Here is a 56,962-nt window from a genome sequence, read left to right as displayed (position 1 = left end):
ACTGCTAATGCTTTTTGTTTAGGGGTTAAAACCGCTTTGATTCCCGACATACGCAATATTTATATTTTTTGTAAATTTACCAAAATGATTTTAAACTCAAAAATGAAGCTGAAATTTTTAGGCACAGGCACTTCGCAAGGCATACCTGTTATAGGATCTAACCACCCTGTTTGCCTCTCTCAAAATCCTAAAGATAAAAGACTTAGGTCTTCCGCTATAATTACGACTAATGACAATAAAAAAATTTTAATAGATTGCGGACCCGATTTTAGACAACAGATGCTTTCCTTCGGAGAATCTCACATAGATGCCCTCTTAGTAACGCACGAACATAATGACCATATTATTGGGTTGGACGACCTTCGTCCCATTATTTTCAATACTAATAAAAATATACCTATCTACTGTTTAGAAAGAGTTTCAAACGAAATCATACAAAGGTTCCCTTACGCCTTCGCTACGGAAAAATATCCTGGAGCACCTAGTTTTGACTTATATAAAATTACAAACCAACCATTTGAACTACTAGAAATTTTAGTAGAACCTATAGAAGTACTCCACGGAAAACTCCCCATACTTGGTTATAAAATAGGAAATCTAGCCTATATTACCGATGCGAGTTCCATTAGTGAAGACCAACTTGAGAAATTAAAAAATTTAGATATTTTAATCATCAACTGCCTAAGAGCAGAAGAACTACATGCTTCCCATTTTATACTTCCACAAGTTTTAGAACTTGTAGAAATATTAAAACCTAAAACTACTTACCTCACACATATTAGCCATAGATTAGGGTTTCACTATGAAATAGAAAGCCTATTACCTCCTCACATAAAACCTGCTTATGATGGATTGGAAGTTTTTTGGTAAAATGCTAAAAAATATTTTTGTATAATCTAAAAAAAGTCTATATTTGCAGTCTCTAATTCAACACATGCCCAGATGGCGGAATTGGTAGACGCATTGGTCTCAAACACCAATGCCGAAAGGCGTGCCGGTTCGATCCCGGCTCTGGGTACGGTAAAATGCTATTGAGTTTATCAATAGCATTTTTTATTTCCAAATAACAAAAAAGAGCTACTTTAAAAAGTAGCTCTTTTGCTAGCTATTATATTGAACATTTTAAAGATTGTTCAATATAAATTGTGTCATCTTTTCATAAAGTTGAGAGCGAGTATTTCCTCCATATATACTATGATTTTTATCTGGATAGGTCATAAACTCAAACTGCTTTTTATTCTGAATAAGTGCCTCGGAAAATACTGCTGCATTCTGAAAATGCACATTATCATCTGCCGTACCGTGTATCATCAAGAACTTACCTTTTAATAAATGAGCATATTCCGTAGGAGAATTTTCATCATAACCTTTTGCATTTTCTTGTGGGGTTCTCAAAAATCTTTCTGTATAAACCGTATCATAAAAACGCCAATTGGTTACTGGTGCTACTGCAATCCCCATTTTAAAGACATCAGCCCCTTTAGTCATCGCTAAACTAGCCATGTAACCTCCAAAGCTCCATCCAAAAATACCAATTCTGCTAGCATCTATATAAGACTGTTCCCCAAACCATTTCGCAGCAGTTATTTGGTCTTCTATTTCATATTTACCTAAATTAAGATAAGTTGATTTTTTATAATTTGCACCTTTATAACCTGTACCTCTACCGTCTACACAGGCTACAACATAGCCTTTCTGAACTAGATGATTAAACCATAAACCATTACTGGAATCCCAAGAATTACTTACCTGCTGAGACCCTGGTCCTGAATACTGAAACATAAACAAAGGATACTTTTTATTAGGGTCAAAGTTTTTAGGCTTCATAATCCACACATTCATTTGGTCTCCTGCATTATTAGGTATGGTAAAAAATTCCTTTTCTACCCAATTATCCGTTTTCAACTTAGTTAAAAGTTCACTATTGTTTTGTATTTCTTTCAAGCTCTTTCCATTTCTATCTCTCAACACATATTTGTGTGGTGTTTTAGCCGAAGAGGTTGTATTGATAAAATAATTAAAATTAGGACTAAAAGAAGCCGTATTGTTACCTTCTAAATCCGAAATAATTTGAGATTTACCTGTATTGATATTGATTTTAGATACCACTTTGTTGATGCTTCCATTCTGAGTAGTTTGCACAAAAACCTCTTGATTTTTAGCATCAAAACCGTAATAATCTGTAATTTCCCAATTTCCTTTTGTAACTTGTTTTTTTAGTTTGCCTTTGGCATCATACCAATATAAATGACGATAACCATCTCTCTCCGAAGCCCATAACATACCTCCATCAGAAAGAAATTCTAAAGTTAAATTATCGGTTTCTATCCATGCCTTATCGGTTTCTGTAAATAGTTTTTCTATTTTTCCGTTAGAGGTTTTTAGCTTTAGTATATCTAACTTATTCTGATGCCTGTTAGCCGTAGCCACCAAAACCTCATCAGACGCCTTAGACACAAATAACTGTGGAATATAGTAGTTTTCAAAAGCACCTAAATCTACCTTAGTTATCTTCTTTGTAGCTAATTGATAATAATGTAAACTAACTTCCGAGTTTTTTTCGCCCGCTTTTGGATATTTGAATTTAAAATCTTGTGGGTATAGATTGTTTCCGTAGATAGGCATATTCATTTCAGGAACAGCCGTTTCATCAGACCTTACAAAAACAATGGCATCACCGCCACTATTCCATACATACTGTTTGGCGTGACCAAATTCCTCTTCATAAACCCAATCTGCCAATCCGTTCAAAATTTCATTTTTCTTACCGTCCGTTGTAATTTGAACCACCTGCCCCGATGCTAAGTCTTGGTAATACAAATTATTTTCTGAAATAAAAGCCACTTTACTACCATCAGGCGAGAATGTAGGCTCCTGAACAGGTTTGCCTTCAAATAAAGAAATGATTTTTCCGTTTGATAAGTCTTTAATTTCAAAAATACCTAAAAAAGAATGTCTGTAAATAGGCTCACTAGCTTTTTGTAACAAAATCTTTTGACCGTCGTTAGAAAGTTGATAATCTTCATATCTTCCCTCTACTACATAACCTTCTTTTTGTAAAGTTTTATAAGAGTACTTTGCAACTCCTGTTGGTTCTATTACGGCGTAATAATCATCTGTTTTTAATGGAGAAATCCCCACTATACCTTTACCTCTATAATAGCCCGAATAGATTTTATCTAGTGTAATTTCTTGTCCTTTATAGGCATTAACAGACAAAAATAAACCTAATGCTAGTATCACTATTTTTTTCATACCATAATAATTATTAATTATTACAAATCGTCCCAAAGATAAAAAAACTAACTATTCTATTTAACATTTAATCAAAAATAAAAAATCACCCCAATGTTCTGGAGTGATTTTAGATATTTAGTACTGAAAACTTCTTATTGCTTCTAAAGTTTTATCTATCTCGTTATCTTTTATTTCAGAAGAAATAAACCAAGTTTCGTACCCACTAGGTGGAAGATAAACACCTCTCTCTAACAAGTGATGGAAAAAGGTATTAAATAACGAATGATTGGCTTGTTGTGCCTCATCAAAGTTAGCCACTCTATTAGTATGGAAAAACACAGACATCATAGAGCCTTTTCTATTGATACGGTGTTCAATCCCTTTTTCGTTAAGGATTTTAGCAATTTCAAAATCTAATTTTTCTGTGGTCTTATCAAGGTTTTGATAGAAATTCTTATCATTTTTAATAAGTTGCAATGTCGTCAGTCCCGCTCTCATCGCAATAGGATTACCACTAAGCGTTCCTGCCTGATAAACAGCACCCTTAGGAGCTAGACATTCCATAATTTCACGACGCCCAGCAAAGGCACCCACAGGCATACCTCCACCGATAACTTTACCATAAGTTACCAAGTCTGCCTTCACTCCATAGACCTCTTGAGCTCCACCAAATCCTAAACGAAAGCCCGTCATCACTTCGTCAAAAATTAAAAGAGTTCCGTTAAGGTCGCAGATTTGTCTTAGATTTTGCAAAAAGTTATTTTCAGGAAGTACACAACCCATATTACCAGCCACTGGCTCTATGATAACCGCCGCAATTTGCCCTTCGTTATGACGGAATAAATCTTGAATTTGTTCCCAATCGTTATATCTTGCCAATAAAGTGTCTTTAGCCGTACCTTGCGTAACTCCTGGAGAGTTAGGGTTTCCAAAAGTTGCCGCACCACTCCCTGCTTTTATCAGAAACGAGTCTGAATGCCCATGATAACACCCCTCAAACTTAATGATTTTATCTCTCCCTGTGTAACCTCTAGCCAAACGAATAGCACTCATACAAGCCTCTGTACCAGACGATACCATTCTTATTTGGTCTATATTAGGTACATTTTCTGTAATGAATTTAGCAATTTCGGTTTCTAACTCAGTAGGCGTTCCAAAGGAAAAGCCTTTTTCAGCTTGTAACTTTACAGCCTCCAGCACTTCGGGGTGAGTATGCCCTAATATAGCCGGCCCCCACGAATTGATATAATCTATATAAGTTTTATCGTCTGCGTCTGTAAGGTAAGCTCCTTTAGCAGACTTCATAAATACAGGTGTTCCGCCCACCGATTTAAACGCTCTTACAGGAGAGTTTACACCACCTGGAATATAGTTTTTAGCCTCTTGAAACAAGGCACTACTTCTTTGATATAACATCTTAATTTTATTTTTCCGAATTATTAAATATTATCTGCGTGGAGCTTTCTTTTGCAAATAAATAATTTGCCCTTGCTTAGGCTGTTCTCCATACTCCATTCTATTTTTGGAATAAAGTTTTCTCAGTTTGATACCAAACTTTTGAGAAATTTTATGCATTGTATCTCCCTTTTCAGCCTTGTATGTTTCTATACTTCCTGTAGAAGATTTTGGTTCTAAAAACAAAACATCATTTGCTTTTAGTTTATTCTCACTTAAATCATTCCACTTTAACAATCTCCCCTCTCTCATGTCAAACTTTTTAGCAATGTAAGCCACATCAGTATCTGCTGGAATCACTACATACTTCAATCCTCCATTAGGATGAGATTTTACTGTTATGCCTTCCAACAATGCTAATTTTTCTTTTCTTAGTTGATCTGCTGTTTTCTGTTGCTCTGCATAAGAAGTTTGCTGATAAGGAACATGCACCGTTACACTTTCCTTCTTTTTAACCTCTTTTTGTGAGTTTATTTTCGCCATAAACTCTTTATCATCATTCAACTCTGGATAAAGTTTCAATAATGTAAAAGGAACTTCCTTAGACGAAATATTATCAAACTCGTATAATTTATACTTTTCTATTTTGCTTATCAAAATATAAGCATATCTAGGATTGGTAGCATACCCCGCTTTTTTAAGCCCATGAGCCCAAGCTTTATAATCCTTTGGGTCAAGTTTAAATAGATTAGTATAGTATTTACGATAAGCTAAAAACTTAGAATGGTCTTCGTAAGACTCCTTTGGGTCGTTATACACACGGAAACATTCGTTAGGAGCATCATCGGTATGCCTCATGGTTTTGCCCGTCCAGTCTTCCTTACATTTAATTCCAAAGTGATTGTTACCTTCTTGTGCTAAGCGAGATTGCCCACCTCCTGTTTCTAATATCCCTTGTGCCAAAGTAATACTTGCTGGGATTTTATATTTTTCCATTTCTTCTACGGCATATCCTGCAAAACGCTGGATATATTGGTCATCTGTTGCCCATGTCTGAGCCTTAAATTGTGAAACAACTAAAACCGCCGAAGCTATCAAAAATTTTTTCATAATATCTTATAAATTATGTTTTTATTAAAAATAAAGCAGCAAACCAATCCAGTTTGCCACTCAACAAAGATACAATAATCTTTTTATTTGTAAACGGAAGCCTCTCTCACCTATATCCCATCTCCCTCAACAATAATGGGTCTGCCTTGGTTTTTCAGGAATTCATTAGCTCCTTTTATACCTTGCAAACCACCTGTATGAAAGGCTAAAATTTTACTACCTTCAATAAAAAAGCCCTCATCTATCAGCTCCCATAAACACTTCATCATCTTGCCTGTATAGATAGGTTCCAACAAAATATTATAACTATGATAAAATTTATTGATAAAAGCCACTACTTCGTCTGTTATTTTACCATAACCACCTTGACCTGTCTCCAGTAGTTGAAAATTATTTCTTCCGCTCCATTCTAAAATTTTACTGTCTAAAGAATCATCTTTCACAGCCTTAAAGCCTAAAACTTCCTGATGTTTTTCAGCAAATTTAGAAAGTCCAGCTATTGTCCCACCAGTGCCTACCGCCGCACATAAGTAATCAAACTCCACTGTTTTTTCATTCAACATAAATTGAACGCCCTCCACCGCTAAAACATTACTCCCTCCCTCTGGAATGATAAGTGCGTTAGGAAAAAGCTCCTGATAAATTTCTGTAAGGTGATTTTTATCTCTATATGATTCTCTAGTTACAAAATCGAAAGTCATTCCGTCTTCGTTAGCCTTTACTAATGTAGGATTTTCTTCCCACTTATAGACCAGCTCTTCTCCTCTTATAATACCTAAAGTTAGGACTTCTAACTCTCTCCCCAAAGCTGCCGTTGCAGCAATATGGTTAGAAAAAGCACCACCAAAAGTAATAATCAGTGGATTTTCGACCTGTTTTTTCCTGTAATTCTCTATGTTATAAAGTAGTTTCCAGTATTTATTACCTGATATTTCTCGGTGCACCAAATCCTCTCTCTTAATATAGAGCTCAATTTGTTTATTAGAATGAGGAATTTTTATTATTGGAATTTCAACTTTATTCATTATTTGTATTTTAAAAATGCCCAAAAACTCCTCTCTTTAAGATAATGTAAATTAGATTCATTAGCATAAGCCTCTCTTTCAAAACAAATATTGATGTAGGCTAAATGAGGATTTTTGTATTGATATAATCTATAATAAAATTCTAATACATACCATAAATAGAAGAAAACAAGTCCTAACTCCAGCTGTTGTCTTAAGTGTATTTTTTCGTGATTAACCAACTTTTTATTAGTTTTATCTGCCTTTTTGCGTAAAAAAATGAATGGAAAAATAGCAATTCCTGTAATTTTTGTATTTTTAAGCAATTTTTGGCACACTATTATCATTAGGATAAAATTAGTATAGCAAAGATATAAATTCTAACTTATGTCATCACACAACAGTAATGAAAATGAAGATTTCTATTATAACGAACAAGGTTATAAGGTGTTTACGGAAAAATACCATCTTAAAAGAGGTTACTGTTGCAAAAGTGGCTGTAAACATTGCCCATATGGATATGACAAGAAAACTGACACATTTATCAAGAGTAAAAAACCTTTAAAACAATAGCAAAATGAAAAAATATGTTTTTTTAATCCTAGTAGCCGCTACACTAAGCATTACTTCTTGTAGCCCTTTTAACATCAGAACTGACTATGCAGAAACCGCTCAGTTTAATCAGTATAAAACTTATATGTTCCGAACTGATGATTTAAAAATAAATGATTTGGACAAGGACAGAGTGCTTAATGAAATTGCAAAGCAATTCAACGCTAAAGGTCTTAGTACTAATCAAAACCCAGATTTAATAGTCAATGTAAAAGCTTCTCATAAAAAGGTAGAAGATATACAAAGTACCAACCCTTATGGTATGTGGGGCTGGGGAGGTCCTTGGGGCTGGGGTTGGGGTATGAACCGCACTTGGATATCTAACTATAACACAGGTACTTTAGTAATAGATATTGTAGATGCTAAGACTAACAAATTGGTTTGGCAAGGTATCGGAAGCGGCATCAATGTAGACACTCCTAAGTCTAAGCAAAAACAAATACCTCAAATTGTAGAAGGAATTTTAAAGAACTATCCTCCTCAGAAAAAATAATAATTCATAGGGCTATCTTTTTAAGGTAGCCTCTTTTTTATCATTCACTTATTAAATATCTAGCCTATTAAATAGCACTAAAAACAATATAAAATTCTTACTTTTGTAGGTATAAATTTTTTAACATTGAGAACACATTTCATTGCTATAGGCGGAAGTGCTATGCACAACCTAGCCATCGCTCTTAAAGATAAAGGTTATGTAGTAACAGGTTCAGACGACGCCATTTTTGAACCTTCAAAATCAAGATTAGAAAAAAAAGGATTACTCCCTGAAAGTCTTGGTTGGTTTCCAGAAAAAATAACATCAGATATAGATGCTGTAATACTAGGTATGCACGCCCATGCTGATAATCCCGAACTAGCCAAAGCTAAAGAACTTGGTCTTAAAATATTTTCTTACCCAGAGTTTTTGTACGAGCAAAGCAAAGATAAAACTCGTATCGTAATCGGTGGCTCACACGGTAAAACTACCATTACCTCTATGATTCTTCATGTCCTCAATTTTCATCAAAAAGAGGTAGATTATATGGTGGGAGCACAACTAGAAGGCTTTGATTGTATGGTAAAAACCACAGAAACTAACGACTTTATGATTCTGGAAGGAGATGAATATTTATCCTCACCTATAGATTTAAGGTCAAAGTTTCTTTTGTACCAACCTAACATCGCTCTTATTTCTGGGATTGCGTGGGACCACATCAATGTATTTAAAACTTTTGATGATTACATAGAACAATTTAGAAAATTTGTAGCAAGTATTACTCCTGGTGGCGTATTGGTGTACAATGAAGAAGACGAAGAGGTAGTAAAAGTAGTAGAAGCTGCCGAAAATTACTTCAGAAAAATCCCTTACAAAACTCCAAAATATAAAATTACAGACCAAAAAGTTTATCTAGAAACCGAAATGGGAGAAATTCCGTTGTCTGTTTTTGGTGCTCATAATTTACTGAATATGGAAGGTGCTAGGCATATTTGCCAACAGCTAGGTATTATGGAAGAAGATTTTTATGAAGCTATTATGAGTTTTAAAGGTGCATCTAAAAGATTAGAAAAAGTTGAAAGAAACGATAATGGCATTCTTTACAAAGATTTTGCCCACGCTCCTAGCAAGGTAAAAGCGACTACGAAAGCGTTTTCGGAGCAATTTTCTAACACCACTAAATATGGTTTCTTAGAACTTCACACTTACTCTTCTCTAAATCCAGAGTTTTTAGAGCAATATGCTCATAGTTTAGATTTACTAGACCAAGCGGTAGTTTTCTACTCGGAGGAAGCTCTAAAAATAAAAAGAATGGACTCTATTTCTCCAGAACTTATCAAGGAGAAATTTAAAAATACTAATCTAAAAGTGTTTACCAGTGCGGAAGAATTGCACCAATATTGGCAAAGTTTGGATAAAACCCAAGGAGCTTTTCTTATGATGAGTAGTGGTAATTTTGGTGGATTAGATTTAACTCAGTAATACTTTCGGCGTTTAATGCAACTAGAGCACCACGAAATTATCAATCCAAAACACCACAAAGAGATAAGCCTTATTTTGGAACATCTACAATCTCCAGAAAATATAGGGCTTATCCTTAGAACAGCCGAAGCTATGGGAGTGCAAAAAGTCGTGATACTTTCTGATAACTTCCACCAACTTTCCCCTAGAATAAAACGAACCACAAGAAGTACCGAAAATAATCTCAATATCATTTTTGTAAATAGTTGGGAAGAGGCTGTAAATCACTTTGAAAAAAACACTCACTTTTACGCATTAGAAAAAACAAGTAAAAGTGTAGATTACACATCTTTTGAATATCATTTCCCTTGTGTTGTTGTATGTGGTAACGAAAAAAATGGGGTTTCCGAAAAAGCTCTAGAAAAGTGTACCAATCATCTACACATCAATATGTATGGAAAGAACACTTCTCTAAATGTTGCTATTGCCACTGGCATTTTACTTTCAAAAATAGTTTCCTAAAAAATAGAATATGACTTGGACTGAAGTATTAGCACCTATAAAAAATTCCTCTTATTTTAAAAATTTATGGCAAAAAGTAAAACAGGAATATCATCAGTATAAATGCTTTCCTCCCAAAGAACAAATATTTAGAGCGATTGAACTTACTCCTTTTGAAGAAGTGAAAGTCGTAATTTTAGGGCAAGACCCTTATCATAATGATTTTCAAGCTAACGGATTATGTTTTTCAGTATCAGACCAAGTGCCTGCACCACCATCTCTAAGAAATATTTTTAAAGAATTACAAGATGATTTAGGTATAATCAAAGCCAGCAACGAGCTAGACTCTTGGGCAAAGCAAGGCGTACTTCTACTAAACGCTACTCTTACCGTAAAAGCTCACGAAGCGAACTCTCATAAAGATTTAGGCTGGGAAACCTTTACAGATTTTATCATCAAGGAAATATCAAACAAGAAAGAAAATGTTGTTTTTGTGCTTTGGGGTTCTTTTGCACAAAAAAAAGCTCAGTTTATAGACGCACACAGGCATTACATTATAAAAACTGCCCACCCTTCTCCTCTATCCGCTCACAGAGGTTTTTTAGGTAGTAGACCTTTCTCTAAGATAAACAGCTATCTTCTATCAAAAAATAAGGAGGAAATTAAATGGTAACTTGACTGAATAAAAAATGGCAAGCTACCTAAATCACACCGCTACAACCGATTACCTTTGCTGCGTTCCCACCCTGGAGGATTTTCAGGAGCTGGTTGTTTAGGACTTGCCGTTGCAAATATACAACTTTTTCAGAAAATACAAAACATCAGAAAATTTATAGCTTCAGTAGAACTACATTTTCCATGCGTTTATCATTTCTCTTTTCCCTTTAGGACCTTCTAATTTTTCCACTTTAAAGTTAAGCGATTTTAACACCCTTTGAAAACTCCCTTTAGAAGAGTATGTAGTTAACAAACCTCCTACTTTCATTTTCTCTGCCACCATTTCCATAAGAGGTAGCTCCCACAAATCTGGCTGAACTCTAGCTCCAAAACAATCGAAGTATACCAAATCTATCTTTGGCAACTCAATGTTTTTTAATTCATAAAAATCTGTATTAATTTTTGTGATATTAAAATTAGGCAATATCTCGCAAGGTTGCTCCCATTCACATTCGTGTAAAGTTGTATTGATAACATCTATATCAGGAAGATTAAATAAATTATGAAAAGATAGTTCCTTAATTTCTTTTAAACTCACAGGATACTTCTCTAGAGTAAAATAATTTATTTTCTTTATATCATTAGAAGCCCTTATTTTTTCCATACTTACTAAAGCATTCAGCCCTGTCCCAAAACCAAGCTCTAATATATTTATTTCCAAATCATTAACCCTATCTAAACCATTTTTAATAAATACATGCCTTGCTTCTTGAAGAGCTCCATGATGAGAATGATACCCCTCATTTAAGTCATTTATAAACAATGTTTTAGAACCATCTGCCGTTAATTTAACCTCTCTTTTCATTCTATTTTTTTTCAAAAATAAACCAAAAATTGAATATTCCAAAAATTATATTATCTTTGTAAACAACGAGTAAATTTTTCAAAAATGATAATTCAAAAATCAGAAAATCCTAGAATCAGTAGTTTTAATCCTGAAAATTTTTCTTTCGGGAATACCTTTATAGACCACATGGTAATATGTGAATACGAAAACGGAAAGTGGGGAGAACCTAAACTTATGCCTTACGGACCGCTACCATTTACTCCTGCCATGATGGGTGTTAACTATGGACAGGCTTGTTTTGAAGGTATGAAAGCCTATAAGGATAAAGATGGTGAAGTTTACTTATTCCGTCCAGAGAAAAACTTTGCAAGAATTAACAAGTCTGCAAAAAGACTGGCAATACCTGAACTCCCTGAAGAAGTTTTCATGAATGGATTAAAAGCACTCATGGATATTGATAGAGATTGGATTCCTTACGGAGAAAACTCCTCTTTGTATATTCGTCCTTTATTATTTGCTACAGAAGAAGCTCTTAAAGCAAGAATAGCCGACAAATATATGTTTGCTATAGTGGCAGCACCAGCAAAATCTTACTATACAGAACCTGTTTCTGTAAAAATAGCAGACTATTACTCTCGTGCTGCTAGTGGTGGAGTTGGTTCAGCTAAGGCAGCTGGAAACTATGCTGCTTCTTTCTATCCAACTAAATTAGCTAATGAGGAAGGTTATGAGCAGATTATTTGGACAGATGACGCTTCTCACGAGTATTTTGAAGAAAGTGGCACTATGAATGTATTTGTAAGAATAGGAGATACTATTTACACACCTCCTACATCTGATAAAATATTAGACGGTATAACTAGAGATAGCTTTATACAACTAGCCAAACATAATAATATAGAGGTAAAGATAGAACCTGTTAGCGTAAAGAAAGTAATTGAGGCACACAAAGAAGGTACCTTAAAAGAAGTTTGGGGTGTTGGGACAGCAGTAGTTTTAAGTGTATTCCAAGCGTTAGGGTACAAAGATGACAAAATGGTGCTACCTCAACTAAGCGAAGAAGAAAGTTTTGCTATAAAGCTTAAAAACCAATTAGTAAGCATTCAAACTAATACAAGTGAAGACCCATTTGGGTGGAGATATAAAGTAGAGAAAGGATTTGTAGATACTTTATAATAACATCTAAATATAAGTTATAAGAAAGAGAAGACTATTCTGTTAGTCTTCTCTTTTTTATGATAACTAAAAAAAGGACACAAATTCTCAAGTTCATCTCTTTAAATTGAAATAAAAAACCCTGACACTTTAGAAAGCATCAGGGTAAAAACTAATAACCATGAAAACTCAAATTAAACATGAGAATCGTTATCATTATATCAAAAGTTGTGCCAAAAAAAGTTTTAAAACTAGAAATAAGTTCGTATTTTTGTAGGGTTAAAATTAAAATAAAATGTCAGGAAACATTACTTTTACAATGATTAAACCAGATGCAGTAGCAGATGGACACATAGGAGCTATACTAGGGAAAATAGCTGAAGCTGGATTTAAAATTAAGGCAATGAAACTTACTCAACTTACAGTAGCTGATGCTAAGAAGTTTTATGAAGTTCATGCTGAAAGACCTTTCTACGGAGAGTTAGTAGAGTTTATGTCTTCAGGACCTATTGTAGCTGCTGTTTTAGAAAAAGAAAATGCGGTTGAAGATTTCAGAAAACTAATTGGTGCTACAAACCCTGCTGAAGCGGCTGAAGGAACTATAAGAAAGATGTTCGCTAGAAGCGTAGGAGAAAATGCAGTACACGGTTCTGACTCTGACGAAAATGCACAGATAGAATCAGCATTCCACTTCTCTGGAAGAGAGATTTTCTAAGAAGAATAAAACAAATATCATAAAAAAGGCTATCTCATCTCTGAAATAGCCTTTTTTGTATCATTAAATCAATAACAAACTAACTTTCTTATTCGCAAAGGATAATCCCTTTATCGTTACTAAATTCTATAACGCCACTCTTTATCGGAAGCGAATAAACAGAGTCTTTACCATCTTCTTTAGAAAAATACTTCGCATAGTCTGCCGATACTTTATCAAGGTAAAGTTTTACTTTTCCCCCAACTAAAGACGATACAATAGCTGCGTGATTTTTCATAATATGAAACTCCCCGTTCTTCCCTGGAAGTAGCACAGACTCTACCTCTCCCTCAAAAGCTACATATTCTGGTGTTAATATTTTTATATTCATCTTAAATGACAGTTTAAAATTTTAAATGTTGAGTTCTAGAATAACCTCTAAAACTCAACACTTAAAATCTGAATTATTTATTTTCTGCTAACATTTTCTCTCCAGCCTCTATAGCTTCCTCTATAGTACCTTTAAGGTTAAATGCTGCTTCTGGTAAATGGTCTAGTTCACCATCAATAATCATATTAAATCCTTTGATAGTATCTTTAATATCTACCAATGCTCCAGGAATACCTGTAAATTGTTCCGCTACGTGGAATGGCTGAGATAAGAATCTCTGTACCTTTCTTGCACGATAAACCACCAATTTATCCTCTTCAGAAAGTTCTTCCATACCAAGGATAGCGATAATATCTTGTAATGCTTTATATCTTTGTAAAATTTCTTTTACTCTCTGAGCACAGTTGTAATGCTCCTCTCCAATAATCTCTGGAGCTAATATTCTAGAAGTTGAATCTAATGGATCTACCGCTGGATAAATACCTAAAGATGCAATTTTTCTAGAAAGTACCGTAGTCGCATCTAAGTGAGCGAAGGTAGTTGCTGGAGCTGGGTCGGTTAAGTCGTCCGCAGGAACATATACCGCCTGTACTGAAGTAATAGAACCATTTTTAGTAGAAGTAATTCTCTCCTGCATTGCACCCATCTCAGATGCTAATGTTGGCTGATAACCTACCGCAGAAGGCATACGCCCAAGAAGTGCAGACACCTCTGAACCTGCCTGTGTAAAACGGAAAATGTTATCCACGAAGAACAATACATCTCTACCTTGTCCTGTTTCTCCACCATCACGGTAGTACTCTGCTAAAGTAAGACCAGAGAGTGCCACTCTTGCTCTCGCACCTGGTGGCTCATTCATCTGTCCGAAAACGAAAGCAGCTTTAGACTCCTTCATTAACTCAGTATCTACCTTAGAAAGATCCCAACCTCCTTCTTCCATAGAGTGCATAAAGTCGTCCCCGTATTTAATAATACCAGACTCTAACATCTCTCTAAGAAGGTCGTTACCCTCACGGGTTCTTTCACCTACTCCTGCAAACACAGATAGACCACCGTGCCCTTTTGCAATGTTATTGATAAGCTCTTGAATAAGTACTGTTTTACCTACTCCCGCACCTCCAAATAAACCAATTTTACCTCCTTTTGCATAAGGCTCAATAAGGTCAATTACTTTAATACCTGTATAAAGTACTTCTGCTGAAGTAGAAAGTTGGTCAAACTTAGGTGCTTCTCTGTGGATTGGCAAACCGCCTTCTTTAGATAAATCCTGTAATCCATCGATAGCATCACCCACTACATTAAATAATCTTCCGTTAACTTCATCACCTATAGGCATTGTAATTTGGCGACCTTGTCCTACTACTTCCTGCCCTCTTTGAAGACCATCTGTAGCGTCCATAGCGATACATCTTACTGTATCCTCACCAATATGTTGCTCTACTTCAAGCACAAGCTTTTCACCATTTTTTTTAGTAATTTCCAGTGCATCATAGATCTTTGGAAGCTCTTCTACTTCGCTAAAAACGACATCTATTACTGGACCAATAATCTGAGAAATTTTTCCTTTAATTTGGTTTGCCATTGCTAATTTTTTTCTTGTGTGCAAATATAATGATTATTAACAAATTTCCAATTGCTTAAAAAAAAGATTTTTATCATATTTGCAAAACAAGTATTTGGAAAGATTTTATTGTTCTAAAATAATTCCAATAAACCTATTTTATGAAAGTTATAAGCTCCATATCTGATTATAAAAACACCTCTCCCACTGCTCTTTCAATAGGAATGTTTGATGGTGTTCATCTTGGACATCAAAGCATTATCAAAAATTTAAAGAAAATATCAGACGAGAAAAAACTCAGTTCTGGACTACTGACTTTTTGGCCACATCCTAGAACTATATTTAATCCTAATGAAAATTTAAAACTTCTAAATACTTTAACCGAAAAGACCTCTTTAATAGAGAATTTGGGTGTGGATTTTCTTTTTTTGCAAAACTTTGACGAAGATTTTAGAAACCTCTCAGCAGATGATTTTGTAAAGAAAATATTAGTAGATAAACTTAACGTAAAACATCTTATTATAGGTTATGACCACCGTTTTGGAAAGGATAAAAAAGGAGATTTCAATCTGCTCCAAAAAATGGCAACCGAGTTTGATTTTGAAGTTCAGCAATTAGATGCCATACAGCTAGAAAACCAAAACATCAGCTCTACTAAAATTAGAAATGCAATTGCCAGTGGTGATTTTAAAAGTGCTAATGATATGCTTGGTTACCATTACCCACTAAGAGGCAAGGTGATACATGGTAAAAAAATAGGAAGAACCATTGGCTATCCTACCGCTAATATCAGTATTGATAATATTAAATTATTACCCAAAAAAGGAGCTTATATTGTAGAAGTTTGGATAGATAATCTATTCTATAAAGGAATGCTAAGCGTAGGTACTAATCCCACAGTATCAGGCACGGAATTATCTGTTGAAGTGTATATTATAGACTTTAATAAAGATATTTACGACCAAGACATCACCATCAAATTTAGAGATTTTCTACATGAAGAAATTAAATTTGATGGATTAGAAGCTCTTATCAAAAAACTTGACGAAGATAAAGCTCTAACCGAAAGTTTTGAGTTCTAAAATCTATAAACTCAATACTTCTTCTTTTTGTTTTTTGGTGAGTTTGCTAAAAACCAAGTCGTAAGAGTGGTCTAACAACTCCAATAATAATGATTTTGGTAAACCTTCCACCACCACGGTGTTCCAGTGTTTTTTGTTCATATGGTAAGCCCCGTATATTTGAGGATATTTTTCTCTCAACCCTTCGCTCCATTCGGGATTGGTCTTTACATTAAATGCTAATGGAACTCTATCTAAAGAAAGTAACAAAAAGACTTTACCTGAAACCTTAAATACCAAAGTTTCATCATTAAAAGGAAAACTTTCGGTAACACCTTTCTTCTCTAGACAATAGGCTCTTATAATTTCTATATCCATAATTTTTATCTAGCCAACAGACAAAACAACAACGCCAACATAGCAGGTACAGCTTGTAATAGAATGATTTTCTTACTAGCCGTAAGCCCTCCGTAAATCCCCGCTACAATAACACACCCAAGAAAGAAAGCCCTCACATTAAAACTCCATTCTGGGTTCTCTATCAAAAAAGACCACACCAAACCTGCGACTAAAAAACCATTATATAATCCTTGATTGGCTGCTAAACCTTTAGTGGGTGTAAATAATTCTTTCGGTAGGCTTTTACCAAAAACTCTTTTACCTGCTGTTTCCCATGCAAACATCTCCATCCACAAAATGTAAAGATGCTCTACCGCCACTAAAACCGTTAAAATTTCTCCTATTATTTTCATATTTTGAAAAGACATCTATAAAGTGATTGTTTTAGAAACCAAAATTTCAAATTGGCAAGCACTCCACTTTTAGCACTTTAGTCTCCATTTCACAGATAACTTGTTATATAGTCACCCTTTTATTCAATTATCTCTAGTTTCAATTTTATCAAACCTATCTTATCTCTATTTCTAACTTTGTTATTGCTGCTAATATTCCCTCGCAAGTTTGATTCATCTGTAAAATTACTAGCATCCCAAGTATCGTTAACAATTTTTCCATCTGAATAAAACCAAGTCCTATTTGCTTTTTTTATCCGAATTAATTTCTGTTTAAATAATTTTTCGTCTTTCGGAATAAACTCTATAGTAAAATCAGTTGAAACAAAATTATTGTTATCAAATTTTAAACCCTGTTGTCCAAATTCTAACATATTTTGTTTTTTAATAGAATACATATCAAATAAACTTAATAACTTTATAGTTCTTAAAAACAGTTCATTCGTATCTGAATTCCCACTTGCATATTTAATTGTAGGAATTATTATCTCGTCTCTAAATGACTCGTTTGAAATGTATTTGAATTTTACATTTTCACTTGAAAAGTTTTTTTCTAATTCAGAAAAATAAGAACGAATATTTTTTTCTGTATCACTATTAACTTTAGGACTGACAAAAACTAGTTCGTAGTTTTTATCAGGAAAATACGATAGTAATGATAAATAGGAACGTAAAAGTTTCTTTAAAACTCTATCTTTTGTTTCTTCTTTACTTCCATAATTTAAGCCTGCTTCGTGAAAAGCAATATCTATTGCATAAACAGTGTTACTTGAATCCATACCAATCACATCAACTTCTGCTTGTTTGAGTAACTGCCTTAATTGTGATTTTTTAAAAACATTAAAATTTGAATCTTCTTTAACTCTGTCATAAATATTTTGAACTTTTTCGTCATTAAACACTTCCCATTTATTTGAACTTTTCCAATTTGTCTGATAAAAAACACATTTTTTAACATGCTTCAGGTAGCTTAAAATTAATGATTCTCCTATTTCTAATTTCATTATATTCTGTTTTTAATATCAGTAGTTCTTAGATCTGCCTTACAAAGTATTTATTAAAATTAAGTTTAACAAAACAAATCGGCTATCTTAAATTCAAAAGATAACCTCTTTGTTATTAGCTAAAATAGGTTTTATTTCTTGTTAGCCAAATGATAATAAGCCAACATCTTATAATATAGCTTTGCTGCTAAAAATGCCGTAGGTTTCGCCATTGGAGAGTCCATGAGTTCTACAATATCAAAGGCCACTACATTGCATTTTTCAAACACCTTTTTTAGAAGCTCTAAAGTAGGATACCAAGCTAAACCTCCCGGTTCTGGCGTCCCTGTAGATGGAGCAATAGAAGGATCAAACGCATCTAAATCTATCGTGATGTAAACATTTCCTGACACCTTTTCTAATACCTCATCTATCCAATTAGGATTTTGAGCAATCTCGTGAGCCCAAAAACACTGTCCTTTTGGTACATACTGCATCTCTTCTGCGTCCATAGAACGGATACCCACTTGTACTAGATTATGCTTCTGACTAGCTTCAAACACCGCACAAGCGTGGTTAGATGTAGACCCATGAAACTCTGGGCGAAGGTCTGTATGAGCGTCTAGTTGTAATACAGTAAGATTTTCATACTTCTCTCCTACCGCACGAATAGAGCCAATAGATACCGAATGTTCCCCACCAAAGAGAGTAAATAATTTATCTTCGTGTTTTAGGAGTTCTTTTGTTTTTTGGTACACCGCCTCCGTCATAGCTTCTGGAGAGCTATCTTCCGTTACCTCACCTGCTAAATATACCCCTTCTAAATAAGGTTCTGTACCTGTCTCAATATCGTAAAGCTCCATATTTTCGGAAGCATCTAAAAATAGTTCTGGACCTTTATCGGCTCCTTTACCCCAAGTAGATGTCCCATCATAAGGAACGGTAACTAACATTACTTTTGAGTTTTCTAAACTTGCATTTTCCTCTGGAATACCTGCGTATGTTTTCATTTAATATAATTTTGTGTTATTATTTCTTAATAGCCTACCAGCTTAAGTACATCTTCTGGACTTTGTTTTTCTCTAAATAGCTCGTAAACAAAGTTTCCTTCTTCATCTTTAGTAATTAAAATATGTCTTGGTTGAGGAATTAAACAGTGGTGTGCCCCTCCGTAGCCACTAATACTCTCCTGATAAGCCCCCGTATTGAAAAACCCTATATAAAGAGGCTTGGTATCGCTAAATACAGGGAGATAGATGGCATTAGTATGCTGTTCGGAGTTGTAGTAGTCATCAGAATCACAAGTAAGACCTCCTAAAAATACCCTTTCATAACTGTCCTCCCAACGGTTGAGTGGCAACATAATAAAGTGTCTAGAAATAGCCCAAGTATCTGGCAGAGTCGTCATAAAACTACTGTCTATCATGTCCCATTTCTCTCGGTCGTTTTGTCTTTTCTGACTGATAATTTGGTACAGATTAGCACCACTTTCGCCCACAGTAAAAGACCCAAATTCGGTATAGATATTAGGCTCTTCTACCCCTTCCTCTTCACAGAATTTTTTAATTTGAGAAACAATCTCATTCACCATATACTCATAATCGTAATCGAAGTTGAGCGAGGTTTTAATAGGAAACCCACCACCTATGTTAAGCGAATCTACCTCTGGTGCAATTTTCTTAAGCCTTGCGTACACTCGTAAGCACTTAAAGAGTTCGTTCCAGTAGTAAGCGGTGTCTTTAATCCCCGTATTGATGAAAAAGTGCAACATTTTCAGCCTTGCATTAGGGTGTTCCGCTATTTTCTGACTGTAATATGGGATAATATCCTTATAACCTATCCCTAACCTAGAGGTATAAAATTCAAACTTTGGTTCTTCTTCGGAAGCAATTCTAATCCCGATATTAAATGTAGTGTCTATACTTTCTGTAAGTTTATCCAGCTCTCTGTAATTATCTAGGATAGGTGTAATGTTCTCAAAACCTTCATTGATTAAATCTGATATTTTCTCCAAATAATCATCGGTTTTAAAACCATTACAAATCACTTCTATATCTTTGGTTACCTTACCTTTATCATAGAGTTTTCGTACAATGTCCATATCAAACGCAGACGAAGTCTCCATACTAATATCGTTTTTAAGAGCTTCCTCTAGCACAAAAGAAAAATGGCTAGATTTAGTGCAATAACAATAGCGATATGTATTGCGATACTCGTTTTTAGCAATGGCTTCCGAAAACCATTTTTTTGCCCTTTGGATATTTTGAGAAATCTTTGGTAGGTAACTTATCTTTAGAGGTGTCCCAAACTTCTCTACCACTTCCATTAGGTTAATCCCATGAAAATGAAGACTTTCATTCTCATAACTAAACTCTTCTTGTGGAAAATAAAGCGTTTGGTCTATTAGTTCCGAATATTTAATTTTCATTCTATTATTAAGTCTTGGATTTTACTAAAACTAAGTGCAAAAATGCAAAAAAAGAATGGATATAAAAGCACCTATTGTAAAAAAGTTTCCCCAAAAAGCAATGCAGTCCCGCTCTAAAAAACGATATAGACCTTATAAAAAAATCGTCTAAACGATTTTATAAAAACCTTTAGACGATTTGCTCCATTCGTTTAGACGATTTTACTCTCCTTTGGCAGCCTTCTCATATTTGACTACCGCCAGCATTTCTCTAAGCTCTATACCTGGGCGAAAGAGGATTTTATTGCTCTTTATCTTAGCTGCAGTTACCTTATCTTCGGTTTCTGCTCCCTCGGAAGAAATAGAAATTTGGAACGAGCCAAAATCTCCAAAACGAACAATTTTACCATCTGACAGATGTTTAGACAATACCTTAGTGAGGTCGTTAAGTACCGCAAGTACATCGGTATCACTTACGGTGGTACTGCCCTGTGCAATCTCTTTACTTAAACTTCGGAAAGTAACCTCTCCACTAGCTTTAGCCGAAGCATAATACTTCTTAGGTTCTTCGGGCTTACTAGGATTGCCTTTTTGTATCACTGTGAATTTTACTGGCATAATACTTTATTTTTTTAAAGATGATTACTATTTGTTTAATAGTTGCTGAACAAGAGATTTTAGTTCTTCTATCTGTTTTTGTTGAGCTTCTATTTTCTTTTCCTGCTCTATGCTATGCAGATAGAGTTCTTCTATCTTTTCTACATTCGTCAATTGAGTTGCCATAAGGTCTATATAGCCTTGCTTTTTGATTTCTGCTGCAGACTGATACCCTGGCAAATGCCCATTGGTCTTTACAAAGTCTTCTACTTGGCTTAGGGTTTTAAAGCTATAATCTGCTTTAATGCTAGAAGTACCTGTATAATACTTTTGGAACACATAGTCTGGGAAGAGCGTAGCTCCGTTAGTTCCTGCAAAAGAGGCTGCTTTTACCCTACCTGCCACTTCTAGTTTCTCGGTTGGAGCATCTACACCTATACCTACATTATCCCCAAATCTAACTTTTCCCTCATTGGTATATATAGCATAATTCTTATCTGTTCCTTTGTTAACATTATCTATCAGAAGGCCGTATTGCTCTGTAATATTAGCATTACTTCCATTAACATAGAATGACATTTGTTCCCCTATTAACTTCGTTACAATAGTATTTTCAGCTAACACACTATAATTTTTAATACCAACATGAACAGGTGTTGTACTATTAGCATTCATATAGTTTCTATTTCTAATTCCTATAGATTCTGTTTCTACCACTCCATTTTCATCTACTGCAAGTATATTATCAAAACCTTTAATAGTCTTTACTTTATGAGAAGGAATAGTAGTAGTACCTGTAGTTGGACTCTGAGTCCCAACTGAAGATTGTATCCCTGTCACATTGTCAATGTTTCCCGAGTTATTCACATAAGCTCTTATACCATAGGCGTTAGTTACTGTTCCATAATTTCTAGCAGTAAAATTCCCCCCTACATTATTAACTGCTTTTGTAGAAGTATAATTACCATTTTGGCTTCCTACAGAAGTAATTCCTGAAACTCCAATCACTGAAGAGGCAGAAGTATTAGAGAAAAAATCTACTGAAGAGTTTACTCCATATAATCCATTTATATTAGAAGTAACATCTTTGGCTAACATTTTAGTTTCATTTGCAAAATAGGTTCTGTTTGGATTTGCACCTACATGAGCCTCCTTCAATAGAGAATTGTTTACATGAAAGAAAAAAGAATTACCTCCACCAAGCGTACTGGCTGCAGGCAGCACATCTGAAGATACCGTTGTGGAAAAAGGCACTTCATTTGATGAAAACCCTTGGTTTCCGTTAAGATATTGATGAGCAAACTCACCATCAGCAACCCTACCAAAGTTTATGCTAAACCTCCTATTGCTTTTATAAGATATCAAATCCTCCTTAGCGTCAGCTGGTTTTAGATAAGTTTCTGTAACCCCATTATTATCTCTCTGAGCCCAAAGCTGGTCGTTAGCTTGGGTATCGCTTAATTTTACCCATTTACCGTTAGTAATATTACCATTGGTTTTGCCTGTAGGATTAGAGAAATAGTAGAACCCTTTTTGTAGATTATCGGTAGTTTGGATATTGGTATCCGTAGTAGAGCCTCCCTCTTTAGTATTATACACTATCATGCCATCAAAATAAGTAGGATAATTAACCCCATCAGCAGCATTAATATCTAGTTTAAAAGTAGAAAGGTCAGTCTGTGGAAATAACAATCCTCTCCCTATACTATTAGGTTTACTCTCCGTATTTTCTGATGCATCTAGAAAAGCATTAGATTTACCCTCAATAGATATTGTTTGGTTTACTTTTACTTGACCATAAGCTGTAACTCCAGCCAAGAAACATATAACAGATATATATTTTAATTTCATTGTAATATGATTTTAAATTAGTTATGATTTTAAATTTGGAAATTATCTTCCGATAGGATACCATGTTTTACCTGTACTTACAAAAGCAACTCCTGAACGCGTGGCTAGTGTCCCAAAATTAAAAGGAAGCGTATCCTCTACCCCCGTTCCTGTTCCTGAAAACCCTAACCCTTGTGTTGTACCATTGATGAGATAAATAATTCTACCTGGATTTTCTTTTGCACTTGGTAATGCTAACTTAGTATCCACACCTATATTTGTTAAGACAATCATATAATCATTATCATTATAATCAGGCACTCCTGTTCCATCATAATTTCTAAGATTTGCTCCTGCTACAGATGTGTTAGCTAAACCATTACCTGTATTATTCGCATTTTTGTTTGGCACTACATATACTCTATTCTGTAAGTAAAGATTACCGTTTACATTCAGCTTTCCTGTGGTTCCTGTAGTAAAAGTCAAAGCATTGTTGTTTTGGTCAATAGTCGTCGCTTCCGTAAGTGTACCTCCTAGCTTAACATTACCAGAAGCTAAAGTAAGACCGTTAATAGCTCCTACAGAAGCACCTCCTCCATTTTTAACCCACTTTGTGCCGTTCCAGTAGTAGTAGCCCTTTTCTGTAATGTCTGCCACTTTAGCATCAGAACCTGTATAGTCTGAAATATCATTTACATAAATAAGTGTAGATTCTTTAAGAGACATATCTGCATTAGTAGTCATTAGATAAGCCTTATTTTTACTCACATTAGGAATAATAAGTCCCTCTAAAGTTGTAGCTGTGTTAGCAGATTTACCTTTAATTTCTAAAGTAGCACTAGGTTTATCATAATTAATCCCTACCTTACCGCTGTAGTCTTGACCGTAAACTACTAGTCCTAAACCTAAAAAGGCGAACACACTCAATTTTGTCGTTTTTGTTGTCATAATATTTAATTTTAAAATTGTTGATATTTAAAGTTTATAGATGTTAGATATTGGATATTAGATTTTAGAGGTTGGATATTAGACTTATGGATTGATGAGGCTACACTAAATTCTAAACTCTGAAATCTAACCTCTAACCTAAAAAAACGCCTTCCCTCTCTAAACACACACAAAACGAGAGGAAAGGCTAAAACAGAAAGAAAGCGAGAACTTCCTCTCTGAACACTAAAAGCACCTAACAAGAACGACCATGTTATTAGACAAAACAATGGTGCTTTTAGCCTATATTTATGAAAGCTAAATTTAGAATAGGATAAACGCCAAAAACCCCCAACAAAAGTTGGAGGAACGATATTTTGTTTTAACGATAAAAGTCTAAAGAATTTTCTAGATAATACGACGTATACGCAGGTAATTATCTGTGTGTGTGTGTGTGTGTGTGTGTGTGTGTTTACACAATTATTTGGAACTACCAAATTTTTGTGTAAGTTTTTTTTATTTTTTTGTATGTCGCTGATAGTGTATCGCATAAATATGAAGCAAACTTATAACCTTTTAAGCAAGTATGCAAGTTTTAGCATAAGATTTTATGGGTTGAGTTCTCTTCTTTTACTTAAAAAGACAAGCAAACTCCCATGAGTATAGCTTATAGAAATGGTATCTTCATCGGCTATGTTTCTAGTGCCTATCCTACTGGTGATAGATAAATCCTCTTTATTAAGACTCCACCTAAGCCCTTTGGTAACAATAGATTTAGCCTCTGGGAAAGGATACAAAGAAACAGTTTTGCCTTTCACTTCCTTTAGTTCCATCTGTTGAGGAATAAAAAAATAAGTTGCCATATCATCGTAGAAAGTAATATCTATCTCTTCCTTAAACTGATAGGCTACGGTTAAATTACCTAAAAAATGGTCTTGCTCTTTGCCACTCGCTCCGTAAACATCTACTTTAGTAATTCCTTTCTGTTTAAGAAGGTCTAAGGCTTTATAAAAATCTGTAAAATCCTGATTGGGCGTAGAAATTACCTTCTCACTTGGAAGGTCTTCTAAAGAAACCACAGAGTCAAAATCTCCTGAAATAAAAGCCAACTGCTCCGCCGTAACGCCTTTTTGTTTGAGATAACTCCAAGCTCCATCGGTACACGCCCAAATATCCCCTTCCGAATAAGGCGGCAACTGTTTGGGAGGTTCGCCATTGATGTATAAAACTGCTTTTTGGGGTTCTTTAGCCATTGTTATTCTATGGTCTATCGTTAGGATTCCAATACTCTTCTGGTTCGTGGTGTAAATGAGAAATGTATCTCGCTAATACAAACAGATAATCAGACAAACGATTGAGGTATTTTATAAGTTCTGCTCTTACTTCTTCCTGCTCACTTAAAGCGACTAAATAGCGTTCTGCTCTTCTACAAACCGTTCTTGCTATATGCAGATGTGCCGAAGCCTTGCCTCCTCCCGGTAAAATAAAGAATTGTAACGGCTCTAGCTGTTCATCAAAGGCGTCTATCCACCGCTCCAAAGCCTCTATTTCGTTTTGACCTATAACTAACGGAAGTCTAGATTTACCATTAGCTAAGAAAAGTTTATCCACAGGCGTTGCAGACTCTGAACCAAGTGTAAATAAATCAAACTGAATGACTTTAAGTTGCTTTAAAACTTCTGCCTCTTGAATATAAGATTTTGCTACACCTAGACACGAATTAAGCTCGTCTATGGTACCGTAAGCCTCCACTCTAAGATGAGCTTTAGAAACTCTTGTACCTCCATAGAGAGAGGTAGCTCCACTATCGCCTGTTTTTGTGTAAATTTTCATTCAGCAAATATCAATGTTAAATCTTTTCAAATCTAAAGTTTTCTCCGAGATAGACTTGTCTTACCTCTGGGTCGTTGGCTAAATCTTCTGGCAAGCCTTCCTTTAAGATTTTCCCTTCAAACATAATATAAGTTTTATTGGTAATGGCTAAAGTCTGTTGCACATTATGGTCGGTAATAAGGATACCGATATTTTTCTCCACCAAAGACCTCACAATTTTTTGTATATCTTCCACGGCAATAGGGTCTACCCCTGCAAAAGGCTCATCTAGTAAAATAAAGTTAGGACTGGTAGCTAAGCACCTTGCAATTTCGGTACGCCTTCTTTCTCCACCCGACAACAGGTCGCCCCTGTTCTTTCTCACATGCTCCAATGAAAACTCCTCAATCAGTGCATCACACTTTAGGCGTTGCTCTTTTTTAGAAAGTTTGGTAAGTTGTAACACCCCCATAATATTGTCTTCTACGGAGAGCTTTCTAAACACAGAAGCTTCTTGTGCCAAATAACCTATCCCTTTTTGGGCTCTACGGTACATAGCATCTTTTGTAATGTTTTGCTGGTCTAGAAAGATGTTACCCTGCGTTGGTTTTACCAAACCTACAATCATATAGAAGGTAGTGGTTTTACCTGCTCCATTAGGTCCTAAAAGCCCTACTATTTCGCCTTGTTTTACCTCTATGGACACGCCTTTTACGACCTTCTTAGGTCCGTATTCTTTAATTAAATTATCTCCCCGTAAAATCATAAGTACAAATATAGAGATATTTCTTTAACATATAATAGTCTAGATTTCCTTTATCAAAAAGAGCTAAACTGATAATGATAAATTACCACTCACCAAGTAATTTTATTTGATTTCTGTACAACAATACCTTACCTTCATTTTCTAATTTTTTGAGCATTCTGCTTATTACCACTCTAGAACTTGCTAAATCGTTAGCTATCTGCTCATGAGAAACATTCAATACCGTTTTACCCATAGTTTTAGATTTTTCTTTAAGATAATTAAGTAGCCTTGTATCTAAACTATTAAAAACCACCATATCCAATGCCTTAATGATCTTCATAAATCGGTCTTGCATGGTCATCATAACAAAGGATTTCCAAGTAGGGTATTTCATCATCCATTTATCCATATACTCCATAGGTATCATCCAAAGTTCTGAAGGCTCTTCTGCAACCGCAATAATCTCGCTTTTCTTCTCCTGCATACAGCAGGTAAAAGTCATAGCACAACCGTCTTCAGCGTTAAGATAATACATCAGCAACTCTTTACCATTATCATCTATCATAGAAACTTTTAGCGTTCCGCTCATCACAATAGGCATATAGACAATAGGCTGCTCTACATTGATGATTACCTCGCCTTCTTCGGCTAGTTTTAGTTTTCCTACGGAAGAAATTTCCTCTATAAGTTCTGGTTCAAAAAGATTATTAACACGCTGACTAAATTGCATCTCGTAAGACTTTTATTTTAGCACCAAATGATTTTCTATTACCAAAGCTTTTAGCTCTGTTTCTCGCCATTCTTTTTGAGGCTGACTTTTAGCGTTTATACCACCGCCCACATACACTAAAGCCTTGTTTTGATACACCTCTGCACATCTAAGATTTACAAAATAAAACACGCCTTTACGGTGGGTTATTTTAATATATCCAGAATAAAGCTCTCTAGAATGATTTTCAAACGACTTGATACTTTCCTTGCAAAACTCTTTTGGAATACCACAAACAGCTGGCGTAGGGTGTAAGTTTTCTATAATATACGGCACTTGGTCTGCCGTAACTTCTAAAACAAAATCGTTTCTAAGGTGCTTTATAGAACCACTTAGCACGGTATAAGTTTCGGATACCTCTACCCTATCTGAGTATTTGGAAAGTGTGGTTTTAATGTAATCCGTTACGGGTTTTTGTTCCTCTAGTTCTTTATCTGTCCATTCTTCGTGGAGTGGTAGCGTTCCCGCCAAACTCATCGTTTTGAACTGATGACTATTAAAGTCATACTCGCCTAAAGTTTCGGGCGTAGCCCCCACCCAACACTTGCCATCACGAACAAATAAATAAACTAATGCCGAAGGATAGGCTTTGCATAAGGCTAAAAAAGTAGCAGTAAGCGATGCTTCTCTACCGTTAAAATCTAGTATTTTTCGTCTAGAAATTACCAACTTGGGTAAACGGTGTGTCTTGATAAACGCCACCACCTGGGCTATCTTTTCTAAGTAAATATTTTCGCCCTCATCAGCTTCGGCTAAATCAGATAAAGCCTTTAATTCGGTAGAAGAGTAGTCTAAAGATTGTAACTCCTCGGCAGAAATTTCTTTAGTGGTTCCTTTAAACGAATATCGTTGATGACCATCAAAATCAAAAAAAGAAACCTCATCTTCCGCTCCAGCAGAAACTTCGGATAAGGTATAAATGGTTTGTGTATTTGGTAGTCTATAAAAAACAGAATCTCTCTGCATCTATTTCGCTATAATATTATTAGTCATTGTAGTATGGTTGATAAGCACTCCTTTCTCATCTCTGATTTCTATTTCAGAAACGTGTACCGTTCTGCCTTTTCTAATAAATCTGGCAACACCAGTGAGCATTCCGTCTTTTTTACTTCTAAGGTGGTTAGAATTGATGTTAGTCCCCACCGCATAAAACTTTGATGCGTCCACATTGATGCCAGACAGACAAGAACCTAGCGTCTCTGCTAATACACAACTTGCTCCACCGTGCAAAATCCCAAACGGCTGATGCACCCTTTCGGTTACAGGCATCGTGGCAGTAAGGGTGTCTTCGGTAACATCGGTAAACACGATGTCTAGCAACTTACCCATATGCATCTCGCCCCAATTATTAAGAAACTCTAATATCTCTTTTTTCTTTGCTTCTTCCATCGTTCTAGAAATGATTATTGAATGTTAGGATTCCAGTTTTCTGGTACTTTAGGTACAATGTTTCGCTCTACGAAATAATCGCCAATCATTTTAAGTATTTCTTCGTAAGGTTTTGTCTGTACTTCTTCTAGACTTATCTTCCTACCTAGATAAATGGTTTTAGTTTTAAAATCCCCCGATGCCATTACAATAGGTACTTTAGCTGCCAAAGCCATATGATAAAAGCCTTTTCTCCATTTCTCTACATAGCTTCTAGTACCCTCTGGAGTAATCACTAACGAAAAATCTTCTTTTTCAAACTGTTTTGCAACAAAGTTTACTAAATCGTTCCTTTGGCTACGGTCTATGCCAATACCGCCTATTGCCTTTATCAAGCCCCCGTACCACGCTTTAGTATGGGCATCTTTAATAATTACCTTAAGAGGCTTCCCTAAAGACCAATACGCTAGGTTACCCAACATATACTCCGAATTGTGCGTATGCGGAGCTACCACAAGGATACAGCGGTCTAGATTATTAACATCTCCGTCTAAAACCACCTTCCAACCTACGATTTTAAGAATGGTTTTCGCTAGTATTTTTTTCATAGTATTTTAATTTTTAAACAAAACAGATAGCCCAAAAACTTTAGGCTATCTGCAAAGGTAATTATTTTATACTAAATTTATTTTAAAAGAATATCCCGAAAACGAAATCTATAAACTTAGTGATGAGTTCTAAGACTAACTGTATCATAATATCTTGTTTTTAATGGTGATTATTTTTAGCAAAAATAAGTTTTTATTATCAACTTCAAAACTTATTTTCTGTTTTTTATACTGATGATAATATCGCTAATATCATCACTGTCTAGGTTAAGACCTTCAATCACTTTTTCGGCTTCTTTCTCATCGTATTTCTTACCATTAACAGTGATAGAATCGCCATCTGCAGTATTAAAGCTAATGTTATTACCGCCAGAACTGAAAGAGAATGAGGCTTGATTAAACACTTTGCTGTTTGAACTGTGAGAATTATTAGATTGATTACCTTTATCCTCGTCATCTTCGCTAAGGTTAACTTTTGAGTTTTCCATTCCCAATACTTTCATCGTTCTAGGAACTACCAATTCGTAATCTATGCTGTAATTTCTCATTCTATCTTGGTACGGATAGCTAAAGTAGTTAGGTATGAATATTTTATTACCTTCCACTTTTACTGGAATATTCGCTCTCAATGGTAAGTTATATCCCGATGCTCTTTTCTTAACCACAAGATAAGGTGTTTTTACAGTATCTTTTCTCACAATTTCAATGTACGGATATCCGTCTTCTTCAAAAACAGTTTTGCTATCAGAGTACACACTGTTCCAGTATGATTTGAACTGTGGTGGTATGTTTACTTTATTAGTTCCTACCCACAAGCTATCAGAAGTGGTATTGATGGCTATATTATCTGTTTCCTCGTTAGAACCTCTAAAATCGCTTTGATAATTCACTGCGGAGAACCCTGTAATTCCTAATAGTACTAGCCAAACAAAACATAACGCTCCTATAATATATCCCACATACTTCAATCTAGTTTTAGGAGAAAATAACTTGATAGATAAAAAGATAAATATCAGTGCAGGTATAAGCATCGTAACAAAAGCTAAAGAAAGTCCTGCAAATTTTATATTAGTATCATCTATATAAAACCCTATAAACCCTGGCAAAGTAAGCCCTGAACCTGTAACACTAACTCCAAAAACCATAAATGCTCCTGCTAAAAATACCAAGCCTAGCAGTCCTAGAAAACCGCCAATTACATACCTTAACGCATTTAGAATACTATTCCCCGCTTCATTGATGACTGGTCTAGTATCCTGATACACCTCATTGATGCGTTGGGTAGAATCGTTAGCAAATTTTACTATTTTGCTAGATTCATTTTTCAAGTTATCAAAGTTAAGTGGCTCCCCTCTCATCTTCAGAAAATCTGCTGCTGTAGTTGCTTTGGGAAGAATAATCCAAAAAACCACATAGACTAATACCATAAGCATTGGAGACCCTGGCAATGGAATTAAAATTAGAAATAATGCCAACCAAATAAGTCTCATAGCCGTCATATCCATTCCGAAGTAAGATGCCATACCTGCACATACTCCTGCTATTTTTTTTCTTTCTGGGTCTCTGAAAAGTTGTCTTTCTGACACCTTTGTTCTTTGTTGAGTTGCCTTTTGAGTATTATGATAATCTTCTTCTTGTTCTTCTATTTGTTCTGGTCTTCCTATTTGAGCAATTACTTTCTCTACATCAGCATCGTTTACCACTTCTCTCCTACCTAGACTCTCTTTAAATATTTCTACAATCCTAATTTCTATATCATACATAATTTCATCAGCCTCCTCTGCATCTAGGGAGTTTCTAAGCGCCTTTAAGTAATCACTTAGTTTGATATAAGCGTGTTCTTCTATCATAAAAGAAAAACCAGCCAGTCCTATTGATAATGTTTTGTTCATTTGTTTAGTTTTTAGAGGTTATTGTTTTTGAGTGATTTTGTTTACAGCTTGTGTGAGTTCTTGCCAAGTAGTTCTTAACTCTTCTAAGAAAACTTTGCCCTTATCCGTAATTTGATAATATTTTCTAGGAGGTCCTCCCGTAGATTCTTCCCATCGGTAAGAGAGAAACTCTCCGTTTTTAAGTCGGGTAAGTAGTGGATAGAGCGTTCCTTCTACCACATCAAAGTCTCCGTCTTTTAGCACTCCCATCAAATCGGAAACATACATTTCCTTTTTACTAAGAAGGTCTAAAATACAAAACTCTAGAATACCCTTTTTCATTTGAGCTTTAGCATTTTCTATATTCATAGGTTTAGTTTTTTATTCTATTAAACTATTTCAACAGTACAAAGATATAAAATAAATTTACTATTATGCAATACAAAGTAGTGTTTTTTATTAAAAATTTTTCAATCCACAAAAAAACTCTAGCTAAAAGCTAGAGTTTCATTCTAATTTCAAAAGGTATTTTTTATTAGCATTCCGCCACATTTACTGCAATAGCAAGACCACCTTCCGAAGTTTCTTTATATTTAGCATTCATATCTTGAGCCGTTTCCCACATAGATTTTATAACATCGTCTAGGCTTACCTTCGCAACCTTAGGGTCGCTCTCCAAAGCAAGATTTGCCGCTGTAATCGCCTTCATCGCTCCCATAGAGTTTCTTTCAATACACGGAATTTGAACCAAACCTTTAATAGGGTCGCAAGTTAAACCTAAGTGATGTTCCATAGCAATCTCCGCTGCCATCAGCACTTGTTCTGGCGTTCCACCTGATATTTCCGCAAGACCTGCCGCCGCCATCGCAGACGACACGCCTATCTCTGCCTGACAACCACCTGCCGCTGCCGAAATGGTGGCATTTTTCTTAAACAAAGTCCCTACCTCACCTGCCACCAACAAGAAACGAATCACATCTTCCTCCGAATTGAACTCCGTGAAAGTTTGTGCATACATAAGTACCGCAGGAATAACGCCACTCGCTCCATTGGTAGGTGCTGTGATAATTCTTCCAAAGCTAGCATTCTCTTCATTTACCGCCAAAGCAAAGCAAGATACCCATTTATTGATGGTATTAAAACTCCTCTCAGAATTTACCACGAGATTAAACCATTCATCTATATTATGATATTGAGCGTTCTCGCCTAAAAGTTTCTGGTTGAGTTTAGCTGCTCTTCGGGAAACATTAAGTCCACCTGGAAGAACACCTTCCTTATTAACGCCTTTATAAACACATTCTTTAATCTGTTGCCATATATACAAGGCTTCTGCTACTGTTTCTTCTTGAGTACGCCACGCCTCTTCATTGATTTTAACTAAATCCGAAATTCTTTTCAAATTCAGTTTTTCACAATAATGGATAATATCTTTCGCTTTATGGCAAGGATACAGCGTTCTGATACAGCTTTGCTCTAAAGTATTCTCTTCTTTGGTTGCCACGAAACCACCACCCACAGAGTAATAATCTTGACTCACTTCTTCCCCATCATTAAAAATAGCTCTAAAAATCATTCCGTTAGGGTGAAAGTCCAAATTCTCTTTCATATTAAGAACGAGATGTTTACCATATACAAAAGGTAATTCTTTCTCTCCTCCTAAGTTCAATTTTTGAGAAGTTTTAATAGTATCTATTTTTTCGTCTATCTTGGTAGTATCTATTGTTTTAAAATTTTCTCCGCAAAGCCCTAGCATACCAGCGATATCAGTTCCGTGTCCTATCCCTGTTTTAGCTAAAGAACCGAAAAATTCTACAAACACCTCTTCTACTTCTTGTATGGAGCGATGTCTTCTTATCAAATCCAAGAACAATTCTGCTGCGTTCCACGGTCCCATCGTGTGGGAACTAGAAGGACCTATCCCTACCTTAATTATTTCAAAAACACTTATTGATTGCATCGGCATTATAAATTAAACGGCAAAGATAAAATATTAAGATAGGCTTAAAAAATTTTTCTTAAAATTTCCGATACTTCCTTCGCTTTGGTAGCTGGAAAAAGGTGCGTTGCATTCTTTATAATATAGTCTGGCTGAGAATTTTGTATTGGAAATGCTATATCTTTATCCCCCATAATTTGGATAATATTTTCTGTTTTTTCAAACTCCCAATTCACTATCTTGTCCAAACTCCATTTGAGATAATATGGGTCTCTCACTCTAAAATATTTGTCAACCCTCGGGCTATCGGCTTCTATAAATTTCCTTATAAAACTATACACAAATACCGATTTTTCTGAGAAAAAGGAAATAGGAAGAAACTTCAATAATTTCATTTTCTTGAAAAAATAACCCACTTTTGGCATTTCAGCATCCGATTTTATGGAGGCTAACAATACCACCTTTTCCGCAGGCTTTATTTTTTTGTTGATTTCTTGTACTATAAAGCCTCCAAACGAATATCCCAAAAGTGCAAATGGTTCAGAAAAATCAATCTTCTCTGCCATTCTACGGACATAATGCTCAAAACTCTCATTATTTTCAGGAATAAGCCACGGAATAAAAATAGGCTCTACGGTATCTGGAAACTTAATATTTTCCAAAATTTTAAAATCGGCTCCCAATCCGCTGATAATGTATAATTTCATATTATATTTATTATAATTAATCGGATTTATAGCCTGCAAAGTTTATGCTATACTTATGACTAATCAATCCAATATTTTTATTTTAGCTTGATGAATTTCAGAAAATTGTTCTACCAAAGAAGATTCCTTTGCCTTTTTTATCGAAGCAATGATACTACAATTTTCATCAGCATTAAATTCTTTTATCTGAGCCTCGTTTTTATTTAATAAGGTAAAAATTACATTTTGAAGATTGAAAGGAAATTCTATTCTTATTTGCGTTTCAAGCTCTTTGATAACAATCTCTGCTTCGTCTAGCGTTATCTTAGCAGACTCTTTGTAAGTTTTCACTAGACCACCTACACCCAATTTAGTTCCACCATAATATCTTACCACAATCAGCAGAATTTGGGTAAGCTCATTAGCTAAAAGTTGGTTATAAATAGGCAAACCTGCACTACCAGAAGGCTCTCCGTCATCATTCGCCCTATAATTTTCTCCATTAAGTCCTAACCTAAAGGCATAACAATGGTGCGTCGCCTTAGGGTGTTCATTTTTTATTTTATCCAAACACACTTTCAGTTCCTCCTCATTATTTACAGGATAGGCGTACCCCAAGAATTTACTTCCTTTTTCTTTCAAAAGGATATTTTCTACAGACTTACTAATGGTTTTATATTCAAAAATAGTTGATGACAAAGGCTTTTGGCTTAATAAAAATGAACACAAAAATAAGAATAAATATTTGGCACACAAAAAGCAAACTTCTCATAGGATTAAAATAGATTTTATAATAACCGTTGAGTTTCAAAAAAACTTATTTAAGATAAATTTGTCTTAAATAGATTTATTTATTACATTTGCACAAAATTTAATCCTAATGTTCTCTAAAGCTTGTGAATACGGAATAAGAGCTTGTGCTTACATCACTATAGAATCTATGCAAAATCGCAAGGTAAAAGTAGTAGATGTAGCTAAAAAGGTAGGTACACCCGAAGCCTTTACCGCAAAGATACTAAGTGCTCTTACCAAACACAACATCGTTAATTCTGTAAAAGGACCATATGGTGGTTTTGAAATTGAAGAACAAAGGGCTAAGAGGATTAAAATAAAGGATATTGTAGTTGCAATAGATGGTCACTCCATACTTTCTGCGTGTGGTTTGGGATTTTCTTCGTGTGATGAAAGTAACCCTTGTCCGCTCCATTTTAAATATATAAATGTAAGAAATGAGCTTTGCAAAATGCTAGATACAACCACACTTTTTGAAATGGCAATAGATGTGAAAAGTAAAAAATCAAAATTATTGGAAATTTAAAAAAATTTGATTTAAAAAACGATAAAATTATCCGAAATAAAGACTAAACGAAAAAATTAAACTACAAATAAATTTTTAATAAAAAATAAATCTTATGAACTTACAAACTAAACTAATCGGTAAAATAGTCGCAGATGATTTCAGAACAGCTGCTGTATTCAAAAAACATAAAATAGACTTTTGTTGCAAAGGAGGTCGCACTATTGCCGAAGCTTGCGAGAGCAAAAATATAAACCCACAAAAGATTTACGATGAGTTGGAACAAATACCTTCTGCAGAGGTTTCTGAGATAGATTTCAAATCTTTCCCTCTAGACCTTTTGGCAGACTATGTAGAGAAAACCCACCATCGCTATGTGGAAGAAAAAATCCCTATCCTACAAGCCTTTTTAGAAAAGCTTTGTAAAGTCCACGGACAAAGACACCCAGAGCTTCTTGAAGTGAAAACTTTGTTTGATGAATCTGCACAAGATTTATCCGCTCATTTAAAAAAAGAAGAGCTCGTTCTTTTCCCTTTCATAAGAGCTATGGTAAACACCAAAATATCAGGACAACCTTTTACAGTAGCTCCTTTTGGAACTGTGGAGAACCCCGTTAGTATGATGAAGCACGAACACGATACAGAAGGTGAGCGTTTCAGAAAGATTGCTGCATTAACATCCGATTACACACCTCCTGCAGACGCTTGTAACACATACAAAGTTACCTATGCTATGCTTGAGGAATTTGAGAATGATTTGCATCGCCATATTCATATAGAAAACAACATACTATTTCCTAAGACAATAAAGCTGGAAAACGAACTTTCAAATTAATTATATCTCCTTACAACACACTCTATACTAATGGGAAGCGTGCCTAAAAATACGCTTCCTTAATTTGAAAATAAAATCACAATCTTTTTAATCATAATCACACACCTAAATAAATAGGTTGTAAACATAATCTAATCCGTAAAAATATAAAGCCATGAGCCTAGAAGTGGATAGCCATTTTATAGAAAAAACAAATGCCGTTAAAAAACGACATTATAAAGATGATATCATAGTTGAGGAAGGGGTAATATCTCGTTTTTTCTATTATCTAAAACAAGGGGATTTATGTGTGTATCATTTTACTGAAGACGGAAAAGAGTTTTTACAACACAAGGTAAAAGAGCATACCTTTTTTGGAGAACCTGCCACATTATTAGAAAAACCCTTCCCTGGAACAGTAAAAGTAACTTCCAAAGAGGCTCTAATTATCAAAATTAAAAGAGCTAATTTTATGGAATTTCTCTCTTCTCACCCTGAATGGAATATCGCCTTTATGAAAGCTATTGCTGCTAAAGCACTAGGTAAAAGCGATACTCTGAAAAACATTATGTTCCAAAATCCTGAAGAAAAAATATTGAACCTTTTGAACAGCTATAAAAAAGATAAAAAAGAAGAGACACTCATAAAATTAACCAGAAACGAAATGGCACAAATGCTAGGACTAACAGTAGAAACGGTAATAAGAACCATTAAAAAAATGGAAAAAAAAGGGCTATTAAAAATATTGAGAGGCAAGGTTTACTACTAATCTTAAAATTAAAAAACAGACTTCTTATGAATAAAATATCGGATAGATTGTTAATAAAATTTGGACTTTTCAATTTTATTTTAGTAGCGGTTTTAGGTGCCATAATGAGATATAAAATTGTTTGGTCCTTATCTTTTTTAAATCAAAAGCATCTTCAGGAAGCACACTCACATTTTGCGTTTTATGGTTGGGTAAGTTCAATAATATACCTACTTATGGTACACTCCGCAAAAGAAATATTACCAGCTAAGAGGTTGTATAAATACAAAATCATTATTATCCTAAATTTTGTAGCATCATATGGTATGCTATTTTCTTTTCTGTACGGAGGCTACTATTGGGGATCTATATTTTGGTCTGCAATAGCTCTATTTCTGAGTTTCGGAATGCTATCTTTATGGATAAAGGATTATACACAAATACAACATTTTTCTAAAATTTGGTTTTTAGGAGGTTTATTTTTTGCTAGCTTTTCCTCTCTTGGAGTTTTCAGTTTAGCTTATATGAAAGCGTTTGGGATTATCCACCAATCTTTATATTGGGCTTCTACTCTATTCTATCTTCATTTTCAGTACAATGGTTTTTTTGTACTCTCGTGCATAGGTATTATACTCAGCACCTTACCTCTACAACAAAAAGACTCCGATAAACACTCGCTTATTTTTGGAGCGTTTGCTTTATCTACATTATGTTCTTATGCCTTATCTATCACTTGGATAGATAACTCTAAGTGGCTTTTAGGAATATCACTACTTGGGAATATCATTCAACTCTTAGCAATATATGGATTAGCATGCCTAATAAAAAAGTACCTCAAAATTTCTCTAAAGAAATATACCTCATTAGAAAAAATAACTTTTAGTATCGTTATTATATCTTATTTTTTTAAAGTAATATTACAACAACTTTCAGCTATTCCAGAAATAAGCCAATGGGTTTTTGGTTTCAGAGCAATAGTTATTGCCTATCTACATTTGATACTATTGGCTTGCATTAGCAGTTTCTTGTTACTTCAAATCATAACGAGATATGGTTTTCATCAATCTAAAACCACTAAAATAGGATTGATTCTGTATTTAGTTTTTGTTTTATTAAACGAATTGATACTCGCCCAAATTGGATTATTATCTTTAGTTGGTATATATTGGCGCTGGTCTCCTATAATGTTATGGTGGATTTCTGTTGCTATCGTATTAGCCATCACACTTATTTTTATTGGATTGAAGAAAAAAAATAAAGAGGAAATTTATTCCTCCTTATAAACAATAAAATTTTCTCCCTCATGGGTCAACTTTCCCGAATGTCCATCTTGAAAAATCTCCCATGAGAGATGATCTCCTACAAAAATAGGATTACCATCGTGATTAGTTCCTTTGGCATTAAGTTCATATTTTACACCATCTTTTTCTAAATTTACTGCTACCTCAGCACCTTTTGCAAAATAAACAATTGTAATAGTAGTACCATCAGTACCTTTATAAATCTTTTTAGGTTGCAAAAGACTTTGTTCTTCTGTAAGATTTGGAGATGGTGTGGCATTTTCTTTCTTACCACAGGCTACCAACAACCCCATCCCCAAACAAACAGAACACAAATGAATTAGTTTCATAAAATTATGGTTTTAAACTTAGAATATATTTTACCATTTTTTTTGCATTTTCCTCACTCATACCAGAGTGTGGAGTCATTGGTATTTCTCCCCAATTTCCTGTTCCTCCCTCTATTATTTTTTTAGCTAGCATATCCACATCAGCATCAGTGTATTTATTTGCTATATCCTGATAGGAAGGCCCTACCAATTTGGTGTCCACTTTATGACATCCTAAACAATCCGCTCCTTCTATAAGTACCAATCCTTCGTCTTTGTTGGGTAAATTTGTATTTTCTTTAGGAGCTGGTTCCTCAAGCATAATATTACTTTCTTTAGCTAGACTATTTTCTTTCTGCTCATCTTTTTGATTACACCCAATGATAGTCATAATACCTAGTGTATAAACCAATATTTTTTTCATAATAAAAAGATTTTTATAAAATTATCATACAAATGTCAATAAATTAAACCCAATATTTTATGATTCGAATCATAAGCTACAGCCCTACTATAAAGGTACCTTTGTCAGAGAAACATTAATACCTATTTGTAAAATGAAAAAGCTTAAATTATTTTTAATGAGTGGGGCAGTTTTGTCCGCTTTATCATGCGGCGGAAACAATAAGCCTGAAGATAGTGTATCTGTAACCTCTACAGAAACAACTCAAAGTAACGAAACACCTTCTACAGAAGGAAGCTATGACCCTCAAGTAGGGCTAGGCAAATTTAATACTAGTAATGTAGATGTAACCAAATTTGATGCAACCATGGCTTCCGAAGGTGAAAAACTTGCGGAAGTCAAGTGTATTTCTTGTCATAAACCAAGTGATGAGAAATTAGTAGGACCAGGCTGGAAAGGTGTAACCCAACGCCGCACCGCTCCTTGGATTATGAATTTTATTACTAATCCAGACCCAATGATTGACAAAGACCCTGAACTACAAAAACAACTAGAACAGTGTATGGTAAGAATGCCTAACCAAAGTTTAAGCGATCAAGATGCGAGAAATATATTGGAATATATGAGACAAATTGATGGTGCAAAATAAAACATTACAATTATGAAGATAAATAAAATATTAGGCTATTCGGCACTATTTCTAGGGAGCATCTACGCCCTAGAAAGTTGTAAACCCAAAGGGACAGAAAATGCTGTAGCTGGTGATGCAGCAGAAAAAGTATATGTGGCACCGGGTAAACATGACGAATTTTATAATTTTGTCAGCGGTGGTTTTAACGGACAAATGGGAGTCTATGGTTTACCTAGCGGGAGATTACTAAAAGTAGTTCCTATATTCTCCGTAAATCCCGAAAATGGCTATGGTTATAGTGAAGAAACTAAGCCCATGTTAGAAACTTCACATGGTTTTATTCCTTGGGATGACCAGCATCACCTTGAACTTTCACAAACCAATGGAGAAGTTGATGGACGTTGGATTTTTGCTAACGCTAATAACACACCTCGCATCGCAAGAGTAGACCTTTCTAGCTTTAAAACAGTGGAAGTTTTAGAGCTACCAAACTCCGCAGGAAATCATTCATCTCCTTTTATTACAGAAAATACAGAGTATGTAGTAGCTGGAACTCGTTTTTCTGTACCTACTGATGATGCTAATGGTGATGTACCCATTAATAGTTTTAAAGAAAATTTTAAAGGCGTAATTTCCTTTGTAAAAGTAGATAAAACAACAGGAGAAATGAAACTGGCTTTTCAAATAGAAGCTCCTGGTGTCAATTTCGACTTATCTCATGCAGGCAAAGGTAAATCTCATGGCTGGTTCTTCTTCTCTTGTTATAATTCAGAGCAGGCTAATAGCCTATTAGAAGTTAATGCTTCTCAATTTGACAAAGATTTCATCATGGCTTTAGACTGGAAAAAAGCAGAAGAATATGTGAAAGCAGGTAAAGGGAGAAAGGTAAAAACCCAATACGCACACAATAAATGGAATGAGGAAACCCATACAGGTAGTTCTACAATGGAACAAGAAGTAACGGTGCTATCAGCTAAAGAACTTAAAGATTTATGCTACTTTATGCCAACACCTAAATCACCACATGGGTGTGATATAGACCCTACAGGTGAGTATATTGTAGGTTCGGGTAAATTAGCAGCTCTGATTCCTGTACATAGCTTCAGTAAAATGCTGAATGCTATCAAAAACAAAGAGTTTGCTGGAGAATATGACGGCATTCCTATTCTAAAATACGAATCTACCCTACACGGAGAAGTTCAAAAACCTGGTTTAGGTCCTCTTCATACAGAATTTGATGATAAAGGTTATGCTTATACTTCATTCTTTGTTTCTTCGGAGGTTGTAAAATGGGATATCAAAACTCTCAAAGTTTTAGATCGTCAACCTACATTCTATTCTGTAGGACATTTAATGATTCCAGGGGGAGACTCTAAGAAGCCTTTCGGTAAATATTTGGTGGCTTATAACAAAATTACCAAAGATAGATTTTTACCTACAGGTCCAGAACTAGCTCAGTCTGCACAGTTATATGACATTAGTGGTGATAAGATGAAACTTTTACTAGACTTCCCTACATTTGGAGAGCCTCATTACGCACAAGCTCTTCCTGCAAAACTCATCGCAGATAAGCAAGTAAAATTCTATGATATTTCTAAAAACAAACACCCTTATGTAACCAAAGGTGAAGGTGAATCTAGAGTAGTTAGAGATGGTAATAAAGTTCATGTTTACATGACCTCCATCCGTTCTCATTTTGCTCCTGATAATATTGAGGGTATTAAAGTTGGTGATGAAGTTTATTTCCATGTAACCAATTTGGAACAAGACTGGGATGTTCCTCATGGATTTGCGATTAAGGGTGCAGAAAATGCAGAACTCCTCATTATGCCTGGAGAAACTTGCACACTTAAGTGGATTCCAAAAAAGGCAGGAATGTTCCCTATGTACTGTACTGACTTCTGCTCTGCTCTACACCAAGAAATGCAAGGCTATGTAAGAGTTTCACCAGCAGGAAGTTCAACACCTCTGTTGTTTAGCCTTAACAATAAAGCAGACAACGCCCAAGGTCCAGTAAAAAAAGCTGAAACTAAATAAAAAAAGAAAGGGCGGACATCTACCGCCCTTTACAAATAAAAATAATAATAGAAGACAATAAGCTGCAATGAAAAACAATAAACTATCAGCACTTTCTGTTCGGCTGCTTATTTTATGTGCTGTAGCTCTCATAGTAAGTATTTTTGTCCCTATTTGGGTAATTTACTTAGAAGCCCCACAGTATCCTGAAGGTCTAGAAATGTACCTCCATGCCAACAAAATTTCTGGCGATTACCAAATCATTAATGGGTTAAATCATTATATCGGAATGAAAGAAATCCATCAAGAGGATTTTTGGGAGTTTAAAGTACTACCCTATATTTTAGTATTTTTTGCAGTTTTTGCTTTTGCAGTGGCTTGGTTTAGAAAGATTATAGGACTATACTCGTTCTGCATATTATTCACACTGTTTGGTATCGCCTTTATGGTAGATTTTTATTTATGGGAATATGATTATGGGCATAACCTTAAACCAGATGCAGCCATTGTAGTTCCTGGTATGACCTACCAACCTCCTCTCTTAGGCTATAAGCAACTCCTAAATTTTGGTGCATACTCCTACCCTTATACAGGAGGCTGGATAATGATAACAGTAGCATTAGTTGCACTTATACTTTCTTTTTTTGAATTTAAAAACACTAAAAATTAAATCTTATGAAACATTATATTTTAACTTTATTATTAGCTTTTATCACATTCACTTCTTTTTCATGTAACAACAAAAATGTAGAAGCCATAGAACTAGGTAAAGACCAATGTTCACACTGTAAAATGACAATTCAAGATTCCCGATATGCCACCGAACTTATTACTGAAAAAGGCAGGATATACAAGTTTGATGATTTGGTATGTATGGAAGCCTACACAAGAGAAAATTCACAAAAAATAGGTAACGCCAAACTATTTGTTTCCGATTTTTTAACCTCAGAATTATTCCCTTTAGAAAAGGCATTCAAAATTACAGGGGGACAAGTAAAAAGCCCTATGAGTGGTAATATAGCCACATTTAAAAATAAGAATGAAGCTATTAAAGAAGCCCATAGATTACAAGCTTCTGTAATTAATTAAAAAAACATCTTCCAAAAAAAGCCTTGATTAAATTCAGAATGATGTTTTTAAAACGATTACTAATTCTTTTTTGTCTTACAACTACCCTACTATCCTTTGCTAAAACCTATTTTGTAGGAGAAGGAAAGAGGTTTAGCACCATAAAATCAGCTCTCCAAAAAGCTAATAATGGAGACACGCTCATGGTTTATTTTGGACATTACAAAGAAGGTAATCTAAATTTAGATAAGTCAATCACCTTAATTGGCATCAATTACCCTGTATTGGACGGTGAGTTTAGACATGAAATAGTATCTTTTCGGTCAGATTACATCACTCTTCAAGGCTTTAAAATCATAAATTCTGGAGCTGATGAAGTCAGAAATATTGGAGCGGTAAGGTTATATGACAGTCGTTTTTCTGTTATCAGAAATAATATTTTTCAAAATAATTATTTTGGAATTACGGTTCAAAGAGGCGAAAGATGTTTGATTGAAAACAATAAAATTACCACTAATAGAGGGATTTCTCAGGAATCAATCGGAGATGGAATTCATGTATGGTCTAGTAATGAAATTTGGATTAAACGAAATTTCATCTCTGGACATAAAGATGGTATTTACCTAGAAAAAACAAACAACAGCTTCATTTTTAAAAACTTATCCTTAAAAAACAAACGCTACGGACTGCATTTTATGTTCTCACACAACAATGTTTATACTGCTAATGTTTTTAGACAAAATGAAGCTGGGGTTGCTGTAATGTATAGTAGGAATGTAGAAATGAGCTACAATAAATTTTTGAATAATAAGGGTGAAAATGTCTACGGACTTTTACTGAAAGATTTATCATTTAGTAAAATAAAACACAATACTTTTCAGAATAATTCCGTAGGTGTTTTTATGGATGGCTCCTCCAAAATTGATTTTTACTACAACGAATTTAAAGACAACGGTTGGGGACTAAGAATAAACGCTAATTGTATTGAAAATAAACTATTTAATAATAATTTTATAGCAAATATTTTTGATGTAAGTACCAGTGGCAGCATTTTTCTTAACACCTTTAAAAACAACTATTGGGATAAGTATGAGGGCTATGATATAGATAAAGATGGTGTAGGCGATATACCTTTTTACCCTCTAAGTCTTTACGCAGTAATATCAGAACAAAACCCTATGATAATGATTCTTTTCGGAACTTTTTTTGTGGAACTGATGAATCGTTCCGAAAAACTCATGCCAAGTCTTACACCTGATAGTTTTGTAGACGAAACTCCTTTGATAAAACGAAACAATACTTAATGAGTAAATAACTAAATGATAGAAATAAAAAACCTTACCAAGACTTTCGGCAAATTTAAAGCTCTCAACAATATTAATCTTTCATGTAAAACTGGGAGAGCTATTGCTCTTATTGGTCCAAACGGCTGTGGAAAAACCACTCTAATTAAGAGCATTTTAGAATTAAATACTGTTGAGTCTGGACAAATATTGGTTAATGGGAATGATGTTTCAGAAAGCTATCATTACCGTGAAATTATTGGCTACATGCCTCAGATAGGGAAATACCCTGAGAATATGACTATAAGGGAAACTCTAGATATAATTTTAAATAATCGTTCACAAACTAAAAAACTAGATATAGAGCTTATAGATGCCTATGATATAACAAAAATAGAGAATAAAAGAATGGGCAATCTTTCTGGAGGTACAATCCAGAAAGTCAGTGCCATAATAGCTTTTATGTTTAACCCTTCAATAATCATTTTAGATGAACCTACTGCGGGACTTGACCCTATTGCTGCTGAAATCCTTAAACATAAAATCATAAAAGAACAAAAAAAAGGAAAGCTAATTATCATTACGTCACACTTACTCAGTGATTTAGAGCAAATTGTAGATGAAGTCATATTTTTATCAGAAGGGAAAGTGATATTTCATAAAAATGTAGAGGACATAAAGCAAAGTACACAAGAGGATAGCCTATCAAAAGCCATAACAACGATACTAAGACAAGTACAAGATGTATAAAATCGCAAAGTTCATACTAACTGATATTTTAAAGAGCAAAGTTATTGCTGTGTATACGCTCATGTTATTTATTATATCATGGGCCATTCTAGGATTAGAAAGCAATCAGATAAAGGCTAATCTCAATCTACTAAATATTGTACTTTTTGTAGTTCCACTATTTAGTATTGTATTTTCAGTAATCTACATATACAACAGTACACAATTCATAGAACTTCTTTCTACTCAGCCTATTAAACGAGATGTAATATGGACGGGAACTTTTTTAGGGTTATCGCTATCTCAACTATTAGTGTTTTTAGCTGGCTGTGGCATTCCCATTATTCTGTATTCTACACTTACTTACGGATTATGTGTCTTACTAGGTGGTATGTTACTCTGCATAAGCTTTACCTCATTAGCCACGTATAGTTCTATTTCTACTAATGACAAAACAAAAGGAATAGGAATAGCTCTATTCATTTGGGTATTTTTTAATATCATCTATGACAGTTTGTTACTTATCTTGATGTTTCAATTTTCAGATTACCCTATAGAAAAACTAATAGTTGTATTAGCCTCACTTAGTCCTATAGGGCTTACCCGTATTTTTGTACAACTACAGCTTGATATCTCTGGAATGCTAGGCTATTCAGGAGCAATTTTTAAATCAATTTTTGGTTCAGGTGGTGGAGTGTATATTTCTGTTCTTATTCTTCTGATTTGGATTATATTTCCTTTCTTATCAAGTTTACTTAAATTCAGAAAAAAAGATTTATAAATATTATGTTTCATATTTAATTGCTCTGGTCTCAATTAAATAAAAATAAACTTCGATTTTAGTTTGATATTCGTTTTTTTGTAACTTCGTAGCATAAGAAATAAAAATTAAAGTCATGGTTTTTAAAGCGATGCTAACAGGAGTAATTTCCATTGGATTACTAGTAGGTTGCAACTCACAAAAGCAAAATAATATGAACGAACCTAAAAACATAAGCACACTCACAAAAAAAATGGAGGGCTATGAACATCTCAGCATAACCCTTCCGAAAAAATCTAATGAAAAAGAGTTATTTCTAGAAATGACTCCAGGCAAATGGCACAAAGTAGATTGTAATTCGTATGGATTACTAGGAAATATTGAAGAGAAAAAAGACCAAGAAACAAACATTTCTTACTATTTCTACGATACTGATGGTAATATGCGTTCAACCATGATGGCTTGCCCTGATATGACGCTTACTAACAAATTTGTGGTTGGAGAAAGCAAAACTATCAACTATACAAGTAATACTCCTATTATCATTTTTTATCCAAAAGGCTACGAAATTAAACTTAAGGTTAAAAACCAACAAAACGAAGAAGTTCCTACAAAACTACCATAAATCCAATGATATTTACAGTGAGTTTTCGTAATTTTGTGGTTTAATTATTTAAAATAAAACCTATGAAAATAGCCGTTATTGGAGCCATGGAAGTTGAAATAAAGCATTTGTGTGATGCTTTAGAAAATCCTATCAAAAAGGAAATTCACTCATTTCAATTTCACATTGGGACTATTGCCAACCACGAAGTTATTGTTTTACTTTCTGGTGTTGGCAAGGTAAGTTCGGCTATAGGGACTTGTTTACTTATCAATCATTTTGCTCCTGATTTAATCATCAATACAGGAACGGCAGGTGGACTAAAAGAGGTTCAAGTAAAAGATATTATCCTCGCTACAGAAGTACGCCACCACGATGTGGATTTAACGGCTTTTGGTTACGAACTCGGACAACAATCTAAAATGCCTCCAGCTTTCATACCCGATTCCTTTTATGTAGAAAAAGCTGAGGCTGTTATTAAAAAACACGGCATCAACGCTAATAAAGGTTTAGTAATTAGTGGTGATGCATTTATCAACTGTCCTGAAAAATTCCAATGGCTTAAAGACAACTTCCGTACCGCCAAAGCCGTGGAGATGGAAGCGGCTTCTATCGCACAAGTATGCCACCAAATGAAAACCCCTTTTATTGTTCTAAGAGCCATTTCGGATATTGCGGGAGAAGACACTACGGTTTCTTTTGATACATTTGTTACCGAAGCTGGAAAAATCTCAGCCGAAATCAATATTGATTTAATTAAAAGTTTGTAGTTGATTTTTTATATTTTACCCAATAAAATACTAAAATACCCTATCATATATCCTATGATGCCACTTATGGCAATCAATATAAAAAACCAAAAAATCCAGTTGGCAAGAGTAGCGTATTTTCCAAAGATTTTTCCAAAGAAGTGTTTTGTTTTTTGAAATATTTGATATTTCCCTTGATGACTTAATGAATTTCTATTGAATTTAAAATCATTAGATTCATCACTCAGCTCACTCACCAAATCTGTAATTTCAACAACATAATTACCATAAACGTCTCTCAACCAAACTTTTCCCATAACATACATAATAATGGAAGTCATAAACAAACTCACAACAACAAACATCACTCCATTCCAACTATTCAAATCCAAAAATAAAAGAAATACAGAAAATAATATAGGAACAAACGAAATATAGTAAGATTTATAAAGCTCCGTATTAAGCACCAACTCGTACCTAAGATTAAGCAAATTGTGATAGGTTTGGAAATTTTGAGTACTAATAGTTTTATACAACGAATAAAACTTAACAAAATAATAAACAATTATAAGTATTGAAATAAGATATAACAACAAAAACAAACTCCCTTGTTGTGCATTTTTTATTTGAGAATAATAAAGCGGAACTATAAGAATCATCAAAAGAAGTGTAGTCCAAAACTCCATCTTCATATTCGCTCGTATTTTTTCCAAAGGTGTTTTTACCGCCTTTTGCTGTTCCAAAGAAATATTAGGAAGGTCTGATACCTTCTCTCTATGCCATAAATCTTTTATATTATCAAGTTCCATAATATTTGATTTTTTTATTGTTGAGTTCTAAGTTCGTTAATCAAAGTTTTCAATTTTTGTTTAGCTCTATTTAGTTTCACTCTTACATTCACCTCTGTTATTCCCATTTGAGCTGCTATCTCTTTGCCAGAATAATTTTCTAAATAATAGAATATAAGCGCTTTATCTATTGCACCTAGCTGTTGTATTGCTTTATACATAAGTTCCAATTGCTGTTGTTCAACATCATTATTTTCCACCCTCTTATTTATCGTACTTAGCTCTATATCAGAAGTATTTATTTTTTTCTTATCACTTCTTAGAAAAACAATAGAAGTATTAAGAGCTACCCGATAAAGCCAAGTAGAAAATAAACTCTTGCCTTAAAAAGACGGATACGATTTCCACGCTTGATAGATAATCTCTTGAAACAAATCTTCTTGGTCGTTTTTATTATCCATATACATTTTGGATATTTTAAAAATAACCCCTTTATGCTTCTCTATTTGTTGTAAAAATTCTGTTTCCAGAGACATCATTAGCTTTTATGTAGAGTAAGTATCCAAATTACAAAAATGTTACAAAAATATTTTAATATATTTTTTTAGTGCTTTTTTATTATCCTAGATCAATGCTTTAAGGTAAAGGTTTAAGGTATCTTTGTTTAAATAAAAAACATTCAAAATGAATACTAAAAAAATAGAGCTTATCGTCGCTCCTAGACCTGCACATTTTGTAGGAGATGGTTTTAGAGTACATAATTTTATTCCTAGCGGATTTAGATTAGATATGAAAAGAATGGATCCTTTCATTATGATGGATTACAATTCTAAGTTTTATTTTGAACCTTCCCAAACCCCTAGAGGCGTAGGCGTACACCCTCATCGTGGTTTTGAAACCGTAACCATAGCTTATCAAGGTAAAGTAGAGCATCACGATAGTGCAGGTGGCGGTGGCATTATACAAGAAGGCGATGTACAGTGGATGACGGCTGGTAGCGGTGTACTCCATAAAGAATATCACGAAACTGAATGGAGTAAAAAAGGTGGCATTTTCCAAATGGTGCAACTGTGGGTAAACCTTCCTGCCAAATATAAAATGAGTCCTCCAAAATACCAATCTATACAACATACAGAGTTTCCTAAAGTCTCTGTCGGCGAAAATAGTTGGGTAGAAGTAATTGCAGGAGAGTACAATGGTAACAAAGGTATCGCAAGTACCTTCAGCCCAATACATATGATGAATGCAAGACTAAAAAAAGGTGCTAGAGCTTCATTTAGTTTCCCTGCTCATTTTAACACCGTTGCTTTGGTTATAGAGGGCAACATTATTGTAAACGAAGAGGAAGAAGCTCCTACAGACCACTTAGTTTTGTTTGAAAATAGTGGCGAAGATTTCAACATAGAAGCCCTAGATGATGCTGTTGTGCTTATCCTTAGTGGAGAACCACTTAACGAGCCTATAGCCGCTCATGGTCCGTTTGTAATGAACACTAGAGCAGAGATTATTCAGGCTTTTGATGACTTTAAAAACAACAAATTCGGAGTCTTAGAAGATTAACGAAAAGCAGGCTAAAAACCTGCTTTTTTATTTAACTCAAATTTAACTTTTTTTATAAATGCTTTGGCTAGATATTAGTGAGTTTAGCTATATCTTTGGAAAACTAAAGAAGAGTGTTACAAGCACACTTAATTAAATAAAGAATTAGTTATGGCTAAAAAAATATTATGGATAGATGACGAGGTAGATTTATTAAAACCTCATATCGTATTCTTAGAAAACAAAGGTTATCAGGTAACGCCCATCAATAATGTTAATGAAGCCTTAGAAATATTAGATGAAGAAAGTTTTTCATTAGTGCTTTTGGACGAAAATATGCCTGGTATTTCTGGGCTAGATGCCATACCGTTACTAAAGGAAAAAAATTCAGCAATGAAAATTGTAATGGTAACTAAAAGCGAAGAAGAACACATTATGGAGCAAGCCATAGGTTCGCAAATTGCCGATTATATCTTAAAACCTGTAAATCCTAACCAAGTTCTGCTCTCTTTGAAAAAAAATCTACAAAGCGACGACCTTGTAGAACAACAAACCAAGCAAGAATATCAGCAAGAGTTCAGAAACATAAGTATGGAGTTAAGTTATCTTAACACTTATGAAGATTGGAGTAATTATTACAAAAAAATATTGGGTTGGGAAATTAAATTTGATAAGGTGTTTGATAACGAATTTGCCGACTTGCTACAATCTCAAAAAGAGGAAGCCAACATACAGTTTGCCAAGTTTATAGAAAGAAACTACGAAAATTGGCTCAATTCAAATGAGAAACCTCTTATGAGCCATACGCTTTTTAAAGAAAAGGTAAAACCAGAAATGCAGGATGACAAAGTTCTGCTACTTATGATAGATAATCTAAGGTACGACCAATGGAAAGTCATTGAACCATTGTTTCTTAAATTCTATAACAAAACTCTAGAAACCTCATATTACAGCATCTTACCTACAGCTACCCAGTATGCAAGAAATGCCTTTTTTGCTGGATTGATGCCTTCCGAAATAGAAAAAAGATTTCCTGACCAATGGCTGAACGACAACGAAGAAGGCAATAAAAATGAAGCCGAACAAGATTTCTTAAAAGACCAAATGAAGCGTCTAGGATTATCTTCTAAAACAATGAAGTACATTAAAGTCTTAAACTCTGATTTTGAACAAAAGGTTTTAGAAGATTTTCATCAGCATCAAAATAAAGATTTGGTAGTAGTCGTCTATAATTTTATAGATATTTTATCCCACGCCAAAACGGATAATTCTATCGTTAATCAGTTGATTAGAGATGATAAAACTTTCCGTTCTCTTACCTTAAATTGGTTTGAAAACGCCCCTATTATGAGATTGATTAAACAAGCCGCAGAGTCTGGTTTTAAACTCATCATCACTACAGACCACGGCACCATCTATGTTAAAAAGCCAAGCAAAGTTGTAGGCGACCGAGAAACCTCCACCAATATCCGCTACAAAACAGGGAAAAGCCTTTCTTATGAAGATTCTGATGTGTGGGCTATTAGCCAGCCCGAAAAGCTATTCCTACCCAAAGGTAATCTAAGTAGTAAGTATGTATTTGCTAAGAATAATACCTTTCTAGCATATCCAAAAAACTACAATCACTTTGTTAATTATTATAAAGAAACCTACCAGCACGGTGGCATTTCTTTGGAGGAATGCATTATTCCATTTTGCATTCTAGAACCCAAATAAAAATAAAAAGATAGGGATAATTTCTCTATCTTTTTTCATTTATATAAAATGTATTAACAATCTGTTTTAATTGCTCTTTATCTTCGTTAGATAGTTTTTTCCAAATAAAACCTTCTTTTAAGTTCGAACCTATTTTTTGAGGAAAAATCCCTGCTTCTAAATAAAGCTCCAAGAAACTAGGAGAAATAGCTGGAAGCGGCGTATCAAAACTAAAAGGATAGTTGTCCACTACATTAAAAGTCAAATTACCTATTGTAAAAGTTTTATACCGTTGATATTTGTAAGTCGCTGGTTTTACAACTTGAGAAAGTTCTATATTTTTAATAAATCCACCCAACCTAAAACTAGGAACATATTTCACAATTAAAGACGGAGTAAATAAAAACACAGACATACCCAAAGTACCTATAACACTCACAAAAGCGACTCTCTTAGCGGAAAACCAATTCCTAAAAACCAAAAGAGCAACCACAAAAAATACTTCCAAGAAAAATCGGTATTGTGCTGAAAATAGCAACACCAAAACGCTTTTAAGAAAAATTGATATTACAATCAGCCAAATCAAACGGCTTTTACTTTTAATAGCAAATAATAGTAATGCCAACAAGCTCAAAACAAAAGATAGGTTGATAACTCCTTTTATGCCTTTCAGGAATATCCAATTTTTAACACTTTCCCAAACCGAAAATTGTTTTATTTCTTCGTAAGAATACTGAAAATCGTAAGTTTTAAGAATAGCTGTTTCGGCTGAATTTTTAAGTAAAAATTCATTAGGTTTCCAACTCAAGCCTAAATCCAAAACTTGTACGGGAAAAATAGGAAACCCAAAGCAGTACCAATTTTTAATCACAAAAACAGACACCACACCTACGCCTACTATTATCAACTTATAAGTGAATTTCCTTATCAAAAAAGCATATAAAAAGACCATCAACGGGAGCCATATTATGGTAGGTTTTATGCTGAAAATCCAAACCGAAAACCCAAATAGTGCTGACACATTATGGTTTTTATTCAAAACTTCATTCAAGATTATTAAAGAGCCTACAATAACTGGTAAATCTGTACTTGGCGATTGTAAAAACAATAACAAAATAGGCAAAAAGATAAAATGAACCCACACCTTTTTCTCTATAATGTAAATGATATATCCTAAAAGTAATACTACATTCAATCGCAGAAAAACATCAGAAGTATTAGAAAACCCTGCCTGTAAAATATGCCAAAGAGACATTTGTCCTAATATTAAATCTAAATTCCCAATACCTTTTACTAGACCTATCTCTGCAATCCATTTAATACTAGGCACATAGTAACCAAAGTGGTCTAAAATAAACGGATACCCACTCCCAAAAAGCAACACAATAAAAAGCAACGGAGCAAAAATCAAATAGTTTCTAGTAATAAAAGTTCCTAAAACGCGATATATTTTAAAATAAACAAAGGCATTTAGTCCTAAAACCAAGCTAGAGACTTCTACTACTCTATTGATAGGCACTGCAAATGCTAAAACCGCCCATACCAAACTCAATCCCATACACCCTGCAAAAAAAGCAGAGGATAGTTTTTCTTCCCACAACTTTCCTAATAGTTTTTCAAATAGCATTCCTACCCCTAGCAAACTAGAGAAAATAACGCCTACGGAAAGTAACAGATAAAGCATAAAAATTATTTTTTATAAAAATTTAAAACATTATCTCTCATCTGTTTTTGTCGGTAAGGTTTTTCATTGAATATAGGAGCTTTAGTCCCATTGTTCAAAGTTAAATTAGGAGCTTTAATTACCACCGCCTCATCCCAAAGTTGAGCTTCAATAAAGGTATTTAACATCTTGCTTCCGCCTTCTATAATGATAGATTGTATCTGCTGTTCATACAAATGACACATCAGTTCTTCTAGAAAATTTTCTTTATCAATTTTTATCCATTTCAAATGGTCTTGCTCACAGTTTTTATGAAGGTTAAAAATAATGGTAGGAGCATTAGTATTGAAAATATTAAAACTTCGAGGCACTTTAAGCTCTAAATCTATTAAAACTCTGACAGGATTTCTACCGTCAAGATGCCTTACATCTAAAGTTGGGTTATCATTAAGTGCCGTTTGTGTCCCAACCAAAATAGCGTGTTCTTCGGCTCTCATCTTATGCACATATTGAGATGCCAAAGTGTTAGATATAGGCGTTGGAGCGAAATTTCGGTCTATAAAACCATCGTTAGACTCTGCCCATTTCAGGATAATGTATGGTCTTTTTTTCTCATGGAAAGTAAAAAACCTTCTGTTAAGCCATCGGCATTGTTCCTCCAACACTTTATCAACCACTTCTATTCCTGCCTCTTCTATCATTTTTTTTCCTTTGCCACTCACTTTTTCATTAGAATCAGCGGAGCCTATAACCACTTTTTTGAAACCAATTTCTGTGATTTTAGCAGCACAAGGTGGTGTTCTCCCAAAATGGGAACAAGGCTCTAATGAAACATAAATCGTTGATTCTTTTAAAAGCCCTTTGTTCTCCACCGAATTGATAGCATTAATTTCTGCATGAGGCTCTCCTGCCTTGTGATGATAGCCTTCCCCTATCATGATGCCATTGTGTACAATTACCGCTCCTACCAAAGGGTTAGGGTAAGTATTACCTCTAGCCTTCTCTGCCAAGGCAATACATCTACTCATATATTTTTCGTAAGACATACAGAACTATATTATTGATATTAACTAAAAAACTTTGCTGAAATCAATCTAATCCCAACAAAGTTTTCGTTTCTATTTTCGTTTAACCTTTTATTATTCTCCCGAAATCATTTGATGTAATGTAATCCTAAGGCTCTCCAATTGAGCTCTCTTATCGTCAATTTTCTCAAAAGTATCTTTTAACAACGGATTCTCTCTCGTTGGATTGTTAAAGAAAGAAAGATTGTTTTCCAGCTTAACCACTTCAGCCTCAAGGTCGATAATTTGGTTTTTAAGTTTACGAGCTCTATCAGTAATTTGAGATTCGGATAAGCCTTCCTCCTTAATATCAAACTCATTAAGGTTATTAAGTTTCAGCTTTTGCTTTAGAGTTTTATTAAACTCCGAATTGATGCCCAACTTATCCTTAGGCACTTTGCCTACGGCATTCCATTTATTTTTAATTTCCTCTATTACTTCTAGAGAGTTCTCTCCTTTCTCTATTTTTTTAAGTTCTTCTAGGAGACCTTTCTTCTGCTTAAAGTTTTCGTTCCAATCGTCTCCAGCCGCTTCGCTTTTGGTTCTGTATTGGTCAAAGAAAAAGTTGCACGCTTCACGGAACGCGTCCCATACTTTATTTGCCTGACTTCTAGGCACGTGTCCTATCGTTTGCCAATCTTTCTGAAGTTTCTTGAATAGCGGCACCATAGTCTCCCAATCTTCGGAGTTTTTGTTATCTTGAGCCACTTTTATCAACTTATATTTTTCTTCTAAGTTGTTTATTTGAGCTTGTTTAAGACCTTTATAAAACTCGTTTTTAGCCGAATTAAAGGCTCTTACGCTTTGCTTAAAATCAGTCCAATTTTGGGTAGAAAGCTTTCTAGGAACGCTACCTAACTTTATAAATTCTTCTCTTAGCTCTTCCATTTTCTTAATGGATTTCTGCCAATAATTATGGTTAGGTTTTTCTGGTGCTCCTAAGGCTTTTATTTGAGCAATAATGGTGTTTTTCTTCTCTAGATTTTCTTTTTGTTCCGCTTCTCTCGCTGCGAAGAGTTCAGTTTTTCTATCGTGTATTTGGTTAGAAAGTTCCTTAAACTCCTCCCAAGTGCTGTCCCTAAACTCTTCTGCCACAGGCTCTGCCTCCTCTCTCCAAAGTTTGTGGAGATACTGCAATTCGTTAAGTGCTTTTTGTATCAGTGGCTCTACCAATAGCTCCTTAGCACGAGCGATGATGTGCTGTCTCTTTTCCAAATTATGGGCATACTCTTGCTCACGGTATTCTTTGTTGAGGTCTAGCATTTGGTAGAACCCATTGAGGTGATGATAGTAGTTATTGTTCAGATTTTTGAACTCCGACTTTGCTACTTTACCCGCATTAGCCCACGCCTCTTTTATTTCCCTTATGGCTCTGAATAGGTCTGTCCCTGGTTCTGTATTAGTGTAAAGATTTTTAAGTTTTTCTACAATTTCTAGCCTTACCTCTAGATTTTTTTGGTGTTCTTCCTCTTGCTTTTGAATAAAGAGGTCTCTCTTTTCTTTAAAAATATTGACGAGTGCAGAAAACTTTGCTTGTAAAGGGTGTTCGTAGCTGAAAACCTCCGAAGGGTCGTTATCTGCTGCTTCGAACTCCTGTTTTTTGTTTTCTGTTATTTCGTCTATTTGCTCGGAAATAGATTTTCTAAGCGCATTGAATTTCTGAATCTCCTCTCCTGCATTCTCTAGATTGATGAGCCTTTCCAGCTTATCTACCAACTCTTTCAAAGATAACTTTTCGTTCTCTTCGTGGTCGTCGTCATCGTGGTCTTCTTCTTCAACTTCCGACTCCTGATAAGACGAAGGTTCTAAAACAGTATTTTCCTTTATTTCTTGGTTGGGTTGAGGTGTGTTTGGTTCTTCTTGTCTAGAGTTCAGAGTTTCTTTGTTCATAGCAGTATATTTTTAAAGTATTAAATTCTAATTGGGTTCTAAGCCCCAATTTTTCCATCGGCACTAAATTAAAGGTTTTTTATACTAAATTCCAAATTTCCCAGGCTTTTTCTGCCTGTTGTTCTAGCATAAACAGTCCATTAGCTGTTTTAGCTCCTCTTTTTTGAGCTTCTTTAATGAGTTTAGTTCGTTCGGGATTATAGATAAGGTCTAATACCAAATGTTCGTCCGAAAGCCCATCAAACGGGAATAGGACACAGTCTTCCACATTAGGATAAGTTCCTACGGGAGTACATTGTATGATGATTTGATATTCGGACAAATGCTCTTCGGTAAGTTGTTCAAATTTGATTGCCCCTCGCCTAGAGACCACAAGATACGGAATACCTTTACGCTCTAACACAAATTTAACGGCTTTAGCCGCCCCACCATCGCCTAGTACAAGTGCCTTCTGATGAGTAGGTTTAAGATGGAGGTCTAAGGTTCGTTCAAAACCATAGGCATCTGTATTGTAGCCTATCTTCTTGCCGTCTTTAATGCTTACTGTATTTACCGCTCCTATGGCTTGGGCTTCTTCGCTAAGCTCATCTAGGTAGTTTATAATTTCTACTTTGTACGGAATGGTAACATTAAAGCCCACCAATCTTGGATTAGACCATAATGCTGTAACGCTCTCTATACTGGGCAAATCTAAAATATGGTAGGAAATATCTTTGATAAATAACTTCTTAAACTTGGTTTCAAAATATTTTTGAGAGAAGGAGTATGAAATGTTTCTCCCTATAAGCCCCAACTGTTTTCCCATAAACTTGTTTATAATAACTATTAAAGGTAATGATTACCGAACATTTTTCATTTATTCTCGTTCTTGTTTTTTAGCTTCTTCCCAAAGGCAGTCCATCTCTTCCAGAGAGAGGCTGTCTAGGTTGAGATTTTTCTGCGAAGCTAAAGCCTCCATCGTTTGAAAGCGGCTGATGAATTTGTGATTGGTACGCTCTAAGGCAGTATCAGGATTGATGCCCGAAAGCCGAGCATAATTAACCAAAGAAAACAACACATCGCCAAACTCTTGTTCTTTCTGCTGGGGGTCTTGGGTATGATGAAACTCTTGTAGCTCTTCTTCTACCTTGCTCCACGCCGCTTCGGCATTTGGAAACTCAAAACCGATGCCCCGCACCTTGTCTTGGATACGATACGCCTTAACCAAAGACGGCAGCCCTCTAGGTACGCCTGATAGAATGGAACGATTGCCCTCTTTGAGCTTGAGTTTCTCCCAATTTTGCTTCACTTCTTCCTCGTCTTTCACCTCTGTATTGCCGTAGATATGAGGGTGCCTGAAAATGAGTTTTTCGTTGAGTGATTTTAGGGTATCTCCTATATCAAAGTGCTGCTGCTCCGAGCCTATTTTGGCATAAAATACCAAATGTAAAAGGACATCTCCCAGTTCTTTCTTAATCTCGTCTAGGTCTTCGTTCAGAAGGGCATCGGATAGCTCATAGACTTCCTCTAGGGTGAGGTGTCTTAGACTTTGCAAGGTTTGTTTTCTATCCCAAGGGCATTGCTCTCTTAGGGTATCCATAATATCCAGCAATTCTCCAAAGGCTTTTAGTTGTTGTTCTCTCGTGGTCATATATTTATCTGTTGATGAGTATAAATGAGCTTCTCAAATTCTCGTTTAACGATATTAAAATTAAAGTAAATACAAACATGAAAAGTATTTTATCATTAAATGTTACCAAGTTCTTTATCATATACAGTATTTACCTTTTACAAACACCATTTAAACAATGTATTTATGTTTTATAAGATTTTCATTTAAAACTTCAAGTAATTGATTGTAATTCGTATTCATAGTCCCTACAGAAATATTGTATGGGGAGCCATAGTTTTCAAGGTTAAATTTCATAAGTTTTTTTCTCAGTTTGTTTTTTTCTTTTCTTATATATTCCTCCGCATTACTAATCTGTATAATAATTATTTTAACACTATTAATTTTTAATTCGGAAAAACCTTCAATATCACTCCATCTTATATATTCATTTTTTTTAGGATTAATATTTATTCCATTTTCATCAATTATTAACATCAATCTATTTTTCAGTAATTGTCTTATTGAAA

The 56,962-nt window shown here is 34.7% G+C and carries 62 protein-coding genes, 1 tRNA gene, 1 other RNA gene and 1 pseudogene (2 of these 65 cut by a window edge); 25 read left to right on the top strand and 40 right to left on the bottom strand.

Annotated elements, in window-relative coordinates; all coding sequences use genetic code 11:
* Nucleotides 1-50, bottom strand: partial view of a TonB-dependent receptor gene (locus GXW81_RS06855; RefSeq protein WP_161531724.1) — the 5' end (the start) only. It extends 1,384 nt beyond the left edge of the window; only the first 50 of its 1,434 coding nucleotides appear in the window; the start codon lies at nt 48-50; its stop codon lies off the left edge, out of view.
* Nucleotides 51-84: 34 nt separating this feature from the next.
* Here GXW81_RS06855 and GXW81_RS06850 point away from each other — a divergent pair, with 34 nt between their 5' ends.
* Together GXW81_RS06850 and GXW81_RS06845 are read left to right on the top strand one after the other, a co-directional pair.
* Nucleotides 85-870, top strand: a complete 786-nt coding sequence (locus GXW81_RS06850; protein WP_161531723.1) for an MBL fold metallo-hydrolase — start codon at nt 85-87, stop codon at nt 868-870.
* A gap of 66 nt (nt 871-936) precedes the next feature.
* Nucleotides 937-1,018: transfer RNA gene (locus tag GXW81_RS06845), tRNA-Leu, on the top strand.
* A 104-nt stretch (nt 1,019-1,122) separates the two neighbouring features.
* Here the strand turns inward: GXW81_RS06845 and GXW81_RS06840 are convergent.
* The 5 genes from GXW81_RS06840 to GXW81_RS06820 all read right to left on the bottom strand — a co-directional run bounded on the left by GXW81_RS06840 (nt 1,123) and on the right by GXW81_RS06820 (nt 7,093).
* Nucleotides 1,123-3,255, bottom strand: coding sequence for a S9 family peptidase (locus GXW81_RS06840; RefSeq protein WP_161531722.1), 2,133 nt, complete (start codon nt 3,253-3,255; stop codon nt 1,123-1,125).
* A gap of 117 nt (nt 3,256-3,372) precedes the next feature.
* Nucleotides 3,373-4,653 carry a glutamate-1-semialdehyde 2,1-aminomutase gene (gene hemL / locus GXW81_RS06835; RefSeq protein WP_161531721.1) on the bottom strand — a complete coding sequence of 427 codons (1,281 nt, stop codon included), beginning with the start codon at nt 4,651-4,653 and terminating at the stop codon, nt 3,373-3,375.
* 30 nt (nt 4,654-4,683) lie between these two features.
* Nucleotides 4,684-5,742: a glucosaminidase domain-containing protein gene (locus tag GXW81_RS06830; RefSeq protein WP_161531720.1), complete on the bottom strand. Its 1,059-nt coding sequence runs from the start codon at nt 5,740-5,742 to the stop codon at nt 4,684-4,686.
* A gap of 110 nt (nt 5,743-5,852) precedes the next feature.
* Nucleotides 5,853-6,767 carry a 1-aminocyclopropane-1-carboxylate deaminase/D-cysteine desulfhydrase gene (locus tag GXW81_RS06825; RefSeq protein WP_161531719.1) on the bottom strand — a complete coding sequence of 305 codons (915 nt, stop codon included), beginning with the start codon at nt 6,765-6,767 and terminating at the stop codon, nt 5,853-5,855.
* On the bottom strand, nt 6,767-7,093 hold the full coding sequence (locus GXW81_RS06820) for a hypothetical protein (RefSeq protein WP_064969883.1): 327 nt from the start codon (nt 7,091-7,093) through the stop codon (nt 6,767-6,769). The genes GXW81_RS06825 and GXW81_RS06820 overlap by 1 nt, the downstream gene beginning before the upstream one ends.
* Nucleotides 7,094-7,133: 40 nt before the next feature.
* Between GXW81_RS06820 and GXW81_RS06815 the strand changes: the two genes are divergently transcribed.
* The 5 genes from GXW81_RS06815 (at nt 7,134) to GXW81_RS06795 (ending at nt 10,468) form a co-directional block, all read left to right on the top strand.
* Nucleotides 7,134-7,319 carry a DUF5522 domain-containing protein gene (locus GXW81_RS06815; RefSeq protein WP_080588252.1) on the top strand — a complete coding sequence of 62 codons (186 nt, stop codon included), beginning with the start codon at nt 7,134-7,136 and terminating at the stop codon, nt 7,317-7,319.
* A gap of 4 nt (nt 7,320-7,323) precedes the next feature.
* Complete coding sequence (locus tag GXW81_RS06810) at nt 7,324-7,851, top strand: DUF4136 domain-containing protein (protein ID WP_161531718.1); 528 nt, start codon at nt 7,324-7,326, stop codon at nt 7,849-7,851.
* A gap of 126 nt (nt 7,852-7,977) precedes the next feature.
* On the top strand, nt 7,978-9,315 hold the full coding sequence (murC, locus tag GXW81_RS06805; RefSeq protein ID WP_161531717.1) for a UDP-N-acetylmuramate--L-alanine ligase: 1,338 nt from the start codon (nt 7,978-7,980) through the stop codon (nt 9,313-9,315).
* A gap of 15 nt (nt 9,316-9,330) precedes the next feature.
* Nucleotides 9,331-9,816, top strand: coding sequence for a TrmH family RNA methyltransferase (locus tag GXW81_RS06800; RefSeq protein WP_161531716.1), 486 nt, complete (start codon nt 9,331-9,333; stop codon nt 9,814-9,816).
* Between the two features lie 10 nt (nt 9,817-9,826).
* Nucleotides 9,827-10,468, top strand: coding sequence for a uracil-DNA glycosylase (locus GXW81_RS06795; protein ID WP_107046313.1), 642 nt, complete (start codon nt 9,827-9,829; stop codon nt 10,466-10,468).
* A gap of 14 nt (nt 10,469-10,482) precedes the next feature.
* Here the strand turns inward: GXW81_RS06795 and ffs are convergent.
* An RNA gene (gene ffs, locus GXW81_RS06790) (signal recognition particle sRNA small type) lies at nt 10,483-10,580 on the bottom strand.
* 62 nt (nt 10,581-10,642) lie between these two features.
* A complete protein-coding gene (gene mnmD, locus GXW81_RS06785) occupies nt 10,643-11,317 on the bottom strand; it encodes a tRNA (5-methylaminomethyl-2-thiouridine)(34)-methyltransferase MnmD (protein ID WP_161531715.1) in 675 nt (224 codons plus the stop codon).
* A gap of 84 nt (nt 11,318-11,401) precedes the next feature.
* Here mnmD and GXW81_RS06780 point away from each other — a divergent pair, with 84 nt between their 5' ends.
* Nucleotides 11,402-12,475 carry a branched-chain amino acid aminotransferase gene (locus GXW81_RS06780; RefSeq protein ID WP_161531714.1) on the top strand — a complete coding sequence of 358 codons (1,074 nt, stop codon included), beginning with the start codon at nt 11,402-11,404 and terminating at the stop codon, nt 12,473-12,475.
* 274 nt (nt 12,476-12,749) lie between these two features.
* Nucleotides 12,750-13,169, top strand: a complete 420-nt coding sequence (locus tag GXW81_RS06775) for a nucleoside-diphosphate kinase (protein WP_013447171.1) — start codon at nt 12,750-12,752, stop codon at nt 13,167-13,169.
* An 88-nt stretch (nt 13,170-13,257) separates the two neighbouring features.
* On the opposite strand, the gene GXW81_RS06770 is transcribed toward GXW81_RS06775, so the two are convergent.
* Together GXW81_RS06770 and atpD are read right to left on the bottom strand one after the other, a co-directional pair.
* Nucleotides 13,258-13,539, bottom strand: a complete 282-nt coding sequence (locus GXW81_RS06770) for a F0F1 ATP synthase subunit epsilon (RefSeq protein ID WP_154137058.1) — start codon at nt 13,537-13,539, stop codon at nt 13,258-13,260.
* A 73-nt stretch (nt 13,540-13,612) separates the two neighbouring features.
* Complete coding sequence (gene atpD, locus GXW81_RS06765; RefSeq protein ID WP_004919449.1) at nt 13,613-15,121, bottom strand: F0F1 ATP synthase subunit beta; 1,509 nt, start codon at nt 15,119-15,121, stop codon at nt 13,613-13,615.
* A 140-nt stretch (nt 15,122-15,261) separates the two neighbouring features.
* Here atpD and GXW81_RS06760 point away from each other — a divergent pair, with 140 nt between their 5' ends.
* A complete protein-coding gene (locus GXW81_RS06760) occupies nt 15,262-16,182 on the top strand; it encodes a bifunctional riboflavin kinase/FAD synthetase (protein WP_161531713.1) in 921 nt (306 codons plus the stop codon).
* A 3-nt stretch (nt 16,183-16,185) separates the two neighbouring features.
* On the opposite strand, the gene GXW81_RS06755 is transcribed toward GXW81_RS06760, so the two are convergent.
* From GXW81_RS06755 to GXW81_RS06660, 20 genes are all read right to left on the bottom strand, one after another.
* Nucleotides 16,186-16,539 carry an MmcQ/YjbR family DNA-binding protein gene (locus tag GXW81_RS06755; RefSeq protein ID WP_161531712.1) on the bottom strand — a complete coding sequence of 118 codons (354 nt, stop codon included), beginning with the start codon at nt 16,537-16,539 and terminating at the stop codon, nt 16,186-16,188.
* Nucleotides 16,540-16,544: 5 nt separating this feature from the next.
* The gene (locus GXW81_RS06750) at nt 16,545-16,913 is read right to left on the bottom strand and encodes a DUF1304 domain-containing protein (RefSeq protein ID WP_161531711.1); all 369 of its coding nucleotides are present in this window, start codon (nt 16,911-16,913) and stop codon (nt 16,545-16,547) included.
* Between the two features lie 119 nt (nt 16,914-17,032).
* Nucleotides 17,033-17,956 (bottom strand): hypothetical protein, encoded by a 924-nt coding sequence (locus GXW81_RS06745; protein WP_064970564.1) that lies wholly within the window; start codon nt 17,954-17,956, stop codon nt 17,033-17,035.
* 131 nt (nt 17,957-18,087) lie between these two features.
* Nucleotides 18,088-18,945, bottom strand: a complete 858-nt coding sequence (speB, locus tag GXW81_RS06740; RefSeq protein ID WP_013447170.1) for an agmatinase — start codon at nt 18,943-18,945, stop codon at nt 18,088-18,090.
* A 26-nt stretch (nt 18,946-18,971) separates the two neighbouring features.
* The gene (locus GXW81_RS06735) at nt 18,972-20,363 is read right to left on the bottom strand and encodes a decarboxylase (protein WP_004919458.1); all 1,392 of its coding nucleotides are present in this window, start codon (nt 20,361-20,363) and stop codon (nt 18,972-18,974) included.
* 201 nt (nt 20,364-20,564) lie between these two features.
* Nucleotides 20,565-20,960, bottom strand: a complete 396-nt coding sequence (locus tag GXW81_RS06730; protein ID WP_064969869.1) for an HU family DNA-binding protein — start codon at nt 20,958-20,960, stop codon at nt 20,565-20,567.
* A 27-nt stretch (nt 20,961-20,987) separates the two neighbouring features.
* Nucleotides 20,988-22,790 (bottom strand): hypothetical protein, encoded by a 1,803-nt coding sequence (locus tag GXW81_RS06725; RefSeq protein WP_161531710.1) that lies wholly within the window; start codon nt 22,788-22,790, stop codon nt 20,988-20,990.
* Between the two features lie 42 nt (nt 22,791-22,832).
* Nucleotides 22,833-23,717 (bottom strand): hypothetical protein, encoded by an 885-nt coding sequence (locus tag GXW81_RS10530; protein ID WP_064970560.1) that lies wholly within the window; start codon nt 23,715-23,717, stop codon nt 22,833-22,835.
* 587 nt (nt 23,718-24,304) lie between these two features.
* Nucleotides 24,305-24,949, bottom strand: a complete 645-nt coding sequence (locus tag GXW81_RS06715) for a thiamine diphosphokinase (RefSeq protein ID WP_161531709.1) — start codon at nt 24,947-24,949, stop codon at nt 24,305-24,307.
* Between the two features lie 7 nt (nt 24,950-24,956).
* Nucleotides 24,957-25,529: a cob(I)yrinic acid a,c-diamide adenosyltransferase gene (locus GXW81_RS06710; RefSeq protein WP_161531708.1), complete on the bottom strand. Its 573-nt coding sequence runs from the start codon at nt 25,527-25,529 to the stop codon at nt 24,957-24,959.
* Between the two features lie 16 nt (nt 25,530-25,545).
* Complete coding sequence (gene lptB / locus GXW81_RS06705) at nt 25,546-26,274, bottom strand: LPS export ABC transporter ATP-binding protein (RefSeq protein WP_161531707.1); 729 nt, start codon at nt 26,272-26,274, stop codon at nt 25,546-25,548.
* 82 nt (nt 26,275-26,356) lie between these two features.
* On the bottom strand, nt 26,357-26,986 hold the full coding sequence (locus GXW81_RS06700; RefSeq protein WP_109475549.1) for a Crp/Fnr family transcriptional regulator: 630 nt from the start codon (nt 26,984-26,986) through the stop codon (nt 26,357-26,359).
* 12 nt (nt 26,987-26,998) lie between these two features.
* Nucleotides 26,999-27,991: a chorismate-binding protein gene (locus GXW81_RS06695; RefSeq protein ID WP_161531706.1), complete on the bottom strand. Its 993-nt coding sequence runs from the start codon at nt 27,989-27,991 to the stop codon at nt 26,999-27,001.
* Entirely contained in the window at nt 27,992-28,414 is a 423-nt protein-coding gene (locus GXW81_RS06690; protein ID WP_154137071.1) for a PaaI family thioesterase, read from the bottom strand. It lies immediately after the preceding gene.
* A gap of 14 nt (nt 28,415-28,428) precedes the next feature.
* The gene (locus GXW81_RS06685) at nt 28,429-29,001 is read right to left on the bottom strand and encodes a 1-acyl-sn-glycerol-3-phosphate acyltransferase (protein WP_161531705.1); all 573 of its coding nucleotides are present in this window, start codon (nt 28,999-29,001) and stop codon (nt 28,429-28,431) included.
* 212 nt (nt 29,002-29,213) lie between these two features.
* Nucleotides 29,214-30,893, bottom strand: coding sequence for a PspC domain-containing protein (locus GXW81_RS06680; RefSeq protein ID WP_161531704.1), 1,680 nt, complete (start codon nt 30,891-30,893; stop codon nt 29,214-29,216).
* An 18-nt stretch (nt 30,894-30,911) separates the two neighbouring features.
* Nucleotides 30,912-31,241 (bottom strand): PadR family transcriptional regulator, encoded by a 330-nt coding sequence (locus GXW81_RS06675; protein ID WP_014937251.1) that lies wholly within the window; start codon nt 31,239-31,241, stop codon nt 30,912-30,914.
* Nucleotides 31,242-31,407: 166 nt separating this feature from the next.
* Nucleotides 31,408-32,829 (bottom strand): L-serine ammonia-lyase, encoded by a 1,422-nt coding sequence (locus GXW81_RS06670; protein WP_161531703.1) that lies wholly within the window; start codon nt 32,827-32,829, stop codon nt 31,408-31,410.
* Between the two features lie 44 nt (nt 32,830-32,873).
* Nucleotides 32,874-33,515, bottom strand: a complete 642-nt coding sequence (locus tag GXW81_RS06665) for an alpha/beta hydrolase (RefSeq protein WP_154137075.1) — start codon at nt 33,513-33,515, stop codon at nt 32,874-32,876.
* Between the two features lie 63 nt (nt 33,516-33,578).
* The gene (locus GXW81_RS06660) at nt 33,579-34,193 is read right to left on the bottom strand and encodes a YigZ family protein (protein ID WP_161531702.1); all 615 of its coding nucleotides are present in this window, start codon (nt 34,191-34,193) and stop codon (nt 33,579-33,581) included.
* A 181-nt stretch (nt 34,194-34,374) separates the two neighbouring features.
* Here GXW81_RS06660 and GXW81_RS06655 point away from each other — a divergent pair, with 181 nt between their 5' ends.
* The 4 genes from GXW81_RS06655 to GXW81_RS06640 all read left to right on the top strand — a co-directional run bounded on the left by GXW81_RS06655 (nt 34,375) and on the right by GXW81_RS06640 (nt 37,636).
* Nucleotides 34,375-34,812 carry an Rrf2 family transcriptional regulator gene (locus GXW81_RS06655; protein WP_014937261.1) on the top strand — a complete coding sequence of 146 codons (438 nt, stop codon included), beginning with the start codon at nt 34,375-34,377 and terminating at the stop codon, nt 34,810-34,812.
* Between the two features lie 94 nt (nt 34,813-34,906).
* Nucleotides 34,907-35,626, top strand: a complete 720-nt coding sequence (ric, locus tag GXW81_RS06650) for an iron-sulfur cluster repair di-iron protein (protein ID WP_014937262.1) — start codon at nt 34,907-34,909, stop codon at nt 35,624-35,626.
* 154 nt (nt 35,627-35,780) lie between these two features.
* Nucleotides 35,781-36,374 carry a Crp/Fnr family transcriptional regulator gene (locus GXW81_RS06645; protein ID WP_161531701.1) on the top strand — a complete coding sequence of 198 codons (594 nt, stop codon included), beginning with the start codon at nt 35,781-35,783 and terminating at the stop codon, nt 36,372-36,374.
* 26 nt (nt 36,375-36,400) lie between these two features.
* A complete protein-coding gene (locus GXW81_RS06640; protein WP_161531700.1) occupies nt 36,401-37,636 on the top strand; it encodes a hypothetical protein in 1,236 nt (411 codons plus the stop codon).
* On the opposite strand, the gene GXW81_RS06635 is transcribed toward GXW81_RS06640, so the two are convergent.
* Together GXW81_RS06635 and GXW81_RS06630 are read right to left on the bottom strand one after the other, a co-directional pair.
* Nucleotides 37,621-37,983: a hypothetical protein gene (locus tag GXW81_RS06635; RefSeq protein ID WP_161531699.1), complete on the bottom strand. Its 363-nt coding sequence runs from the start codon at nt 37,981-37,983 to the stop codon at nt 37,621-37,623. The genes GXW81_RS06640 and GXW81_RS06635 overlap by 16 nt on opposite strands.
* Nucleotides 37,984-37,987: 4 nt before the next feature.
* The gene (locus GXW81_RS06630) at nt 37,988-38,386 is read right to left on the bottom strand and encodes a c-type cytochrome (RefSeq protein WP_161531698.1); all 399 of its coding nucleotides are present in this window, start codon (nt 38,384-38,386) and stop codon (nt 37,988-37,990) included.
* Between the two features lie 133 nt (nt 38,387-38,519).
* Between GXW81_RS06630 and GXW81_RS06625 the strand changes: the two genes are divergently transcribed.
* The 9 genes from GXW81_RS06625 (at nt 38,520) to GXW81_RS06585 (ending at nt 46,226) form a co-directional block, all read left to right on the top strand.
* Entirely contained in the window at nt 38,520-39,014 is a 495-nt protein-coding gene (locus GXW81_RS06625; protein WP_107046325.1) for a c-type cytochrome, read from the top strand.
* 12 nt (nt 39,015-39,026) lie between these two features.
* Nucleotides 39,027-41,033: a Sec-dependent nitrous-oxide reductase gene (gene nosZ, locus GXW81_RS06620; RefSeq protein ID WP_161531697.1), complete on the top strand. Its 2,007-nt coding sequence runs from the start codon at nt 39,027-39,029 to the stop codon at nt 41,031-41,033.
* 67 nt (nt 41,034-41,100) lie between these two features.
* Nucleotides 41,101-41,682 (top strand): hypothetical protein, encoded by a 582-nt coding sequence (locus tag GXW81_RS06615; protein ID WP_004919512.1) that lies wholly within the window; start codon nt 41,101-41,103, stop codon nt 41,680-41,682.
* Between the two features lie 5 nt (nt 41,683-41,687).
* On the top strand, nt 41,688-42,101 hold the full coding sequence (locus GXW81_RS06610; RefSeq protein ID WP_161531696.1) for a nitrous oxide reductase accessory protein NosL: 414 nt from the start codon (nt 41,688-41,690) through the stop codon (nt 42,099-42,101).
* Nucleotides 42,102-42,139: 38 nt separating this feature from the next.
* A complete protein-coding gene (nosD, locus tag GXW81_RS06605) occupies nt 42,140-43,384 on the top strand; it encodes a nitrous oxide reductase family maturation protein NosD (RefSeq protein ID WP_161531695.1) in 1,245 nt (414 codons plus the stop codon).
* Nucleotides 43,385-43,399: 15 nt separating this feature from the next.
* Nucleotides 43,400-44,113, top strand: coding sequence for an ABC transporter ATP-binding protein (locus GXW81_RS06600; RefSeq protein ID WP_161531694.1), 714 nt, complete (start codon nt 43,400-43,402; stop codon nt 44,111-44,113).
* On the top strand, nt 44,106-44,873 hold the full coding sequence (locus GXW81_RS06595; protein WP_161531693.1) for an ABC transporter permease: 768 nt from the start codon (nt 44,106-44,108) through the stop codon (nt 44,871-44,873). Before GXW81_RS06600 ends, GXW81_RS06595 begins: the two co-directional genes overlap by 8 nt.
* Before the next feature lie 115 nt (nt 44,874-44,988).
* Nucleotides 44,989-45,477: an ecotin family protein gene (locus tag GXW81_RS06590; protein ID WP_161531692.1), complete on the top strand. Its 489-nt coding sequence runs from the start codon at nt 44,989-44,991 to the stop codon at nt 45,475-45,477.
* A 62-nt stretch (nt 45,478-45,539) separates the two neighbouring features.
* Nucleotides 45,540-46,226 carry a 5'-methylthioadenosine/adenosylhomocysteine nucleosidase gene (locus GXW81_RS06585; protein ID WP_161531691.1) on the top strand — a complete coding sequence of 229 codons (687 nt, stop codon included), beginning with the start codon at nt 45,540-45,542 and terminating at the stop codon, nt 46,224-46,226.
* A gap of 8 nt (nt 46,227-46,234) precedes the next feature.
* Here the strand turns inward: GXW81_RS06585 and GXW81_RS06580 are convergent, their stop codons facing one another.
* Together GXW81_RS06580 and GXW81_RS06575 are read right to left on the bottom strand one after the other, a co-directional pair.
* Nucleotides 46,235-47,014, bottom strand: a complete 780-nt coding sequence (locus GXW81_RS06580) for a hypothetical protein (RefSeq protein WP_161531690.1) — start codon at nt 47,012-47,014, stop codon at nt 46,235-46,237.
* Nucleotides 47,015-47,028: 14 nt separating this feature from the next.
* Nucleotides 47,029-47,529, bottom strand: a pseudogene (locus GXW81_RS06575) (RNA polymerase sigma factor).
* 148 nt (nt 47,530-47,677) lie between these two features.
* Here GXW81_RS06575 and GXW81_RS06570 point away from each other — a divergent pair.
* Both GXW81_RS06570 and GXW81_RS06565 read left to right on the top strand, forming a co-directional pair.
* A complete protein-coding gene (locus tag GXW81_RS06570) occupies nt 47,678-48,553 on the top strand; it encodes a pirin family protein (protein ID WP_161531689.1) in 876 nt (291 codons plus the stop codon).
* A gap of 150 nt (nt 48,554-48,703) precedes the next feature.
* Nucleotides 48,704-50,248 carry a PglZ domain-containing protein gene (locus GXW81_RS06565; protein ID WP_161531688.1) on the top strand — a complete coding sequence of 515 codons (1,545 nt, stop codon included), beginning with the start codon at nt 48,704-48,706 and terminating at the stop codon, nt 50,246-50,248.
* Between the two features lie 25 nt (nt 50,249-50,273).
* On the opposite strand, the gene GXW81_RS06560 is transcribed toward GXW81_RS06565, so the two are convergent.
* The 6 genes from GXW81_RS06560 to GXW81_RS06535 form a co-directional block, all read right to left on the bottom strand.
* A complete protein-coding gene (locus tag GXW81_RS06560) occupies nt 50,274-51,911 on the bottom strand; it encodes an LIC_10190 family membrane protein (RefSeq protein WP_161531687.1) in 1,638 nt (545 codons plus the stop codon).
* A 5-nt stretch (nt 51,912-51,916) separates the two neighbouring features.
* The gene (ribD, locus tag GXW81_RS06555; protein WP_161531686.1) at nt 51,917-52,936 is read right to left on the bottom strand and encodes a bifunctional diaminohydroxyphosphoribosylaminopyrimidine deaminase/5-amino-6-(5-phosphoribosylamino)uracil reductase RibD; all 1,020 of its coding nucleotides are present in this window, start codon (nt 52,934-52,936) and stop codon (nt 51,917-51,919) included.
* Nucleotides 52,937-53,029: 93 nt separating this feature from the next.
* Nucleotides 53,030-54,844, bottom strand: a complete 1,815-nt coding sequence (locus tag GXW81_RS06550; protein WP_161531685.1) for a DUF349 domain-containing protein — start codon at nt 54,842-54,844, stop codon at nt 53,030-53,032.
* A gap of 79 nt (nt 54,845-54,923) precedes the next feature.
* Nucleotides 54,924-55,649, bottom strand: a complete 726-nt coding sequence (locus tag GXW81_RS06545) for a shikimate dehydrogenase (protein ID WP_161531684.1) — start codon at nt 55,647-55,649, stop codon at nt 54,924-54,926.
* A 51-nt stretch (nt 55,650-55,700) separates the two neighbouring features.
* Complete coding sequence (mazG, locus tag GXW81_RS06540; RefSeq protein ID WP_161531683.1) at nt 55,701-56,474, bottom strand: nucleoside triphosphate pyrophosphohydrolase; 774 nt, start codon at nt 56,472-56,474, stop codon at nt 55,701-55,703.
* 150 nt (nt 56,475-56,624) lie between these two features.
* On the bottom strand, nt 56,625-56,962 hold the 3' portion of the coding sequence (locus tag GXW81_RS06535) for an STM3941 family protein (protein WP_161531682.1). 193 nt of this gene lie beyond the right edge of the window; only the last 338 of its 531 coding nucleotides appear in the window; its start codon lies beyond the right edge, outside the window; it ends in the stop codon at nt 56,625-56,627.

This window comes from Riemerella anatipestifer (assembly GCF_009932355.1).
In the GTDB taxonomy this organism is placed as follows: domain Bacteria; phylum Bacteroidota; class Bacteroidia; order Flavobacteriales; family Weeksellaceae; genus Riemerella; species Riemerella anatipestifer_E.
The sequence above is the reverse complement of the archived record's forward strand: the minus strand, read 5'-3'. Positions and strand labels throughout refer to the sequence as shown.

Coding starts and splice junctions, on each gene's coding strand:
- GXW81_RS06615 (WP_004919512.1), top strand. CDS start 41,101: ATGAAAAACAATAAACTATCAGCACTTTCTGTTCGGCTGCTTATTTTA.
- ric (WP_014937262.1), top strand. CDS start 34,907: ATGAACTTACAAACTAAACTAATCGGTAAAATAGTCGCAGATGATTTC.
- GXW81_RS10530 (WP_064970560.1), bottom strand. CDS start 23,717: ATGACAACAAAAACGACAAAATTGAGTGTGTTCGCCTTTTTAGGTTTA.
- GXW81_RS06810 (WP_161531718.1), top strand. CDS start 7,324: ATGAAAAAATATGTTTTTTTAATCCTAGTAGCCGCTACACTAAGCATT.
- GXW81_RS06815 (WP_080588252.1), top strand. CDS start 7,134: ATGTCATCACACAACAGTAATGAAAATGAAGATTTCTATTATAACGAA.
- GXW81_RS06625 (WP_107046325.1), top strand. CDS start 38,520: ATGAAAAAGCTTAAATTATTTTTAATGAGTGGGGCAGTTTTGTCCGCT.
- GXW81_RS06670 (WP_161531703.1), bottom strand. CDS start 32,829: ATGCAATCAATAAGTGTTTTTGAAATAATTAAGGTAGGGATAGGTCCT.
- GXW81_RS06700 (WP_109475549.1), bottom strand. CDS start 26,986: ATGCAATTTAGTCAGCGTGTTAATAATCTTTTTGAACCAGAACTTATA.
- GXW81_RS06690 (WP_154137071.1), bottom strand. CDS start 28,414: ATGGAAGAAGCAAAGAAAAAAGAGATATTAGAGTTTCTTAATAATTGG.
- GXW81_RS06590 (WP_161531692.1), top strand. CDS start 44,989: ATGGTTTTTAAAGCGATGCTAACAGGAGTAATTTCCATTGGATTACTA.
- GXW81_RS06675 (WP_014937251.1), bottom strand. CDS start 31,241: ATGAATATAGAAAATGCTAAAGCTCAAATGAAAAAGGGTATTCTAGAG.
- GXW81_RS06550 (WP_161531685.1), bottom strand. CDS start 54,844: ATGAACAAAGAAACTCTGAACTCTAGACAAGAAGAACCAAACACACCT.
- GXW81_RS06715 (WP_161531709.1), bottom strand. CDS start 24,949: ATGGCTAAAGAACCCCAAAAAGCAGTTTTATACATCAATGGCGAACCT.
- GXW81_RS06710 (WP_161531708.1), bottom strand. CDS start 25,529: ATGAAAATTTACACAAAAACAGGCGATAGTGGAGCTACCTCTCTCTAT.
- GXW81_RS06635 (WP_161531699.1), bottom strand. CDS start 37,983: ATGAAACTAATTCATTTGTGTTCTGTTTGTTTGGGGATGGGGTTGTTG.
- GXW81_RS06610 (WP_161531696.1), top strand. CDS start 41,688: ATGAAACATTATATTTTAACTTTATTATTAGCTTTTATCACATTCACT.
- GXW81_RS06755 (WP_161531712.1), bottom strand. CDS start 16,539: ATGGATATAGAAATTATAAGAGCCTATTGTCTAGAGAAGAAAGGTGTT.
- GXW81_RS06850 (WP_161531723.1), top strand. CDS start 85: ATGATTTTAAACTCAAAAATGAAGCTGAAATTTTTAGGCACAGGCACT.
- GXW81_RS06645 (WP_161531701.1), top strand. CDS start 35,781: ATGAGCCTAGAAGTGGATAGCCATTTTATAGAAAAAACAAATGCCGTT.
- mazG (WP_161531683.1), bottom strand. CDS start 56,474: ATGACCACGAGAGAACAACAACTAAAAGCCTTTGGAGAATTGCTGGAT.
- speB (WP_013447170.1), bottom strand. CDS start 18,945: ATGAAAACATACGCAGGTATTCCAGAGGAAAATGCAAGTTTAGAAAAC.
- GXW81_RS06685 (WP_161531705.1), bottom strand. CDS start 29,001: ATGAAAAAAATACTAGCGAAAACCATTCTTAAAATCGTAGGTTGGAAG.
- GXW81_RS06560 (WP_161531687.1), bottom strand. CDS start 51,911: ATGCTTTATCTGTTACTTTCCGTAGGCGTTATTTTCTCTAGTTTGCTA.
- GXW81_RS06795 (WP_107046313.1), top strand. CDS start 9,827: ATGACTTGGACTGAAGTATTAGCACCTATAAAAAATTCCTCTTATTTT.
- hemL (WP_161531721.1), bottom strand. CDS start 4,653: ATGTTATATCAAAGAAGTAGTGCCTTGTTTCAAGAGGCTAAAAACTAT.
- GXW81_RS06570 (WP_161531689.1), top strand. CDS start 47,678: ATGAATACTAAAAAAATAGAGCTTATCGTCGCTCCTAGACCTGCACAT.
- GXW81_RS06655 (WP_014937261.1), top strand. CDS start 34,375: ATGTTCTCTAAAGCTTGTGAATACGGAATAAGAGCTTGTGCTTACATC.
- lptB (WP_161531707.1), bottom strand. CDS start 26,274: ATGATTTTACGGGGAGATAATTTAATTAAAGAATACGGACCTAAGAAG.
- nosD (WP_161531695.1), top strand. CDS start 42,140: ATGATGTTTTTAAAACGATTACTAATTCTTTTTTGTCTTACAACTACC.
- GXW81_RS06800 (WP_161531716.1), top strand. CDS start 9,331: ATGCAACTAGAGCACCACGAAATTATCAATCCAAAACACCACAAAGAG.
- GXW81_RS06735 (WP_004919458.1), bottom strand. CDS start 20,363: ATGAAAATTAAATATTCGGAACTAATAGACCAAACGCTTTATTTTCCA.
- GXW81_RS06630 (WP_161531698.1), bottom strand. CDS start 38,386: ATGAAAAAAATATTGGTTTATACACTAGGTATTATGACTATCATTGGG.
- GXW81_RS06825 (WP_161531719.1), bottom strand. CDS start 6,767: ATGAATAAAGTTGAAATTCCAATAATAAAAATTCCTCATTCTAATAAA.
- mnmD (WP_161531715.1), bottom strand. CDS start 11,317: ATGAAAAGAGAGGTTAAATTAACGGCAGATGGTTCTAAAACATTGTTT.
- GXW81_RS06775 (WP_013447171.1), top strand. CDS start 12,750: ATGTCAGGAAACATTACTTTTACAATGATTAAACCAGATGCAGTAGCA.
- GXW81_RS06545 (WP_161531684.1), bottom strand. CDS start 55,649: ATGGGAAAACAGTTGGGGCTTATAGGGAGAAACATTTCATACTCCTTC.
- atpD (WP_004919449.1), bottom strand. CDS start 15,121: ATGGCAAACCAAATTAAAGGAAAAATTTCTCAGATTATTGGTCCAGTA.
- GXW81_RS06595 (WP_161531693.1), top strand. CDS start 44,106: ATGTATAAAATCGCAAAGTTCATACTAACTGATATTTTAAAGAGCAAA.
- GXW81_RS06750 (WP_161531711.1), bottom strand. CDS start 16,913: ATGAAAATAATAGGAGAAATTTTAACGGTTTTAGTGGCGGTAGAGCAT.
- GXW81_RS06840 (WP_161531722.1), bottom strand. CDS start 3,255: ATGAAAAAAATAGTGATACTAGCATTAGGTTTATTTTTGTCTGTTAAT.
- GXW81_RS06820 (WP_064969883.1), bottom strand. CDS start 7,093: ATGATAATAGTGTGCCAAAAATTGCTTAAAAATACAAAAATTACAGGA.
- GXW81_RS06725 (WP_161531710.1), bottom strand. CDS start 22,790: ATGAAATTAAAATATATATCTGTTATATGTTTCTTGGCTGGAGTTACA.
- GXW81_RS06600 (WP_161531694.1), top strand. CDS start 43,400: ATGATAGAAATAAAAAACCTTACCAAGACTTTCGGCAAATTTAAAGCT.
- GXW81_RS06695 (WP_161531706.1), bottom strand. CDS start 27,991: ATGCAGAGAGATTCTGTTTTTTATAGACTACCAAATACACAAACCATT.
- GXW81_RS06770 (WP_154137058.1), bottom strand. CDS start 13,539: ATGAATATAAAAATATTAACACCAGAATATGTAGCTTTTGAGGGAGAG.
- GXW81_RS06665 (WP_154137075.1), bottom strand. CDS start 33,515: ATGAAATTATACATTATCAGCGGATTGGGAGCCGATTTTAAAATTTTG.
- GXW81_RS06565 (WP_161531688.1), top strand. CDS start 48,704: ATGGCTAAAAAAATATTATGGATAGATGACGAGGTAGATTTATTAAAA.
- GXW81_RS06730 (WP_064969869.1), bottom strand. CDS start 20,960: ATGCCAGTAAAATTCACAGTGATACAAAAAGGCAATCCTAGTAAGCCC.
- GXW81_RS06580 (WP_161531690.1), bottom strand. CDS start 47,014: ATGGAACTTGATAATATAAAAGATTTATGGCATAGAGAGAAGGTATCA.
- GXW81_RS06760 (WP_161531713.1), top strand. CDS start 15,262: ATGAAAGTTATAAGCTCCATATCTGATTATAAAAACACCTCTCCCACT.
- GXW81_RS06780 (WP_161531714.1), top strand. CDS start 11,402: ATGATAATTCAAAAATCAGAAAATCCTAGAATCAGTAGTTTTAATCCT.
- GXW81_RS06640 (WP_161531700.1), top strand. CDS start 36,401: ATGAATAAAATATCGGATAGATTGTTAATAAAATTTGGACTTTTCAAT.
- nosZ (WP_161531697.1), top strand. CDS start 39,027: ATGAAGATAAATAAAATATTAGGCTATTCGGCACTATTTCTAGGGAGC.
- GXW81_RS06830 (WP_161531720.1), bottom strand. CDS start 5,742: ATGAAAAAATTTTTGATAGCTTCGGCGGTTTTAGTTGTTTCACAATTT.
- GXW81_RS06680 (WP_161531704.1), bottom strand. CDS start 30,893: ATGAACAAAACATTATCAATAGGACTGGCTGGTTTTTCTTTTATGATA.
- ribD (WP_161531686.1), bottom strand. CDS start 52,936: ATGTCTTACGAAAAATATATGAGTAGATGTATTGCCTTGGCAGAGAAG.
- GXW81_RS06585 (WP_161531691.1), top strand. CDS start 45,540: ATGAAAATAGCCGTTATTGGAGCCATGGAAGTTGAAATAAAGCATTTG.
- GXW81_RS06745 (WP_064970564.1), bottom strand. CDS start 17,956: ATGAAATTAGAAATAGGAGAATCATTAATTTTAAGCTACCTGAAGCAT.